This is a genomic window from Streptomyces sp. PSU-S4-23 (assembly GCF_055632315.1).
Window position 1 is genome coordinate 8,549,128 of the sequence record NZ_JBVMUU010000002.1, and the last position, 56,255, is coordinate 8,605,382.

The following is a 56,255-nucleotide window of genomic DNA, read 5'->3' on the forward strand; positions in this document are numbered from 1 at the left end:
TCGGGGTCCTCGCCTGCATGCTCCTGTACTTCCTGACCTCCGCCTCCGTCATCGTCTTCTTCCGGCGCGAGCGTCTGGACACCCGGCCCTGGAACACCGTGATCGCACCCGCCCTCGGCGCCCTCGGCATCGCGGGTGCGATCTGGCTGATCCTCGCCAACTTCACCACCCTGATCGGCGGCGAGGCGAGCACGGCCACCTGGCTCGCCCTCAGCGTGCCCGCGGTGCTGCTCGCGGGCGCCGGGGCGGCGCGGGTGGTCCACGCCCGGGCCGCCGCCCGCTGACCCGGACCTCCACGGGGGCCGGCTCCCACCGGGGCCGGCCCCCTCCCTGCGAACCCCACACGAGGAACACCGTGCAAGACGTCACCCATGACGAACTGCTGGCGCGCGCCAAGGCCCTCGACCCGCCCGTGCACCACCACATCGACGGGACCGGCGAGGCCGGGGGAGGGGCCTCGTTCGCGGTGGTCTCACCGCGCGACGGCCAGGTCCTCGCCGAGGTCGCCGACGCGGGGCGGGCCGAGGTCGGCCTCGCCGTCGCCGCCGCGCGCCGGGCCTTCGACTCCGGGCCGTGGCCGCGCCTGGCGCCCGCCGACCGCGGCCGGGTGCTGCTGCGGATCGCCGACCTGCTCGAAGAACGGCGCGAGGAGCTGGCGCTGACCGTCAGCCTGGAGATGGGCAAGCCCGTCACGGACGCCTACACCGTCGAACTGCGCGCCGCCATCACCACCTTCCGCTGGTACGGGCAGCTGGCGGACAAGCTCACCGACGAGTCCCCGCACACCGCACCGGACTCCCTGGCGCTGGTCGCCCGGGAGCCGGCGGGCGTGGTCGGCGCGGTCGTGCCCTGGAACTTCCCGCTGACCCTGGCGTCCTGGAAGGTGGCCCCGGCCCTCGCCGCCGGCTGCACCGTCGTCCTGAAACCGTCCGAGTGGTCGCCGCTGTCCGCGCTGCTGCTCGGCCGCATCGGCACGGAGGCGGGCCTGCCGCCCGGCGTGCTCAACGTCGTCACCGGCGACGGCCCGACCGCCGGCAGCGCCCTCGGCCTGCACCCGGACGTCGACGTGCTCGCCTTCACCGGCTCCACCGCCGTCGGCCGCCACTTCCTGCGCTACGCCGCCGACTCCAACCTCAAGCGGGTCTGGCTGGAGCTCGGCGGCAAATCGCCCAACATCATCCTTCCCGACGCCCCGGACCTGGAGAAGGCCGCGGCCACCGCCGCCTGGGGCATCTTCTTCAACCAGGGCGAGATGTGCACCGCCCCCTCCCGCCTGCTGGTGCACTCCTCCGTCGCCGACCGGGTCACCGACGCCGTCGTGGCCCGGGCCCGGCAGCTGCGCGTGGGCGACCCGCTGGACCCGGCCACCGAGATGGGCGCCCTGGCCCGCGAGGGCCACCTCGCCCGCGTCCTCGGCCACGTCGCCACGGGCGTCGACGAGGGCGCCCGGCTGCGCACCGGCGGCGCCCGTGCCCGGGCCGAGTCCGGCGGCAGCTTCCTGCAGCCCACCGTCTTCGACCGGGTGGACCCGGCGATGCGGCTGGCCCGTGAGGAGATCTTCGGGCCCGTCCTGTCCGTGCTGACCTTCGACGACCTCGACGAGGCGGTGCGGCTCGCCAACGCCACCCAGTACGGCCTGGCGGCCGGTCTGTGGACCTCCGACCTGTCCACCGCCCACACGGTCTCCCGCGCCCTGAAGGCCGGCACCGTATGGGTCAACTGCTACGAGGAGGGCGATCTGACCGTGCCGTTCGGCGGCATGAAGCAGTCGGGCAACGGGCGCGACAAGTCCGCGCACGCCCTGGAGAAGTACACCGAACTCAAGACCACCTGGATCCAGCTGTGACCCGCACCCCCACGCGCCCCCTGATAGCGATCCCCGCCCGCTTCTCGGTGACCGCCTCCGCGCTGCGGTACGCCGCCGAGGTCACCGCCCGCGCCCTGGCCGAGGCCGTGTGGCGGGCCGGCGGGGAACCCGTGGCCATCCACCCCGCCGACCCCGCGGCCACCGACGTCGCCGCCCGGCTCGCCCGCTTCGACGGCGTCCTGCTCCCCGGCGGCGGCGATGTCGCCCCGCACCGCTACGGCGCCACCACCACCCACGGCGCCGTCTACGACGTGGACGACCTCCAGGACGCCTTCGACCTCGGCGTCGCCCGCCGCGCGCTGGAGTCGGGTCTGCCGCTGCTGGCGATCTGCAGGGGCCTCCAGGTCGTCAACGTCTGCCTGGGCGGCACCCTTCAGCAGGACATGGGTGGTCCCGAGCACGAGCACCGCGACGTCGTGCACCCGGTGTCGATCACGCGCGGCACACGGCTGGAGCGGGCCCTCGGCGCGGAGAAGGCGGAGGCGTCCTGCTACCACCACCAGCGGGTGGAGAGCCCGGGAACGGGACTGGCCGTCACCGCCACAGCCGCCGACGGGACGATCGAGGGTCTCGAACTCCCGGGCGCCCCGGGCTGGTTCACGGCCGTGCAGTGGCATCCGGAGGACACCGCGGACCGGGATCCGGCCCAGCAGGGGCTGTTCGACGCCCTGGTGCGCGCCTCGCGCACACGCCGTTAGACCGCCCGGCACCGGGCACCGGCACCGGCGCCGGCACCGGGCACCGGAAGGCCGGCCGGGTCACACCTTGGGGCGGCGTCCGCTGCGGCGTGGTGCCGGCTCAGCGCCGTTCAGCAGGGCGCGGCGGCGCTCCTCGCCCCGCTCCTCGACCTGCAGCACCACGCGCCGCAGCACCTCCGCGAGCGACCGGCACTCGGCGTCGCTCAACTGCCCCGTCACAAACGCCTCTTCCTCGTTGAAGGCGGGGAACACCCGCTGCATCAGCTCCTCACCCTCGTCGGTGAGGCCGAGCAGGACCAGCCTGCCGTCGGAGGGGTGGGCGGCGCGCCGCACCAGGCCCCGGGACTCCAGGGTCCGCGCGACCCCGGTCAGCGTCCCCTTGGAGATCCCCGCCTCCTCCGCCACGTGCCGGGTCTCCGACTCGCCCCACACCCACACCACCCACAGCACGACGAACGCCGTCCAGGTCAGATCCGACTCCCGCAGCACGGAGTTCTCCAGGTGCTGGCGCACGGCCGACGCGGCCCGGTAGATGTTGGCGACGGCCGCCATCCGCTCCCGCCGGACCGGGATGCCGCCGAGCTTCGCCGCGGCGAGGTTCTCGGCTTCGGTGATGGATCGCTGGCCGGACACGGGTGCTCCTTCGGTCGGTTCCCGGGACCGTCCGGCTTCCGCGCCGGACCGGTCGTTCGGCCTCAAATTGTACGGAGGCCGCCGGCAACGTGCGGGCCCATGCCGCGATCGGCGGCCGCGGCCTGCGTGCGCGCCGTCCGGCCGCGGGGCGCCGGACCGCAGGACGACCGGGGTTTCCGGTGAACCGCGTGGCACGCCCCTACGTATCACTCCCCGGGGACGGCGGGAGACCGCGGGCACGGAAGGAGAGCAGTGTGTCGACACCGCCCGAGCAGGACCAGCCGGTGCGGCGCCCGGTACTGGAACCCACCTATGTCATGCGCCGCCGCCGTACCGAGGCACTGGCCGAACTGGTGAGGGAACTGCGCGAGCGCGAGAGCGCCCCCGATCCGGTCTACGAACCGATCGTGGTGCATGTGGGCCCGGCGACCGCCGAGGACGCGACGGAGGAACTGCCTCCCGTTCCGCCCGCCCGCGGCCCCCGCCGTCACGACGCCCCGGGCCGGCGCGAGCGGCCCGCCGACGACGGACTGACCCTGCGGCGCGCGGCGATCACGGTCGGGGTGACCGCGGCCGCCCTCATCGGCTTCGGCGCCGCGCTCCTCCTGCCCGGGGCGGTGGACGGCGGCGACGCGCACCGCGCCGCCGCCCCGCCGCCCGGGCCGTCCGCCGCGAGCGCCCCCGCCCAGCGGCAGCACACCGACCCCGACGGCGCCGGCACCCTCCGGGAGGGCGACAGCGGCCCCGGGGTGACCGAGCTCCAGAAGCGTCTGCTGCACATCCCCGACGTGTACGAACACGGCTCCACCGACGGCCGCTACGACGCCACGCTGGCGGCCGCCGTCGCCCGCTTCCAGCTCTGGTACGGCATCCGCGGCGACGAGACGGGCGTGTACGGCGACGACACCCGCCGCGACCTCGAGTCCCGCACCACGCTCTAGTGGTGCGGCCGCGGCCACGGGCGTGTACGGCGGCCGCTCACCCTGAGCCGTACGCCCCCGTGCCGCACCGCGGGACGGGCGTGTCACGTGTTCTTCTCACGCGACACGCCCGTCACCGTGCGGCCGGGCCCACCGCGCGGGCAAACCGCACGACCGGCCCCGCAGCCGTGCACGGCGGCACGCCCCGCACTAGGACGGGGCGCTCGCCGCCGGCGGGAGCGCCGTCGCCGGCACCACCAGGTCCGCCCGGTCCCGGGTCGCCGCGATCAGGTCCGCGTTGCGCTGGTCCGTGCCCCGCACCCAGGCCACGGCGGCGTCGTGCTCCTTGCCGAACTCCTCGTGGCGGGCGACGAGCCGGCGGATGCGCTCCTCCTCGCCGAGTTCGCAGAACCACACCTCGTCGAGGTGCGGGCGCACCCGCGCCCAGGCACCCGAGTCGAGCAGCAGGTAGTTGCCCTCCGTCACGACCAGCCGGGCCGCCGGCGGCACCGGGACCGCCCCCGCGAGCGGCTGTTCCAGCACGCGCTCGAAGCCCGGCGCGTACACGGTCTCGGTGTCCTCCTCCCGCAGCCGCCGCAGCAGCGCCGCGTACCCGGCCGCGTCGAACGTGTCGGGCGCGCCCTTGCGGTCCCGGCGGCCCAGGCGCTCCAGTTCGGCGTCGGCCAGGTGGAAGCCGTCCATCGGGACGTGTGCCGCCCAGGGCGGCCCGTCGCCGTTGAGGGCCCGCACCACCTGCTCGGCGAGCGTCGTCTTGCCCGCTCCCGGGCTGCCGGTGATGCCGAGGATCACTCGGTGGCCGGGGCGCACCAGGGCCGCGGCCCGCTTCAGGAGGTCGTCGAAGGTCATGCGTGGTCGCCGCTCGCTGCGAGGGTGGTGGGTGACCGGCCCGCCGGGGCCGGCCGGGTCCTCGCCATTGGAGCAGAGGCCGCGGCGGATGGCGAGAGGGCCGCCGACGGCGTCCGTGTAGGCGGGGCGGCGTGGGGAAGATGCGCTGAGGGAACAACGTCGCGCACCGGGCGCGGCACGAGAGCACCGGAGGGATCACAGCGTCCTATGAGTGAGTCGCGGTCGCGGGAGCAGGGTGAGGACTCGGAGCTGGAGCGGCTGCGGGCCGAGGTACGGCATCTGCGGGCCCGGATGCGCACCCACCCGCTGATCTCCGAGGCACAGGGCATGCTGCGGGAACGCTACGCACTGCCGGACGCCGAGAGCGCGTTCGCCCTGCTCCGGCGCACCTCCCAGCAGTGCAACGTCAAGATGCACACCCTTGCGAGCGCCCTCACGGTCCTGCCGGCCCCCGACGCCCGGGAGCCCCTGTGGTTCCCGCGGCGGGTGCGCCACACACCACCACCGCTGACCTTCGACCGCGCCGGGCGCGTCGGCCACGGCGACCGGGGCGCCCTGCTCGGCGCGGTGCTCAGCCAGACCCTCGCCGTCGTCGACGCGGACATGGGCAATGTGCAGACGGCCGACCGCACGCAGCGCGGCCTGCGCATGGAGAGGCACACCGGCCACAGCCCGGAGTTCGTCGACTACTTCGGCCACGTCGGGGAGGAGGGCACCTCCTGCGCGCTGGCCGCGCGCACCGCCGCCCAGGTCACCGTCCAGGACGTGGAGACCGATCCGGTGTTCACCGAGCAGGCCCGCCACGTCATCCTGCGGGAGGGCAGCCGCGCCTGCCACAGCGTCCCGCTGACCACCGCGTCGGGCGTGTGCGTGGGCATCGTCTCCGCCCATCTGGACCGCACGCTGCCGGGGCTGACGGAGGCGCAGTCCAAGGCGCTCGACGTCATCGGCGGCGAGGCGGGCGCGTGGCTGGCCTGGTACGACCGTACGGTGGTCCTCGACGCCCTGGAACACCTGCACGCGCTCGGCCGCGCGCACCCCGGCAGGCGGGGACGGCGGTCCTGAGAGGACTGGGGGAAAGGGTCACCCATGACGAAGTTCGGTCTGCCGGACGGTATCCAGGTCTGCCTCTTCGACCTCGACGGGGTCATCACCAAGACCGCCGTCGTCCACGCGGCCGCGTGGAAGCGGACGTTCGACGACTTCCTGCGCCGCCGGGAGGGACCCGCCTACCGGCCCTTCGACGAGATCACCGACTACGACGAGTACGTCGACGGGCGGCCCCGCGCCGACGGCGTGCGCACCTTCCTCGCCTCCCGCGGCATCCGTCTGCCCGAGGGCGCCCCCGGCGACCCGCCCGGCCGGGAGACCGTCCACGGCGTCGGCAACCGCAAGAACGAGCTGCTCCTGGAGCTGATCCGGACCCGCGGCGTCGAGGCGTACGACGGCACGATCCGCTACATCGAGGCGGTGCGCGCCGCCGGCCTGCGCACGGCCGTCGTCTCCTCCAGCGCCAACTGCCGCGACATCCTGCGGTCGATCGGCGCCGAGCACCTCTTCGACGTGCGCGTCGACGGGCTCGTCGCCGCCGAACGGCAGCTGCCGGGCAAACCGCGCCCGGACACATTCCTGGCCGCGGCCCACGACCTCGGCGTCGGGGCGCGGGCCGCAGCCGTCTTCGAGGACGCGCTCGCCGGGATGGACGCGGGGCGCTCGGGCCACTTCGGATACGTCGTCGGCGTCGACCGCGTCGGCCAGGCGGACGCGCTGCGCGCCCACGGTGCCGACATCGTCGTACGCGATCTCGCGGAGCTGGGGGAGTGGGCGTGATCACGCACACGTCGTACGCGGTCGAGCCCTGGTCGCTGCGCGAGCGGGGACTGCACCTGGACGTCCTGCCGCAGAGCGAGTCCGTGTTCGCGCTGTCCAACGGGCACGTCGGCTGGCGCGGCAACCTCGACGAAGGGGAGCCGCACGGACTGCCGGGCTCCTATCTCAACGGCGTCCACGAGATCCATCCGCTGCCCTACGCGGAGGCGGGATACGGGTATCCGGAGTCCGGGCAGACCATCATCAACATCACCAACGGCAAGATCATCCGCCTGCTCGTGGACGACGAACCCTTCGATCTGCGCTACGGCCGGCTGCGCTCCCACGAACGCGTCCTCGATCTGCGTACCGGACTGCTCACCCGTACCTGCGAGTGGACCTCTCCGGCGGGTTCGACCGTCCGTGTGCGCTCGACGCGCCTGGTCTCCTTCACCCAGCGCGCGATCGCCGCGGTCGACTACGAGGTGGAGGCCGTCGGCGGGCCGGCCCGGGTCGTCGTCCAGTCGGAACTGGTGGCCAACGAGCAACTGCCCTCGCGGGACGGCGATCCCCGCGCCGCCGTCGTCCTCGACTCGCCCCTGGAGGCGGAGGAGCACTTCGCGAAGAACGGGCGGCTGCGCCTGGTGCACCGCACCCGCAGGAGCGGGCTCAGGGTCGGTGCCGCCGCCGACCATGTCGTCGAGGGCCCCGAGCCGACCACGACCGAGAGCGAGGCGACCGGCGACCTCGCCCGTCTCACCGTCGCCTCCGCCCTGGCCCCGGGCCAGCGGCTGCGGGTGCGGAAGTTCGTCTCCCACGGCTGGTCCGGCACCCGCTCCCTGCCCGCCGTCAGCGACCAGGTGGACGCGGCGCTCGCGGCCGCCACCAGTGTGGGCTGGTCGGGTCTGGCCGCCGAGCAGCGGGCGTATCTCGACGCGTTCTGGGCGCGCGCGGACGTCGAGGTGGACGGCGACGAGCAGATCCAGCAGGCGGTCCGCTTCGCGCTCTTCCATGTGCTGCAGGCCGGGGCACGCGCCGAACAGCGCGCGATTCCCGCCAAGGGGCTGACCGGCTCCGGATACGACGGCCATGCCTTCTGGGACACCGAGATGTTCGTGCTGCCCCTGCTCACCTACACCTCGCCCGGCGCGGTCGCCGAGGCGTTGCGCTGGCGGCACAACACGCTGCCCGCCGCCCAGGAGCGGGCCGTGCAACTCGGGCTGAGCGGCGCGGCGTTCCCGTGGCGGACCATAGAGGGCTCGGAGGGATCGGCGTACTGGCCGGCCGGCACCGCCGCGTTCCATGTGAACGCCGGCATCGCCGACGCCGTCGTCCGCTACACCGCCGCCACCGGCGACACGCGCTTCGAACGCGACACCGGCGTCGAACTACTGGTGGAGACGGCCCGGTTGTGGCGCTCGCTCGGTCACCACGACCATCACGGCGCCTTCCACATCGACGGGGTGACGGGTCCGGACGAGTACAGCGCGGTCGCCGACGACAACACCTACACCAATCTGATGGCCCGCGCGAACCTGCTGGCCGCCGCCGACGCCGTGGAGCGGTATCCGCGCCGGGCGGAGGAACTCGGTGTCGACGACGAGGAGAGCGCGGCCTGGCGCGACGCCGCCGAGGCGATGCACGTCCCCTACAACCACGAACTGGGTGTGCACGAACAGCACGCCGGATTCACCCGCTACCAGCGCTGGGACTTCGCCGCGACACGTCCCGACCAGTACCCGCTCATGCTGCACTTCCCGTACTTCGACCTGTACCGCAAGCAGGTGGTCAAACAGGCGGACCTGGTGCTGGCGATGTACACCTGCGCCCCCTTCTTCGACGCCGAGCACAAGGCGCGCAACTTCGCCTACTACGAGCCCCTCACCGTGCGGGACTCGTCCCTGTCGGCCTGCTGCCAGGCGGTTCTGGCGGCCGAGGCGGGCCATCTCGGGCTCGCCTACGACTATCTGCACGACGCCGCGCTGATGGACCTGGAGGACCTGGAGCACAACACCCGTGACGGCCTGCACATCGCGTCCCTCGCCGGTACGTGGATGGCACTCGTCGCGGGCTTCGGCGGCCTGCGTCACCACGGGGCACAGATCGCGTTCGCGCCGCGCCTGCCGGAGAGGCTGGGCCGCCTCGCCTTCACGCTGGAACTGCTGGGCCGCCGCCTGCGGGTGGACATCGGCCGCACGGCGGCCACGTACACGGTGGTGGCCGGAGAGCCGCTGACGATCCGCCACCACGGCGAACCGCTCACGCTCGACCCCGACAAGCCGGCCGGCCGCGGCATCCCGCCCGTCGGTCCGCGCCCTGCACCGGAGCAGCCTCCGCACCGGCGCCCCAATCATCAGGGCGGCACGGAGGACTGAGCGTCGCAGGGCACGCGCGGCCGCAGCCGCGGACGGTGGCGCGGGACGTTCACGCCGGGGCCGCGACGTACTCGGTGAGCAGGAGGGCGATGTCGTCCGCACGGTCGGGGGAGAGGCGGGCGTCCCGCAGCAGTGCGTCCGCGAGGTCCTCCAGGCGCTCCTCGCCCGTGTGGGCCAGCGAGACCCGCAGCCGGTCCATCCCGGTGCCGATGTCGGCGTCGCGCGTCTCGACCAGCCCGTCGGTGTACAGGGCCAGGACCGAGCCGGGCACGAGACGCAGCTCCGACTCCGGGTAGTCGGCCGCCTCCGCGACGCCGAGCAGCGGGCCGCCGGGCACGTCCAGGATCTCGGCGTGGCCGTCGGGCAGGCGCAGCAGGGGCGGGCAGTGGCCCGCGCGGACCGTGCGGGCCACCCCCGAGCGGGGGTGGAGGCGGATGTAGCAGCAGCTGGCGAGGAGGGCCGGGTCGAGGTCGAGGAGGAGCCGGTTGGTGCTGGCGACCACGTCGCCCGGTTCGTGGCCGGCGGTGACGAAGGCCCGTACCGCGCTGCGCAGCTGGCCCATGGCGGCCGCGGCGGCGACGTTGTGGCCCTCGACGTCCCCGACGATCAGCGCCACGTCCTCCCCGGTGGGGATGACGTCGTACCAGTCGCCGCCGATGTCCATGCCCCTGGTGCCCGGAAGATAGCGCCCGGCGACGCGCAGGCCCGGCAGCGCGGGCAGCCGGTGGGGCAGCAGCGCGTTCTGCAGGCCGCGGGCGAGGGCGAATTCGGCGTCGTAGAGCCTGGCGCGCTCCAGGGCCTGGGCGATCAGGCCGCCCAGGGCGGTGAGGGCTCCCCGCTCCTCGTCGGGGAACCGGCGGGCGCCGTCGAAGCCGAGGACGCAGGTGCCGACCGGGCGGTTGGAGGCGATCAGCGGCAGGAAGACCCAGGATCCGGAGCCGCCCGCAGGGATCCCGGGATACCTGTCGAAGAGCTGCTGCCGCGACTCGACGAACAGCGGTGCCCCGGACGTCAGCACGTCCGTCGCGGGCAGCCGGGCGTGCAGCGGGGTGCCGTCGAACCGGGCGAGGACGTCCTCCGGGTAGCGGTCCTGGGCGAACAGGCGCAGGCGCCGGTCCTCCACCACGAAGACCGCCAGCCGCTGACCGCCGAAGGCCGGGAGCATCTGCTCGGCGACGGCATCGCACACCTCGTGCGCGGTGACCGCCTTGGTGAGGGCGCTGCCCAGCTGCAGCACACGGTAGAGCGAACCCAGCCGCGGGGCCGCGGGCGGAGGGGACAGGGCGACGGGCCGGTCCTCCTCCGCGACGGGCGTCCCCGGCCCGGCCCCGGCCGGCACCGGCTGCCGCAGGGGGGCCACCCATCCCGTCATGCCCTGCTCGCCCGGGTGAAGGGAGAAGAGGAGCCATGCGTCGGGCGGCCGTCGGACCAGGAAGGAGACCGGCCGCTGGGAGACCACGGCGGCCCGGAAACGGTCCTCGTAGACGGGATCGGCCAGCCAGGGCAGGACGTCCCAGGGGCACCGGCCGAGCAGTTCCTCCTGGCGGACCTGCGCCAGGTCCTCGAGGCTGTGGTTGGCGTAGGCGACGCGTCCGTCCGGGGACAGCGCGAAGAAGCCGTCCGTGAGCCGTTCGATGGCCGCGACGGCAGCCAGGCCGCTTCCGGAGTCGAGCACGGCGCCCACCAGATGGGGCGCCGCCCGCGGGCCCCGGGTGCCGGGCACCCGGCCCCACAGCTCGACGGTGCGCTGATCGCCGCCGTCCCGGACGCGCAGGCAGTGCGCGAGCACATGGCCCTCCTCGACCGCGGCGCGGGCGGCGGAGCGGAAACCGGGAAGGTCCGCGGGCTCGATCCTGGCCGCCAGGGTGGCCGCCCGTCCGTCGAACTCGCGGGGCGGGATCCCGAAGATCGCGCACAGCTCGTCGTCGGCCGTCAGGGTCCCGGTGTCCAGGTTCCAGTCGAACAGGCCCACCCGGATCACCGGAGCGGACGGCACCGGAACCACCAGCGGAGTCTTCCTCTCGCCGAGCGCCCCGCGGGTGCCGAGTGCGGCGAGGGCGACGCCCAGACGGTCGGCGGTGGAGTGCAGCTGCCGGCGCCGTGTCCTCGACAGCCCCGCCCCGCCCGGCCTGGGCGTCCACACCACGCTCATCGATCCGAGGATCCGGCCGCCCGCTCGCACGGGCACCGTGGCGCTGCCGAACGCGTAGGGCACCGCGACCGAGAGCTGGGGGAAGCGCCGCATGGTCTCCTCGGCGTCGGCCAGGTGGACCATACGCCCGGAGCGGTACGCCTCCGCCACCGGAATGCCGCTGTTCACCGGGATCCGAAGCCAGCCGCCGAGCAGGGAGGGGGGTGCCCCGCAGGCCGCGCTCAGGACGAGCGAGCGGCCGTCGTCGGAGAGCAGGAACGCGCTTCCGGCGTGCGCACCGGTCACCTCCACGGCCCTGATGACGGCACGGACCAGCGCGTCGTCGCGCTCGGACGCCCCGCCGCGACTCGCGGTGCCGAACGGGTACGAGGTCAGGGCCATGCTGTCGGCCGACACGGTGCCTCGATCACACTTGAGAAGTTTGTTCCATATTAGGGCTGATTTTCGTATGGGTGGGGTCCCGCTTCAGACGCTGTACCCGCCGTCCACCCCCAGCGCCTGCCCGGTGATGAATCCGGCCCGGTCCGAGGCCAGGAAGGCGACGGCCTCCGCGATGTCCGTCGCGGTGCCGAAGCGGCGCAGCGGGGTGTTGCGCCGGGTGACGGCCAGCGCCGTCTCGTCGAGCTCGCCGGTCGCCATCAGCCGGGCCGCGATGCCGTCGGTGAGCATGCCGGGCGCGACGCAGTTCACGCGCACGCCGTAGCGGCCCTCCTCGGCCGCCAGTGCCCGTGCCACCGCCTCGACCGCGCCCTTCGTGCCCGAGGAGAGCCCGTCGCGCACCGGGAAGCGCCGGGTGGCGACGGTGGTGACGGCGACGACGCTGCCCCGGCTGTCCCGCAGCCGCGGCAGCGCGGGGTGCACCAGGTTGAAGAACGCCACGGCCTCCGCGTCGAGTTGTGCGCGATACCGGGCCGGCGAGACGGTGCTCAGATGCGCCATCGGCACATGCGGGCCCGCCGCGTGGACCAGTGTGTGGATTCCGCCGAGCGCCTCGGCGGCCTCGGCCACCGCCTGTGCGGTGGCGGACTCGTCGCCCAGGTCCAGCGGGAGCGCGAGGACGCGCCGCCCGTACCGCTCCAGCTCACCCGACAGGGCCCGCGCCGCCTCCCGGTCGGCGCGGTAGGTGAACGCCACGTCGCTGCCCCGCTCGGCGAGCAGGCGTACGACCGCCGCGCCGATGCCGCCGGTGCCGCCCGTGACGAACGCGGCCCCTGTCCTGGTGGAGAAGTCCGACACCGTACGCCTCGCAATCCGCGGGAAGGGCGATGACGACCCACACATGTAGCCGTGTTCACCGAAGAGTTGAAGACCGTCGGCTCTCCCGGTGTCGTCACCCGCCGAACAGCTGGGTCCAGTACGTGCCGGCCCGGCCCCCGCCCGCGAAACCGACGCCCAGGTGGGTGAACGCGGGCTTGAGGATGTTGGCGCGGTGTCCGGGGCTGTCCATCCAGCCGCGGACCGCCTCGGCGGGGGCGCGCTGGCCGCAGGCGATGTTCTCCCCCACCGTGCGGTGACGGGAGCCCGCGGCGGCCGCACGGTCCCAGGGCTCGCGGCCGTCGGGCGAGGTGTGCGCGTAGAACCCGCGGGCCACCATGTCGTCGCAGTGCGCCTGGGCGGCGGCCGTGAGGACGGGATCCGCGGCCAGCGGCGGCAGACCGGCGGCGGCCCGCTCGGCGTTGGTCAGCGCGATCACCTCGTCGGACGTCCGCGCCAGTCCGGCCGGCGTGAACGGCCGGGCCCACAGCGCCGTCCAGTACACGGTGCCGGAGCGGCGCCCGGGGACGTACGCCACCGCGGTGTGCACGAACTCCGGTGCGCACAGGGTGTGGCGCGACCGCCCGTCGGAGAGGCAGTACGCCACGAAGTCGGCGGGTGTGCGCGGACCGGACACCAGGTGCTCGCCGACCGTCAGATACGCGTACCCGCCCGCGGTGATCCGCTGGTGCACGGAGGTGCCGTCGGCGCTCTCGGCGGAGAGGACCTCGCGCGCGGCCATGCCGGCGGCGTGGGCGTGTGCCGCCGCGGCGAGCCGTGCGTCGAGCGAGACGCGCGGGGAGCCGGCCCCGGCGCGCGCGGAGTTGACGAGGGCCAGGAAGCCGTCGGGCGGCGGCGGGAGCGCCGGCCGGGGCGGGACGGGCGAAGGCACCGCCGGCGCGTCCTGCGCCACCTCCACCCCGAAGTCCCGTGCCACCCCCGCGAGGCCCTCCGCGTATCCCTGGCCCAGCGCCCGCAGCTTCCAGCCCCTGCCCCGCCGGTACAGCTCGGCGAGCAGCAGCGCCGTCTCCCGCTGCGGGCGCGGCGGTGTGAAGCGGGCGACATCACGGCCGCCCGTCTGCTGGACGTGCAGCGTCGGCGGGGGCAGGGCGGCGAGGCGCACGGAGGGGTCGGCGGGGCTGACGACCACGGTGACCCGCTCCGCCCCGGCCCGCAGGGCGGGCGGACGCACGGTGAGCTCGCCCCCGCGCAGGCGGACCCCTGGCGCGGAGGGCTGGTTGTAGAACACGAAGTCCGCGTCGCCGCGCACCGTTCCGTCGGCGTCCGTGACGAGCGCGGAGACGTCGAAGGGCCCCGGCACCCTGAGTGTCAGGGGGCCGTCCGGCAGGAGCAGATTGCCCCCGGGAACCAGCTCGATCATGGTGCCGCCCACCAGTTGGCGCCGCTGTCGTGGGGCGGCGGCCACGCGCCCCGCCGCCCGTCAGTCGGACAACGCGCCGTCGCCGTGCCCCGGTTCCCGTGCGGGGAGGGCGGCGCGCAGCGACCTGAGGGCGAGCAGCAGGACGCCGATGTCGTCCAGATAGACGGGATCGGGCAGCAGGTCTGCCGGCAGCACCAGGTACAGGACCGCGCCCCAGAAGACCCAGCGGGGTCCGGTCGGCAGTCCGGCGCGGCGCAGGTCGCGGCGCGTGCGGACCAGCCTGAGCAGCAGGACCAGCGCGACGCCGAGCACGACGGCCGCGAGGACCGCGACGACGGTGAGCACGGTCCAGGTGGTGGTGTCCATGCGCAGCTCCGGGCGTCCGTGGGAGTCGTCCTGTCCTACGGATGCCCCGTTCCGCGGTGGACCGTGCCCGCGCTGGGCCGAATGCCCGGCGTGGTCGTGGGGGAGCGGTGGTGCCCCCGGCCGTCAGTGGGCGGCGCGCGCGGTGCTGCTCTCCACCAGGGCCTGGCTGACCGCCCGCACGCTGCGCGCGATGTGCTGGAGCTGCATCACCTCGGCGGCGTACATCTTGATCGTGTGCTCGATGACGGACTCGGGCAGGCCGAGCGCGGGCAGCTCCGCGCGGGCCGTCTGCAGCGCGATCCGGGCGACCCGCACCTCGTTCTGCACCTGGATCAGCGCGTGCCGGGCGAGCAGCACGGGATGGCGGATCAGAGCCGGGTAGCTGGCGTAGCGGGCGGGCACGAGCTCGCGCAGCCACTTGGCCGCCGACCGCTCCCAGTCGTAGCTGCCGGGTGTCTTGACCTGGCACGGCCAGTCCGAACTGATCGGCGAGTACGTCATCAAGGCCATGATCTTCGCTTCCGGGTCACGTCGGCTCAGGGTGTACGGCAACTCTGGGGCGGCTCCGGCCTAGGGGAGGGCCGGAGCCGCCACCACGGACACGCCGGCGCCCGTGGGTAGGAGCGGACGGCCCCGGTTGTCCGTAGGGTGTGAAACCGGGAGGGGAAGCCCGGTTCACGATCCGCGAGAAGTATTTATATATACCGGCGGATACGCAAGGACATGAAAAAATTCACGGTCGGTTCGACGCGAAAGATCCGGATTTGTGAGCCCGTGGGTCAGTCCTTGAGGAAGAACTGGTGCTGGTCGGCGATCTGCTCGTACTCCTCCAGGCGGGCCTGGGTCCGCTCCGGGTCGGCGTCGGTCATGGCCTGCAGCAGGGCCGCGGCCATCAGGCCGGGGGCGGCGTACGAGTCGAACACCAGGCGCGAGCCGGTGCCGGTGGCGAAGACGACGTCGGCCTCGTCGGCGAGCGGGCCCAGCCCCAGATCCGTGACCAGGGCGACCTTCAGCCCCGCGCTGCGCGCCACCCGCACCGCGGTGAGGCTCTCCTGGGCGTGCCGGGGCATCCCGAACGCCAGCACCCAGGTGCCGCCCGCCTCCCGGGACTGGAGCAGCGCGTCGTAGGCCACACTGCCGCCGCGCGTGATCAGCCGCACGTCCGGGTGGATGCGCCTGGCCCCGTACGCGAAGTACTCGGCGAGCGAGGCGGAGATGCGCAGGCCCATCACGGTCAGCGGCGTCGACGCCGACAGCTCCCGCCCGAGGCGGATCACCTGGTCCGGATCGGCGAAGTCCCGGCGCAGGTTCTCCAGGTTCTCGAGCTCGGCGTCCACCGCGGCCTGCAGTTCGTTGCTGCGGTGCTCCGCCACCGTGCTCGGGCTGCCGAGTGAGCTCAGGGCGATGGCCTGGAGCTTCTCCCGCAGCGCGGGATAGCCGCTGAAGCCGACGGCCGCGGCGAAACGGGTCACCGACGGCTGGCTGACACCCACCCGCTCGGCCAGGTCCGTGATCGACAGGAACGCGGCCTCGGTGATGTGCTCGATCAGGTACTGGGCGATCCTGCGGTGCCCCGGGGACAGATGCGGTCCGTCGAAGAGCTCTCTGAGCTGGGAGGTGGGAGCGGCACCCGCCTCCGGGACCGTCTTGCCGGCAGTGATGGCAGCTGCCTGCGCGCGTGCCTGCTGCGGCGATGACACCGGACCGCCTCCCTTTGTGTCCCGAGGACTCTCAACATAGCTCACCACGCCGCTGACCAGGGGTAGAGCTCCGAGAGGCGGAAGGACCACCTCCGCCGTACCGTCGGGCATGGGGGCCGCGGGGGCGGGGTACCCGCCCCGGCCATCGACGGAGAGGAGCGGCCGTGAGCTCGCCCGTATCGCATGTGCCCCAGGTCGAGGTGGTGGTCAGCGACTGCTCGGCGGCCGACGCCGGGAGCCTGTTCGCCGAACTGTGCCGGCGCTTCGGCTCGGACCGGTCCCCGGACGACGCGCCGCACGAGACCGCGGGTGTCCGGCCCACGATGTGGACCGGGACCTTCGACACGTCGGCCACCCCCGGCCGGCCCGGGTGGACGGCACCGCCACCGCCCCTGTCGGGACAGGTGACGGCCGAACTGCAGGGCGAGCCGCGTGCGGTGGAGCGGCTGCGGCGCGCCCTGGACGAGACCTTCGTCGTCCACCAGGTCGGCGCGGTCTCCGGCGACCAGGAGGTCGAGGTCGAGCTGCGGCTGGAGAGCCGCGCACGGACCTGAACCGGGCACTCAGGCGCGCGGCCGCGCCTCCAGGAACCGGTGCAGCGACGCCGTCATGGCGGCGACGAAGGCGTCGCGGGTCCGGCCGGGGACGAGGTCCAGGGACAGGTAGGGGTTGAGGTCCTCCAGCTCCACCAGCAGCAGCCCGCCGTCCCGGGTGCGGCAGGCGTCCACGCGCTGGATGCCGTGGTCGAGGGTGTTCCAGTCGATGAAGCGCCGGGCGAAGGCGAGATCGGCCCCGTCGGGCTCGTAGGGCTCCAGGACCCAGCGCCGGCCGGGGTCGGGGCCGTACAGGGCGTACTGGAAGGCGCCGTCCACGTAGTAGAACGAGACCTCGTAGCGGAAGTCGATGCGCGGCTGCACCAGCACATCACCCCAGGCGACGTCCTCAAGCCCGTCCCGCGGCACGAACCGCAGGCCTATGGAGTCCGCTCCGGACTTCGGCTTGACGGCGTACAGAGCGGACGCGGGCAGCCGCCCCAGGTCCTCCGGCCGGCCGGCGGTCGGTATCACCGGGTGGCCGGCCGCGGTCAGATCGAGCAGGTACTGCTTGCCGGCCATGTCGCCCCGGCCCGTCAGCGGGTTGTACACGCGGGTGCCGCGGGCGGTGGCCAGGGCGCGGAAGGCGTCGTACTCCTTCCGGTAGTGCAGCACGGGGCCGCTGTTGCGGACCACGACCGCGTCGAAGCCGTCCATCAGCGCCGCCGCGTCCAGCGGGTGGCACAGCGCGATGCCGAAGTCCGCGCGCAGCCGGGAGGAGAGGGCGATGTCCTCGTCGCAGTAGCGCCGCCCACGCGCCTGGTAGGAGAGGTCGGTCACATACAGGAGGCGGGGGCGGGCGGGCATGCGGGGGCTCCTCGGTCGGTGGCCACCAATGTAGCCGGGGCGCGCGGGAGGGCAGTGGCGTGCGCGACCGGGCGCGGATGACAGACTGGCGGCATGGAAGAGCGAGAATTCGGCAGGTCGGGGCAGCACGCGTCGGTCATCGGCCTGGGTACGTGGCAACTGGGCGCGGACTGGGGCACCGTGGACGACAAGGACGCCCACGAGGTGCTGGAGGCGGCAGCGGAGTCGGGGGTGAGCTTCTTCGACACCGCGGACGTGTACGGCGACGGGCGCAGCGAGCAGACCATCGCCGCCTTCCTGCACGGCAGGCCGGACCTGCACGTCCTGGTGGCGACCAAGATGGGCCGCCGCGTCGAGCAGATCCCGCAGAACTACGTCCTGGACAACTTCCGTGCCTGGAACGACCGTTCCCGCCGCAACCTCGGCGCCGACCGCATCGACCTGGTGCAACTGCACTGTCCGCCGACGCCCGTCTACTCCTCCGACGAGGTGTACGACGCCCTGGACACGCTGGTCGAGGAGGGGCGTGTGGCGGCGTACGGCGTCAGTGTGGAGACGTGCGACGAGGCGCTGACCGCGATCGCCCGCCCGAACGTGGCGAGCGTGCAGATCATCCTGAACCCGTTCCGCATGAAGCCGCTGCGCCGGGTCCTCCCGGCCGCGCGGGAGGCCGGCGTGGGCATCATCGCCCGCGTGCCGCTGGCCTCCGGACTGCTGTCGGGCAAGTACACCAAGGACACGGTGTTCGCCGCGAACGACCACCGCACCTTCAACCGGCATGGCGAGGCGTTCGACCAGGGGGAGACCTTCTCGGGCGTCGACTTCGCGACGGGCGTGGAGGCGGCGGCCGAGTTCTCCGCGCTCGCCCCGGAGGGCTTCACCCCGGCGCAGTTGGCGCTCGCCTGGATCGTCCAGCAGCCCGGTGTGACCACGGTGATCCCCGGTGCCCGCTCGGCGGACCAGGCCCGTGCCAACGCGGCGGCCGCGAGACTGCCCCGGCTGCCGCAGGACACGCTCGACGCGATCGAGAGCCTGTACGACCGCCGGATCAGGGAGCAGGTCGAGGACCGCTGGTAGGCGCCCCGGCGAGAAGAGCGGTGCGGACACCCGGCCGGGACGCCCGGCCGGTGAGCCGCTCCGGCCGGTCAGGCCGTCAGGGCCGAGCGTGCCGGACGGGCGGTGCCGGGCGTTCCACGGGCGGCGGCCCGCACCCGGTACGTCGTCTTGGCCCGGTCGACCACCGGATCTCCCAGCACGATCCGGCCGGCCGCCCGGAGCGCGTCGCACTCGTCGGTGGGCAGCGCCATCGGGCGGCCGTCCGGCTGCCAGTACCCGTACCTGCGGCGCCCGTTGGCGTGGACCGTGAGGAAGACCGGCACGCGCTGGTCCGTGATCAGGCGCAGCACTTCGGCAGCACGGGAACTGAGCCGAGGGCGCGTCATCGTCGGTCAGCCTTTCGGGCGCTGGTGAACGGCACCCCGCCCCGAGGGCGAGATGATCTTTCCCCCCGCATTGTTGCCGAGGGCACTGACACCGCGCACCCACCTTGCCGAGACCCGCCCGGCCGGACCGGGGGCGGGGCCGTGGCAATGTGATGACCTTCACCCTGATGTGGCGGAAAGTGATGAATTCCTTACGGGAGACAGACGTAAAGGGATACGAAGAGGCAACCTGCGATCGTGGAGGTGTCCCGTGCGACCGTTCACCCTCAACTACGCGCTGCCCCGAGCGCTTCCGGCCACGGTGACGCCGTACCGCTTCGACGCGCTGCGGCAGCTGAACGTGCTCCCGGACGGCCGGCCCGCCGTCAGCGATCGTGCGCTGCTGCGCGCGGCCGGTACGACGACGTCCACCGCCGGTTCCCAGACCCACTTCGACGACTGACGCCCGCACGCGGATGACGGTCCTCATCCTCACGTCCGAGCAGGACGTGACCGCCGACATGGTGGTGGCCAGGCTGGACGAGTGGTGCGTTCCCGTGATGCGCCTGGACCCCGCCGACCTTCCCGGCAAGGCGGTGCTGTCCGCCGACTACGCCCACGGCGACTTCGACGGCCATCTCTCGGTGAACGGGCACGTCCTGAGCATGGGCGGCCTGCGCTCGGTGTGGGTGCGCCGGCCCGGCGAGCCGGCCGCGCACGCCGCGCACCCCTCGCCGTGGCTGACCGCCGAGACCCGCCAGGCCCTGTACGGCATGCTCTACTCGGCCTCCACCCGGTGGATGAACCACCCCCGCAACGCCGAGCAGGCGCGGTACAAGCCGTGGCAGTTGCGGATCGCCCACCTCAGCGGCTTCGCGGTGCCGCCGACCGTCGTCACCACCGCTCCGCGCCTGGCCCAGCAGTTCGCCGAGGAGTACCGCGAGGTGGTGGTGAAGTCGGCCTCGGGACCGCCGCCCGGCGATCCCGCGCTGGCCCTGCCGACCACCCTCGTGGGCCCCGGCGCCGACTTCTCCGCGGTGGCGGCCGGCCCCGCCCTGCTGCAGCGCTACATCCCCAAGCGTGCCGACATCCGGCTGACCTCCGTCGGCACCCGGCTGTTCGCCGCCCGCAAGACGGCGGCTCCCGGGCAGATCGACGGCCGCTACGGCGACACCGGGCACCCCTGGCGGTCGGCCGAGGTGCCCGACCGTATCGCGAAGTCGGTCCACGAGTACCTGACGCTGTCCGGCCTCGCGTACGCCGCCTTCGACTTCGCCGAGGACGAGGAGGGCCTGTGGTGGTTCCTGGAGTGCAACCAGGGCGGGCAGTTCGGGTTCGTGGAACTGGAGACCGGACAGCCGATAGCGCAGGCCGTCGCCCGGTGGCTCGCGCAACGGACGGGGGACCGCCGCACCCTCGACGGCCTCCGGTGAGCCGCACGCCCGGACACCGCCACCCGCTGCCCGCCGCCCGGGTGGCGGGGGGCGGTCCGGTGGGTGCGTGGAGCCGCCGCGCGTCAGCCCGCCGGTGGCCGGAAGGTCCGCAGGAACTCTGCCAGGGCCTGCCGGTTGGCGGGACTCTGCGCGTCGGCGGCGGGCGTCGTCCAGCGCAGCGAGTAGCCGTGCCGGTCGCCGACGAGGAAACCGCGGCCGAAGGTGTGCACCCGGACGCCGTTCACCGTGGACAGCCACTCCATGTCGGCGCCCTGGTGACCCTGGTAGGTCACGGGGCGGATGTCCCCCACCCGCTCGTAGCCGGCGTACGTGCTGTCCAGCGCCGGCTCCAGCGCCTTCCAGACCGCGACCGGGTCGGGACCGAGGCCCGCGCTGTAGGTGACCGCCAGGCTCCGCGGATCGCCGCTCGCGCCGAACGTCACCCGGTAGGTGCCCCCGCCCGCCGTGTCGGTGGTGACCGGCTTCCACCCCTGCGGCAGGTCGATGGAGAAGCCCTGCGGCGCGACATAGCGGCGGAAGAGCGGGGCCGGGTCCTCCGGGGTGCTCGGCGACGCGGACGGGGTGGGGGTCGCGGTGCGACCCGGCCGCGGAGGGGGCGTCGCGCGGTCGGTGCCGCCGGGCGAGCCGGCCGCGGAGGGCACCCCGGAGCGGGACGGCTCCGCGCCCACCGCGCTCGCGCCGTTGCCGGACGGGCGGCCCGCCGTGACGAGGACGGCGACCGACGAGGCCGCGACGACGAGCCCCGCGCCCACCAGCACCGACCGTCGCACGGCCGGTCTGCTCCAGGCCCGTCCGGCCCGGTGGGCGACCTGCCACGCGCCCCGGAAGCGCGGCAGAAGCATCTCCTGCGTGGGTTCGTCGAGGTCCTCGTTGACGATGCGCGTCAGGGACGCGCGCACCACGGGTTCCGGGACGCGCTCCAGGGCGTCCCGGCGGAGCAGCCCGGTGACGGCCGGGGCGAGCGGGCCGGCGTTCGCCGGGGACCGCAACGGCAGCCGGTCCACGGCGCGCAGCGTCGCCTCCGCCGAACCCCGGTCCCGGAAGGGCGGACGGCCCTCCACCATCGCGTACAGCAGTGCCCCCAGTGCCCACTGGTCGGCAGCCGGACCCGCGCTCGAGCCGCGGGCCTGTTCGGGGGCGGCGTACGAGGGTGCCGTGACCCGCTGGGTGACGGACGTCCCGATCAGCCCGAAGCCGGTCACGACGACCGCGCCGCCCTCCTGTACGAACACCTGCCCGGGACTGAGGTCGCCGTGTGTCACCCCCCGGCGGTGGGCGGCCTCCAGCACGTCGAGGATCCCGAGCCCGATGCGGGCCGCCCGCACATAGTTGAGGGGACCGCGGGCCAGGATCTCCCCGAGGGGGGTGCCCTCGATCCGCTCGGTCACGGTCCACAGGACACCGCCGTCCTCGACGACGTCCACCACGGTCGCGACCCGGCCGGGGCACAGCGCCTCCATGGCCTCCGACTCGCGCAGGATCCGCGCGATCGTGCGGCGCGGGGTGACCTCGGGCTGCAGCGGGGTGAGCCGCGACTGGAGCAGCGAGACCGGGCGCCGGAACTCCATGTCCTCGCCGAGCCAGACGGTCCGCCCGTCCTCCCGGTGGACGGCCTCGACCGCCCGGTATCGTCCGGCGATCAACTCCTGTGTGGAGACCTGCCCGTCGTCCATCGTCATCCCTCGCAGCGAACCGTTTCCCGGAGGTACGGAGGGCGTGACGGTGGGTGTTCAAAGAAACGGGGTTTCCACGGTGCGGATTTCGGTTTTCCGCCCAGAATCCAGCGCTGACGGGCGTGAAAACGTTACCCGCCGCTCAACCCGCGGGTAGGTTACCGTTGGTTACTTCCGTGGCCGCCCCGACGTACGACTCCGCGAACGCCGCCGCCGCGGCGGGGGAAGTGAAGAGCCGGCGCAGCCGCGCCGCCGCGTTGCCCGCGCGGAACGGGTCGCCGGAGGACGGACCGTGCAGCAACTCGGCGAACCACTGCGAGAACTCCTGGTAGTCCCACACGCGCCGCAGGCACGCCGCCGAGTACCCGCGCAGCCCCGCCTCGTCGCCGCCGCGGTGGAAGGCGATGAGGGCGTCCGCGAGGTGCAGCGCGTCGTGGAGGGCGAGGTTCATGCCCTTGGCGGCGATCGGCGCCACGAGGTGGGCCGCGTCTCCTGCCAGGAACAGCCTCCCGTGCACCATCGGCCGCACCACGTAGTTGTGCATGTCCAGCACGCGTTTCTCGATCAGCCGCCCCTCGGTCGGCGGGGCGGCGCCCGCCGCGGACAGCCGTTCGCGCAGCTGGGACCAGACGCATTCGTGCGGCCAGTTCTCCGGGTCGTCGCCGGGCGGGCACTCGAGGTAGTAGCGGGTGACCTGTGGGCTGCGGGCCATATGGGCGGCGAAACCGTGCGGATGCATCCCGAAGACGACACAGTCGGACGACGGCGGCGCCTCGGCCAGCAGCGCCAGCCAGCCCACCCCGTGGTCGAGCCGGGCCGTGTGCGCGTGCCCGGGCGGCAGCGAGGCGCGCGTCACGCCGCGGGCGCCGTCGCAGCCGGCGACGAAGCGGCAGGCGAACCGGCGGCGTTCGCCCGAGGCGGGATCCGTGTACGACACCGACGGCTCCCCGGTGCCGACGTCGTGCAGCTCCACATCGCGCACGCCGAACCGGATGTCCCCGCCCTTGACGTCCGCGTACTGCCGCACCAGGTCCGTGACGAGCAACGGCTGCGGATAGACGAAGTGGTGGTGTCCGGACACCTCCGCGTAGGCGAACCGGTGCCGTTCGCCACCGACCCGGAACTCGCACTCGCCGTGCCTCGGCGCCCGCTCCAGCAGCCGCTCGGCGAGCCCGTGCCGTTCCAGTGCCCGTACCGCCCATTCCTCGATGAACCCGGCCCTGGGCCGCTGTTCGATGAACTCCCTGCTGCCGGCCTCCAGCACCACGCAGTCGACGGAGGCGTCCCGCAGGAGGTTGGCGAGCGTCAGTCCGGCGGGACCGGCGCCCACGATGACGACGGGGACGTGCCGCTGGGGCGGGGGCGGAGGCGCGGGGGAGTGGCCGGTCATGGGGTGCATTATCCCGGCCCTTCGGCCAACGGACTTGCCGCGCACGGAAGTTGAGTTCAGCCAAGGGTTTCCCGCAGGGCCGGCAGCAGCTCTTTCGCCGACCAGTCGAGGAACTCCGTCTGTGTCTCGCCGCCGATCTGCACCAGCGCGACCTCGGTGAACCCCGCCTCGGCGAACGGCCGTACGGCTTTGACGACATCGGCCGGATCATCGCCGCACGGGATGGAGGCGGCGACGTCCTCGGGCCTGACGTACTGCGTGGCCGAGGCGAACGAATCGGGGTGCGGCAGCTCGGAGTTGACCTTCCAGCCGCACCCGAACCAGCGGAACTGCTCGTGGGCGCGCCGGATCGCGGCCTCCCGGTCCGCGTCGTAGCACACCGGCAGCTGGCCCACCCGTGGCTTGCCCTCGCCGCCGTGCCGGTCGAAGGCCGTGAGAAGGTCACGGTCCGGTTCGGTGGCGATGACGAGGTCGGCGAGCCGGCCCGCCAGCGCGCAGGACCGCTCCCCGGAGACGGCGACCCCGATCGGCGGCGGCTCGTCCGGCAGGTCCCACAGCCGTGCGGAGTCCACGGTGAAGTGCCTGCCCCGATGGCTGACATGACCGCCGCCGAACAGGCCGCGGATGATGCCGATCGCCTCCTCCAGCATCTCGTGCCGCACCTCGATCGACGGCCATCCCCCGCCCACCGCATGCTCGTTGAGGTTCTCACCGGAGCCGAGACCCAGCCGGAACCTGCCCTGCGACAGCAGCTGCACCGTGGCGGCCTTCTGTGCCACCACCGCCGGGTGGTACCGGACGGTCGGGCAGGTCACATAGGTCATCAGCGGGATGCGGGAGGTGGCCTGGGCGGCGGCGCCCAGCACGCTCCACGCGTACGGCGAGTGCCCCTGGGCCCGCAGCCAGGGCGCGTAGTGGTCCGAGGTCACGGAGAAGTCGAAGCCCGCCGCCTCCGCCCGCACCACATGGCCGACCAGTTCCCGCGGACCCGCCTGTTCGGTCATCATCGTGTATCCGATATGCACCATAAAGCGCGGGTTCCCGGCCCTGGCGCGCGAAAACCGAGCGGTGCGTCCCACTGGCCGGATTGCGCCCGTCGAGATCATGGACATGCTGTGAGCCGGAACGGAGGATGGCGGATGCACGCAGACGGTGAGGCGGTGCCTCACCACCGCCCCGAACCCGTTCTGGAGGCCCGCCGGATGAGCGCCCGCCCGCTGCCCGTCAGCACGCCCGCCGAACAAGGCGTCGACGCCCGCGGGATCGAGGCGTTCCTCGACACGGTCGAGGCGGCACCGGACATCGAACCGCACAGCCTCATGATCGTGCGCCATGGCCGCCTGGTGGCCTCCGGCTGGTGGGCGCCCTACACCGCCGAGCGCCCCCAACTGCTGTACTCCCTCAGCAAGAGCTTCACCTCCACGGCCGCCGGACTGGCCGTCGCCGAGGGCCTTCTCGACCTCGACGCGCCCGTGCTGTCCTACTTCCCGGAGTTCGCGGCGGACATCACCGACCCGCGCAGCCGCGCCATGCGGGTGCGCCACATCGCGTCCATGGCCACCGGGCACCTCACCGGCACCGCTGACGAGGCGTTCCGGCTGGACCGTGCGGAGCCCGTACGGGGGTTCCTGCTGATCCCGCCGGACCGTGACCCCGGCTCGGTCTTCGCCTACAACCAGCCCGCGACCTACACGCTGGCCGCGCTCGTGCAGCGGCTGTCCGGCCGGTCGCTGACCGAGTATCTGCGCCCGAGGCTCCTCGATCCGCTCGGCATCGGCGAGATCGCCTGGATCCAGCATCCACGCGGCCGCGACCTGGGATTCAGCGGACTGCACGCCACCACGGACGCGATCGCCCGGCTGGGCCTGCTCTACCTCCAGGACGGGGTGTGGGAGGGAAGGCGGCTGCTGCCGTCCTCCTGGGTGGCGGAGGCGACGCGCCCGCACGTGTCCACCGCCGACGCGACGGCCGTGGGCGCCGCCTCGGACTGGCAGCAGGGCTACGGCTTCCAGTTCTGGGCGTCGCGGCACGGCTTCCGCGGCGACGGCGCCTACGGCCAGTTCTGCGTCGTCCTGCCCGACCACGACGCGGTGATCGCGACCACCGCGGCGACGGTGCAGATGCAGAAACTGCTCGACGCGATGTGGCGGCATCTGCTGCCCGCGTTGGGCCCCCGCCCCCTCCCCGGCCGCACCGACGCGGACCGGGCACTCCGGCACCGCCTCGACCGCCTCGCCCTGCCGCCGGTCGCCGCGCGTCCCGGCCCCGGAGAGCATCCCGGTCCCTGGGCGGGGGCGCGCTTCACACCGCGGGGCGGCCGCTGCGGCGACCAGCCGACCCTGACGGCGGCCGAGGTCACCGAGGAGGGCGGAGTCTGGACGGTGACCCTCGTCGAGGACGAGGACCGTCTCGCCCTGCGCCTTCCGGAGGCCGGCTGGGCCGTCGGCGAGGGTCCGGTCCCCACCGCGGCGAGCGGCGGCTGGACCGGCCCGGACACCCTGCGCGTCGACGTCCTGTTCCTGGAGACACCACACCGCCTCACCGTGACCTGCGCCCTCGACGACGGCACCTTCACGGCCCGCTGGCACACGACCCCGCTGCACGCCGGTCCGCTGCGCCGTCGCCGGGCTCCCTTCCCGTCCCGGGACGGCTCGACGGGGCGGGGCTGACGCCCGGCGTACGACTCCCGCCGCAATCGGGCCTGCCTGCGAAGACGCGGTGCCGCCGGACGAAGCGCAGCGCGGCGGTCTTCTGCCCCACGATCACGAATGCTTCGGACCAGACGACGACCGCGCGGACGGGTGATGTCGCGATGACCAGGGGCTCACCGATGACCGAGCCACGTTCGTCGACCGGTTCACCGGTGCACGGACGCATCCAAGCCTCGCAACACGCCGGGACTTCGCTGAACTCACCGCCGCCAACGAACTGGACATCGCCGCAGTCAGCCCAGAAGTCCGCGCCCGCTACGGGGCGGACCTGCGCGACCTGTTGACGCGATGGCGGCCGCTGCTGTCCGCGTCGGCCTGGGCGCACTGCCGGAGCGTGCTGGGCCAGGACGGCCACTGCTGACCACCAGGCCGCACCTCGCGGTCGAGCAGGACAGCAGCTGAATCGAGTCGGATGCGGTCACCGATCACGCTGGGCGTCGGGCGCGACCACCCGAAAGCGTTCAGCGACGACGAGAGTGTCATCGCCGATGACAGGGGTAGCACCCAAGAACTCGCTCACGCCGTCGCTCCGGAAGAACTCTTCGTGGGCTGCCCGCCACTGTGCGACGTCGGAGTAGCCGCGCCCCTCGGCTCGCGCGAAGTCGTCGTCGATGTCCTTCATGGGAACGACCCGAACGTCGACGAGCTCGATCGTGACGGCCGGACGACCCCCGGAATCGAGCACCGAGAACCGCTGACCGGTCTGCGGCACCGCCTCTCCGGCGCGCTCGTACATCTCCAGGAGACCCGTGAGCGCGGTCTTCCGTCCGCTCAAGATCGCCGCGACGCCACGATCGCGTTCCGGACCGGGAAAGGCGAGTTCAAGGGTCGGAAGGTCCTCATGTCCCATCGGGAGAGGGTACGAAGCCCGGTCGCGTTGATCAATGGTCAGCGCCCCGCCGAGGAGGCCCGCGCCGAACTCGTCGGCGCCCTGGTCCGGCAAGCCGGCTACCGCCCGCCGGCCTTCTAGCCGAGCATGTCCGCCCAGTCGGCCGGCACCCGGCCCGCCGGCCCCGGCGCGGGCTGGTCGGCGGGACGGCTGACCGGGGGAGCGAGCTGCGGCCCGGACTCGTACAGCTCGGAGGCCGTGAAGTCCCAGAACCACTCCTCGCCCGGTTCGAAACTGCGGATGACCGGATGCCCGGTGGCGCGGAAGTGGGCGGTGGCGTGCTTGGCGGGCGAGTCGTCGCAGCAGCCGATGTGCCCGCACTGCGCGCACCGCCGCAGATGGAACCACCAGCCGCCCGCCTCGTCGCATTCCACGCAGCCGGTGCCGCTCGGCGGGACGCCGGGGTCGATTCCGTTCACTTCGGTCATGACGCCTCCGGTGCTGTCTGCGGATCGGGCCGGGGTACGGAGTCCGGCCCGGTGACGCCGGACTCGGGGGAGTCCAGCGGCAGCCGGACCTGGAACCGTGTGTCGCCCGGCACGGAGTGGACCTCCAGGCTTCCGTGGTGCTTGTTGACGACGATGCGCCAGGAGATGTCCAGGCCGAGGCCGGTGCCCTGACCCACCGGTCGGGTGGTGAAGAACGGATCGAAGATGCGACCGCGGATGTCGGGCGGCACGCCCGGCCCCGTGTCGCGGAACTCGACCAGCAACCGGTCCCGGTCGAGGGCGGTCCGTACGGTCAACGTGCCGTCCCCGCCCGCCTCGTTCATGGCGGAGACGGCGTTGTCGACGAGGTTCGTCCACACCTGGTTCAGCTCGCCGGGGTAGGCGGGGATGGGCGGCAGCGTCCGGTCGTACTCCTTGACGACGGTGATGCGCTCGCCGATCTTCCCGGACAGCATCAGCAAGGTGCTGTCCAGGAGTTCGTGCACGTCGGCGGTGCGGTACGGCGCCCGGTCCAGCTGGGAGTACTGCCTGGCCGCGTTGACGAGCGCGGAGACCCGGGTCGTGGAGTCCTCGATCTCGTTCATCAGCAGTTCGGTCTCGACCGTGTAGTTGAGCCAGCGGACCGCCCCTTCGAGGGTCTGCTCGTCGACGGCCGCCGCGACCTGGTCCAGCCAGTCGGTGTCGAGGCCGGCCTGCACGAACGTCGGCGCGAGCTGCCAGCCGCCCTCGATGCCGTGGTCGTCGAGCCAGTCGCCGATCGCGTCCTCGCGGTCGGACGCCTCCAGCGGGCTGAGCGGCGCCGCCTTGGCGACCTGTTCGGCCGTCCGTTCCTGGATGCCGACCAGCGCAGGCAGCGTGTCCGGGTCGTACCGCCCGGCGGCGATCGCACCCAGCTTGTGCCGCATCCCCGCCACCCGCTCGCGCAGCGCCGAGGTGGCCCGCACGGCCGCCGCGGCCGGGTTGTTGAGCTCGTGGGTCAGACCCGCCGACAGGGAGCCCAGTGCCAGCAGCCGCTCCCGCTGGTTGACGGCCTGCTGCGTGTTCCTGGTGCCGAAGAACAGCCCCTCCAGCAGGTGCACCGCCATCGGGAACCAGTCCCGCACGACCGCGGCGAAGGTCTCGGCGGGCAGGATGAAGAACCGCGAGGGTTCCGTGACCCGCATCGACCCGTTGTACGTCCCCGCCCGCGCGCGGTCACCGAGATACGCCTGGAAGGCGCCCGCGTACACCCCGCGCTGCGACGTCCGGGAGATCTCCACGTCGTCGGCGCCGACCCGGCGGGAGAGCACCACGGTGCCGTTCAGGAGCACGAAGAACGAGGTGGCGGGCTCGCCCTCGGTGTACACCGGCCCGGGCTCGAACAGCTCCACCCGGCCTTCCCGGCACAGCCGCTCCAACTGCTCCCGCTCCAGCTTCTCGAACAGGAACAGCGTGCTCAGCTCCGCCATGTCGCAGGGCATCGGCCGGCCGTTCACGACCGCTCCCCGTGCCGCGCCTTCATGACCGCTCCAGATACCGGTGGACGAGCATCACGGCCATCGCCCCTTCGCCCACCGCGGAGGCGACCCGCTTGGCGGACTCGGCGCGCGCGTCCCCCGCCACGAACACGCCGGGGACGTTGGTCTCCAGGTGGTAGGGGGGCCGCTCCAGCTCCCAGCCCGGCGGCGGCTGCCCGTCGCTCGTCATGTCGGGGCCGGTCGGGATGAACCCGTGCTCGTCCCGCAGCACCGTCCCCTCCAGCCAGTCCGTGAGCGGGGCCGCCCCGATGAACACGAACAGCCACTGCGCGCCGACGAGTTCGGTGTGCCCGCTCACCACGTCCCGCAGCGTCAGCTGCTCCAGGCGGCCGGCGCCGTGCGCCGCCTCCACGACGGTACGGGTGCGCACGGCGATGTTCGGCGCCTCGGCGATCTGCTGGATCAGATAGTGCGACATCGACGCCGCCGGCGACTCGCCCCGTACGAGGAGGGTGACCGACTTGGCGACCCGGGACAGGTGCATCGCCGCCTGGCCCGCGGAGTTGGCGCCGCCCACGATGTACACGTCGTGCCCCGAGCAGGCGGGAGCCTCGGTGAGCGCCGAGCCGTAGAAGACGCCGCACCCGGTCAGCTCCGCCAGGCCGGGCGACGCCAGTTGCCGGTAGGACACCCCGGTCGCCAGGATCACGCTGTGCGCGGCGATCGCGGACCCGTCCGAGAACCGCACGATGCGTGCGGCCCCGCTGGCCTCGAGGCCCGACACCTCCCGCGCGGTGAGGATCTCGGCGCCGAACTTCGCCGCCTGCCGCCTGGCCCGTTCGGTCAGCTGGGCGCCCGACACCCCGTCGGGGAAGCCGAGGTAGTTCTCGATCCGGGAACTCTGCCCGGCCTGCCCACCGGTGGCGGAACGCTCCACCAGCAGCGTCCGCAGTCCTTCCGACGCCCCGTACACGGCGGCTCCGAGCCCCGCGGGCCCGCCGCCGATCACGACCAGGTCGTAGAACTCGGCGGCCGGTGTCGTCGCCAGCCCCACCCGCGCCGCGAGCTCCGGATCCTGCGGCTCCACCAGCGGCGTGCCGTCCGGGGTGACCACGAGCGGCAGGCGCTGCCCGTCCTGGCCGGCCGCCGCCAGCAGCCGCTGCCCCTCCGGTGTGTCGACCGAGTACCAGCGGTAGGGCACCTGGTTGCGGGCGAGGAACTCCCGCACCCCCGACGACCGCGCCGACCAGCGGTGCCCCACCACCTTCGTGACCGCGACCGGCCTGTGGTCGGACAGCCGCCACGCCTCCAGCAGGTCGTCGAGGACCGGGTAGAGCTTCTCCTCCGGCGGATCCCACGGCTTGAGGAGATAGTGGTCGAGGTCGATCACGTTGATCGCGTCGATGGCCGCGTCGGTGTCCGCGTACGCCGTCAGCAGCACCCGCCGGGCGCCCGGGTGGACGTCCAGGGCCTGTTCGAGGAACTCGATGCCGTTCATCCGCGGCATCCGGTAGTCGGCCATGATGACGGCCACCGGGTCGCCGCGCAGCTTCAGCTCACGCAGCGCCTCCAGCGCGCTCTCCCCGGATTCGGCGCGCACGATGCGGTACGACTCGCCGTACCGGCGGCGCAGATCGCGTGCCACGGCACGGGACACTCCCGGGTCGTCGTCCACGGTCAGGATCACGGTCCGTGCCGCCGTGCCCGCAGCCTGTGCCATCGAGTCTCCCACCCCGAGCTCCTCGGCGTCCCGGCCATCGTATGTTCGATCTCTCCGTTTCGCTCAGGAACCGGGGACCGCCCGGCTCGGTAGCGTGGGAAGCCGGATCATGCACTGGGAGGAACCGAATGACCCGCCCGATCACCGTGGGAGTGGACGGATCACCGGAGAGCGTCGCCGCCGCGGCCTGGGCGGGCCGCGAGGCCGTGCGCCGGGGGCTGCCGCTGCGGATCGTGCACGCGTGGCAGTGGCAGTCCTATGACGTCCCGCTCGACGCCGACCGCGAGACGCAGGGCCAGTGGGCGCGGGAGGTGGTGCGCGAGGCCGAGCGGATCCTCACCGACCGCCATCCGGGACTGACCGTGGCCGCCGAGGCCCTCCAGGCCCCGCCCGTGGAGGCGCTGGTCGCCGAGTCGGCCGGGGCCGAGCTGATGGTGCTGGGCTCGCGCGGGCACGGAGCGGTGGTGGGCTTCCTGCTGGGCTCCGTGGGCCAGCAGGTGATCGCCGAGTCCGTCCGGCCGGTGGTGCTGGTCCGCTCCGACGACCGGCCGGCGGCCGAGGCGGCGGGCCGCGAGATCGTCGTCGGCCAGCACGGGGATCCGGATGACAGCGCGGCCGCGCTCGGGTTCGCGTTCGCGACGGCGGCGGCCAGGGGAGCGGCCGTGCGGGCCGTACGGGCCTGGAGCCTGCCGCCGGTGTTCGCCTACAGCCCCGCCTCGCTGAAGCTGCTCGACGAGGCCGGCGGTCTGGAGCCGTACGAGAAGAAGGCGCTCGAAGCGGCGCTGCGGCCCTGGCGGGAGCGCTACCCCGACGTGCGGGTGAGCGAGCACGTGGAGATGGGCAGCGCGGCCCAGGTGCTGCTGTCCGTGACCGGTGGCGCCCAGCTGGTGGTCGTGGGGCGCCGCGCCCACCGCTCGGCCGTCGGCGCGCGCATCGGCTCGGTGGTGCACGCCCTGGTCCACCACGCACCGTGCCCGGTGGCCGTGGTGCCGCCCGCCTGACCCGAGGACGGACACCGGGGCGGGCGGCGCGCCGCGTCGCGCGGTGGGCGGGGCCGCGCCGGGCCGCACCGCGCCGGGCCGGTCCTCGCGGGAGGGACCCGGCCCCCTCCGCGGTGTGCCCCGTGCCGTGCCCGGTGCGGTCCCGTGGAGCTCACAGGGCACGGTCCAGGAGTGCCAGCAGTTCCCTCCAGTGGCGTTCCGCCGCCTCCGGGTGGTAGCTGGAGGTGTCGGCCTGGGTGAAGCCGTGCTGCGCCCCCGGGTAGACCTCGGTGCGGTGGCGGACACCCGCTTCGGTGAGGGCCTTCTCCAACCGCTCGATCTGCTCGGGCGGCAGCGAGCGGTCCTGGTCGGCGTGGCCGAAGTAGACCTCCGCGGTGATGCGGCCGGCGACCCGGTGGGGGCTGTCGGGCGTGTCGGTCGCCAGAGCTCCGCCGTGGAAGCCGGCGAGCGCGGCGACCCGCTCCGGGTGGGAGCCGGCGGCGCGCAGGGCCAGCCGGGCGCCCATGCAGTAGCCGATCACACCCACCGGCCCGTCGGCGGCCTGCGGGCAGTCGGCGAGCCACCGCAGAAAGGCGTCGGCGTCGCGCTCGGCCGGATCCGGGGTGAGCGACCGGATGAGCGGTGTGATCCGCTGGAAGAGCTCCGGACGCGCGGACGTGTCGATGAAGTCCGGCAACTCGACCACGGGCGCCCGCCCTTGCCGGTAGAACACATTGGGCACGAGGACCGTGTAGCCGTTGCCGGCGAGGCGGTCGGCCATGGCCCTCAGGCCCGGGCGCAGCCCGAAGGCGTCCATGTAGAGCAGGACCGCGGGGTGGGGGCCGTGGTCGTCCGGGTGGGTCAGGTAGGCGTCGGCCGTGCCGTCCCCGGTGGGGATGTCCACGGATGTTCCACGGGTGGCGGTCATGGGGGTCTCCTGCCTCTCGACTCCAGCCGGTCCTCGGACGCCATCTTCGCAACGCCGTCCGGGGGCGTCCGCGGCAGGACCGCCGGAGCGTTCACACGGGCGGCGGCAGGGGATCGTCCTCGGCGCGGGGGCCGGCCGGCGTCGCGCGGACCTTCGGCAGGACGGTGGTGATGTAGTCCCGGACGGCCGTGTCCAGACCGATGTCGTGCTGGGCGTGCTCGGACAGGTACCAGCGGTGTTCGAGCAGTTCGTGGTACAGCTCGGCGGGATCCATCGAGCCGCGCAGTTCACGGGGCACGGCACGCACGGTGGGCCGGAACACGTCCCGCACCCAGCGGTGGGCGAGGACCTCGGGCCGGGCGGCGAGGGGGTCGCCGGGCGCGTAGTCCTCCTGGGTGGCCATCCAGCTCTCCAGGTCGTTCAGCAGCCGCCGGGCCTGGTTCTCCTCGGCGTCCAGTCCCGTCAGCCTGAGCAGTTGCCGCTGGTGGTGCCCGGCGTCGACGACCTTCGGCACGAAGGTGACGGTGTCACCGCTGGACGAGCGCGCGATCTGCATCTCCGCCACGTCGAACCCGAGGTCGTTGAGCCGGCGGATACGGCGGTCGATGTAGTGGTACTTGCCCGCGGGGTACACGGACGTGCGGGTCAGCTCCTGCCACAGACCGCTGTAACGCCCGCAGATCTCCGTGCCGAACGCGATGGGATCCACGGACGGGTGCAGCGCCCCGGACGCCTCCAGGTCGAGCAGTTCGCCGCTGATGTTGACGCGCGCCAGATCGAGGTCGTACTCCCGCTGCCCGGTGCTCAGGCGGGCATGCAGCTCCCCCGTCTCGGCGTCCACGAGGTATGCGGCGTAGGCGCCCGCGTCCCGCCGGAACAGCGTGTTGGACAGCGAGCAGTCGCCCCAGGCGAACCCCGCGAGGTGCAGGCGGACCAGGAGCACCGCGAGCGCGTCCATCAGCCGGTGCATGGTGGCGGGCCGCAGCGTCGTCTCGAACATCGAGCGGTAGGGCATGGAGCCGCCCAGGTGCCGGGTGATCAGCACCGGTTCGAGGGGTTCACCGCCGGGTCCGGTGCGCCCGGTGACCACGGCGAGCGGGTCCACCGCCGGGATCCCGAGCCGGTCCAGGTCCCGCAGCAGCTCGAACTCCCGTACCGCGGGCCGCTCGGCGAGTTCCTTGACCGCCACCACCTCCGCGCCGGCGCGCGCGTAGCGCACCACGTGCCGGGAGATGCCGCGCGGCAGCGGCACCAGATGGTGCTCGGGCCACTCCTCCAGGGGCAGCTGCCAGGGCAGGTCGAGCAGGAGCGCGGGATGCTCCGGGTTGGTCGCGCTGATCCGCAGAGCCATCGGTGACCGTCCTCGCCTCACGGTGGGCCGTCGTGCCGGGAGCATCACCGCACCCCGGCGGCCCCCGCGTCAACAGGCGGACCGGATCATGGACGGCGATCCGCGCGGGAGCGGGCCCGCCCGGACCTCACCGCGCGCGCCGGAACACGTCGTCCGAGTCGTCCCAGGTCGGCAGCTCCTCCGACCTGCGCTCCCGGGGAATGCGCGCGGAGGACTGGTACATGGCGTCGATCTCCACCGCGTACCGGCGCGTGATGGCGTCCCTGCGCAGCTTCATCGAAGGCGTCAGCAGCCCGTTGGTGACGTCGAAGGGCTCGGGCAGGACGCGGAAGACCCGGATGGACTCGGACCGCGACACCGTGGTGTTGGCCGCGGCGACGGCCCGCGCCACCTCCTGCCGCAGCGCGTTCTCCTCGCGCGCCTCCCGCCCCGGCATGTCCCCCTGTGCGAACAGCAGCCCGCGCCAGTGGGCCAGGAACTCCGGGTCCAGGGTGATCAGGGCGCCCACACAGGGCCGGTTGTCGCCCACGACCACCGCCTGCTGGATGAGCGGATGGACCCGCAGCCGCTCCTCCAGCGCCGCCGGGGCCACGCTCTTGCCGCCACTCGTGACGATGATGTCCTTCTTGCGGCCCGTGATGGTCAGATATCCCTCGGAGTCGAACTGCCCGATGTCGCCCGTGGCCAGCCAGCCGTCGCGCAGCGCCGCGTCCGTGGCGTGCTCGTCGTTGACGTACCCCTGGAACACCGACGGCCCGCGCACCAGGATCTCGCCGTCCTCGGCCACCCGCACGTCGATGCCCGGCAGGGGGCGCCCCACGGTGCCGGACTTCTCCCGGCCCGCCGGGTGCACGGTGACGCCCCCGCTGGTCTCGGTGAGCCCGTACCCGTCGTTGACCGGTACGCCGATCCCCGCGTAGAACAGGCCGAGTTCACGGTGCAGCGGCGATCCGCCGGACACCGCCCCGTACACCCTTCCGCCCAGCGCGGCGCGCAGCTTCCGGTACACGGCCCGGTCGTACAGGGTGTGCTGCAGTTTCAGGTCGAAGCCGGGGCCGGGACCGGCGCCCAGCCGCTGCCGCTCGACCGCCAGGGCGTAGTCCTGCGCCGTGCGCACGGCTCGTTCGAACAGGGCTCCGCGGCCGGCCTGCTGGGCCGCGCGGAGGAACTTCTTGTAGAGCTTCTCGAACACGTACGGGACCGCGTACAGGTACGTCGGACGGAACGTCAGTAACGCCGATGCCAGGGCCTCCGCGTTCAGTTCGGGTTCGTGGCCCATGAGGAACCCGCCCCGCAGGCACACCTGCTGGATCATCAGCCCGTACACGTGTGAGAAGGGCAGGAAGGCGAGGATGGCGGGCTGCACACCGGGCGGTGCCACGGTGTGCGCCCAGCCGGCCAGCAGCGTGTCGCAGGGGGTGGCCAGGTTGCGGTGGCTGAGCGCGCACCCGCGGGGGTGCCCGGAGGTGCCGGAGGTGTAGGCGACCACCGCGGTCGAGTCCGGCAGCACGATCCGGCGCAGCGAGTCGACGGTCGTGGCCGGCACCGGGCGGCCGCGCTCCACGAGTTCGTCCAGCGCACCGGTGTCCAACTGCCAGACGTGGCGCAGCAGGGGAAGCGAGGCGCACACCGACCCGACGGTCATGATCGCCTGCTCGTCCTCGACGACCACGGCGACGCAGCTCGCGTCCCTGAGGATCCATTCGACCTGCTCGTGCGAGGACGTCGGATGGATCGGCACGACCTCGGCGCCGATCGCCCACAGGGCGCAGCTGAACACGGTCCACTCGTACCGGGTGCGCGCCATGACGGCCACGCGGTTGCCGGGGCGGATGGCCGAGGCGATCAGGCCCCTGGCCAGATCGACCACCTGGTCCCGCAACTGCCTCGCCGTCACCGGGGCCCAGGTCATTCCCGCAGGGTCGGTGCGCCGGGCGATCTGCGGCAGGTCGGGGGCCCGGTTCGCCGTGTCGAAGACGCTGTCGGCGAGCCCTCCCGTCATGACAGGCTCCTCCGACAAGACCGGGGCGGCCGGCCGGCCGTTCCCGAAGTCGCGCATGCGCCGCTCCCCGTGCTGTCCTGCGACGTCGCCGATGGGTGCAGGATCGGCGGGGCTCGAATGTAGCCGAGGTTGCCGCCGGACGCGCCGGAAACCGACAAGGAACCTTCAAGAAACGCCGTCATGGCGTCCGGGCTGGTCAGCGGGAACGTTTTGGCGGGCACCGTACGCGCTGCGTGCGGCATGCCCCCGGCAGCGTGGTCGAGCGCCGCCGCCGGGCGGTGCGGGCCGGGCGGGTGCGGGGCGCCGTGTCACCAGCGGCCGGGCTCCGGGCCGGTGACCGGTGCGGAGGGCGTGCCGTCCGGGCCCACCGGGATGTCCCCCGAGAGCATCACGCGGTGCATGATGCGGGGGTGCTCCGGGGTGACGAGGTCGCCGGGGGCGAGATGGACGGTGGACCGGTTGTCCCAGAAGGCGACACTGCCGGCCTCCCAGCGGAACCGGACCGTGTACTCGGGGCGCGTGGCCTGCTCCAGGAGCATCTGCAGGATGTGCGCGCTCTCGGCGCGCGAGAGGCCGAGGATCTGCTCGACGTAGTAGCCGTCGACGAAGAGCACCCGTTCGCCCGTCTCGGGGTGCACCCGTACGAGCGGGTGCTCCGTGGCCACCTGGTGATCCAGCAGATGACGCAGATAGGCGTCGTCTCCCGGCCGGGCCTGGTAGCCGACGCCCAGCCGGTGTTCGGCGCGCAGGCCGTCGACGAAGTTCCGTACGGGCGCGGACAGTCCGGCGTAGGCGGCCGCCAGGTTCGACCACTGGGTGTCCCCGCCGTACGGGGGCACGGACTCGGCGCGCAGGATCGTGGCCGCGGGCGGATCGACACGGGCGCCGTGGTCGCAGTGCCAGCCCCGCAGCGGCGAGTGGCGCCTGCGCCGCAGCCACTCGTCGTGGTCCATGCCGTAGCGTCCGCCCAGTTCCAGGCGGTCGGCCGTCGTCTCGATTTCCGGGTACTCCCGCGGCGACACGCTGCCGCGCCGTGCCGGGGCGACGGGCTCGCCGAACCGGCGCGCGAACGCGATGTGCGCGGCGTGGTCCAGGTGCTGCTCCCGGAAGAACACCACTTTCCGGCGCAGCACGGCCGTGCGGATCGCGGCCACCACGGCGTCGTCCAGGTCGCCGCGCAGGTCGACCCCGGTGATCTCGGCCCCGATGTGGCCCGCGACGGGCCTCACCTCGATCCCGGTCCGGCCGTACGTCGTCATGCGTTCTCCGTCCGTCGTGCGTGCGGACCTCGGAGCACCAGCATCACCCCGTCCGCCGCCGATGCGACAGACCGGCCACTCCCGCGGTGGCTGGTCTGCCGCCGTCCCGTGGTGAGGCCGCCGGTGCGGTCCGTGCGGTGCGCGGGGGCCTACGAGGCAGACGTGAAGCGGGGACCCCCGGGGGAAGGCTCCGGTGGCGCCCAGCGCATCCTGTGACCCGGTCCCGGAGGACGTATGCATCTCATGCTCCGCAGAGCACCGGCTGGCACTACCACGACGGCCCCTTGTACGGGTACGTCGAGCAGGGGACCCTCAGCCACTTCGACGCCACCTGCGCCGGTGACGGCGTCTACCGGGCGGGGAGCACCCTGACGGAACCGAGCGGCCCGGACCGCGTGCATCTGGGCCGCAACCTCGGCAGCACCCCGCTCGTCCTGGATGTGCTGTACGTGCTGCCGCACGGCGCGCCGTTCTCCGAGGACGCGCCGAATCCCGGCTGCCAGTTCCCGTAGCCGCGGGGGCCTCCCGCGCGGGGGCGGAAGGAGGGGGCGTACACCGACGCTTGCCGCGCCGGCCGGATGTCCGCGAGATTGTTCCGGGCATGCCAATACGCATGCCCCACCCCCCACCGCGGTCCATCAGGAGGACGCAGTGACAGTCAACAAGGCCTCGCGGTTCCGCAGAGCCTCGCTCGTCGTCGGCAGCGCCGTCGCGCTCGTGGTCGCCTTCCCCGGCATCGCGCTCGCGGATCCGCCGAAGGCGCTGCCCGCCAACGCCGACGGTCTGGAGCAGACGTTCCAGCCGGCCTTCGACTACGACACCGACGGTTGCTACTCCACGCCCGCCATCGGCCCCGACGGAACCCTCAACGGCGGCCTCAAGCCGACCGGGGCGCTCAACGGTTCGTGCCACGACGCCTCGGACCTCGACAACACCAACGGGTACTCCCGTTACACGTGCAACAACGGCTGGTGCGCCATCATCTACGGTCTCTACTTCGAGAAGGACCAGGCGGTGGCGGGCAGCGGCCTCGGCGGACACCGGCACGACTGGGAACACGTGGTCGTGTGGGTCCAGAACAACGAGGCCCGGTACGTCTCCACGTCCGCCCACGGCGACTTCCACGTCTACGGCCGCGACCAGATCCGCTGGGACGGTACCCACCCCAAGATCGTCTACCACAAGGACGGCATCGGCACGCACTGCTTCCGTCCCGCGAACGGCAACGACGAGCCGCCGGAGAACCACTACCACACCTGGCAGTTCCCGGCGCTCGTCGGCTGGAACGGCTACCCTCCGGGGCTGCGCGACAAGCTGAGCCAGGCCGATTTCGGCAGCGCCCACTTCGGCCTGAAGGACGGCGCCTTCGCCTCCCATCTCGCCAAGGCCCAACCGTCCGGCATCGCCTTCGACCCCAACGCCTGACGTGCGCCGCCGGTGCCCCCGCCCCGGGACACCGGCCGCCTCGTCACGCGGCCCGCGCGACGGCGAGGGCTCACACCGGCCGTACGGCGCCGTGAACCGCCGGTGCTCCGGCGTGGAAGACCGGCTCCTCGCGTATGAACGCCCCGGGGCCCGGAGCGTGGATCATCATGCCGTTGCCGACGCAGAGCCCGACGTGACCGGGGTGGCCGGCGTTGTCCTGGAAGAAGACCAGGTCGCCGGGTTGCAGGGCGGTCAGGGGGACCGCGGTGCCGACGGCTGCCTGGTCCCGCGCGGCGCGCGGGAGGCTGACTCCGGCGGCCCGCCAGGCGGCCTGGGTGAGACCTGAGGCGTCGTACGACTCGGGTCCGCTCGCGCCCCAGACGCACGGCCTCCCGATCTGCGCGCGGGCGAAGGCGAGCGCCTTCGCCGCCTTCGTGTCGTACGCCGGGGCCGGGATGCCGCCGGTGCCGGCGAGGGGGTCGCTGCCCGCGAACGGGGCGGTGCCGGCGAGGGGGTCGCTGCCGGCGAAGGGGTCGCTGCCGGCGAAGGGGGCGGTGCCGGTGAACGCCTGGGCGCCGGCGAGTGATGCGGTACCGGCCGGCGATGCGGTGCTGGCGAGTGATCCGGTGTCGGCCGGTGATCCGGTGAGGGCGAAGGCTCCGGTGTCGGCCGGTGATGCGGTGAGGGCGAAGGCTCCGGTGTCGGCCGGTGATGCGGTGACGGTGAAGGCTTCGGTACGGGGGACGCCGTCTCCGCCGGCGTACGCATCGGCGGTGGGGAGAGCCGCCACGGCGGTGGGGCGGCCGGTGCCGGGCATGCCCATCGGCTCGGTGGCGAAGGGGGCGGGGGATTGGGGCAGCCATGCCGCCTGCGGAGCCTCGATCGCCGCGAGCGGCGTGCCGCGCCGTGCGGTGCCCCTGGCCAGCACCTCACGTGCCGCGAACAGTTTCCGCTGGTTCTGCTCCTTCAACGTCCGCACGGGTGAGGGCCGCGCGGCGGCGGTGGGAGCGGCGGCCGGGGCCGGCAGGGCCTTGGGGGCCTCCGGTTGGCTCGCGGAGGCGGCGGCAGGCAAGGCGGCCAGGGGCCGGGCGGTCAGCTCGGCCCGGGGAGCGGCAGCCGCCCCGGCGGTCGGCCCGCCGGTCAGCTCCCGGACGGGACGCCCGGCCACCTCCAGCTCCCGGCCGGTGGCGTCGCCACCCGGCCGCTTCGCCGGGCTCGTGGGCCGGGCGGCCGCCGGGCGGTCGGGCATCCTGTCCGCGGGCAGCAGCGCCGGAACCGTCGGGCCCAGCGTGGAGCGTGCCGCGTCGAACCACTGCCGGGCGACGCTGTCGAGGGTGGGGTCGGTGCTCCTGCGTCCTCCGCTGCGCGCGGCGTTGACGCGCCCCCGCGTGCCCGTCGTCATCGCGCGGGTCGCGTTGTAGTTCCCGGTGGCGGTCTCGGCCTGGTCGTAGAGGGAGTGGATCCGCTGCCGGACCTCGGCGCGACTCGGTCCGTCCGAGTGCGGGGTCTGCTCCGGCGCCATGGGAACGTGCTCCTTCCGTGCTCCGCCTACCGGGACGGCTGCCTGGCGCGGGCAGAGGCTTCCGAAGGTGTGCCCAACGGCCTTGCTCTGCCGGGCAGTCCGGGTGCCACGGATCGGCGGAGGCCGCGCGACCCGGCGAGGTTCGCCGGAGTGAGTCGTGCTGCCCGCCGGTCAACCTAGCCAACGTGTGTGCCTCATGTGAAGATTGAAGCGCGATATGTCCGATACATAATTGTGACTTTCGCGCTGACGTTCCCCCAGGTTCTCAGGAGGAGGCCGAGGGCGGTGCCGGCGAGCCGCCCCGCCGGAGCGCGGCGTAGCCGAGGCCGAGGCCCAGGGCCACCGGCCATTCGAGGGCGCCCGCGACGGCCAGTGCGCCGAGGCCGGCGTACAGGGGCAGGCCGCGTTCGGCGGGCAGTGCGCGACGGGCGGCGGCCATGGGGACCGACACGGCCCCGACGACCCGGGTGACGGCGCCGCCGAGGCCCGGGACGGTGATGCTGACCGTGCGTGCGCCGGACACGGCGACCGGTTTCCTCCCGGCGGCCGGTTCGCCGGCGGGCTTCCTCACGGCTTTCGCGGTCGGCTTCGTCATCGCCTTCGCCGACGGCTTCTTCACCGGCTTCTTCGCCGTGCTCTTCGCCGTGCTCCTGGTCGTGCTCCTGGTCGTGCTCATCACGGCCGACCCGCGGCCGGACCGCTGCCCGGTCCGCGTCGTGGAGGCGGCGGGGCGCGGCGCCTTCGTACTCCTCGTACCCGGGCGTTTCCCGGCGGTCTTCGGCGTGGTCACGGTTCACATCCGTTCCTGGGTCCCGGACTTCGCCCCCCGGCACCGCAGACGCTACCCGTGGCGCAGCGGGGCGGCGAGCCGGGAAGCCGTTCGGATCAGCCCGCCGGGCGGGTGCGGCCGGGCCGGGTCATGATCGGATCCGGACGAGGACGAGGGATCGGGCTGCTCGGGAGGTGGCAGGCGGATGTCGCCGATGTCAATGGCACGCCTGCCCCTGCTGGGCCCCCTGGCGGGGGGCCTGGCGGGTGGTGTGGCCGCGGGAGTGCACGGGGCCGCGGACGTGACCGCCACGCTGTTCGGACTCCGGCGGCGGGACGTGTGGTCGCGCCCGGGACGCTGCCACATCGAGGTGCGAGGGGTGCAGGGCCCCCGCGGCACATGGCTGATCCGCACCGTGGAGCGCGCGCTCGAAGAACATCCCGGCGTGCTGTGGGCACGGGTGAACGCCCCCGCCGAGCGGGTCGTCGTGGAACTGGCCTCGCCGCCGCCACCGCTGCAGGAGCTGACCCGGATCATCGCCCACGTGGAGGCCCACGAGGCGGCCGGCGTGGAGGAGGGCGGACACGGACCGTACGACGCATGGTGCCCGGAGCCGCATCATCCGTGCGAGACGCCGCGCAGACGGCCGGCGCTCCCGGTGCTGGCGGCGGACATCACGGGGCTGTTCCTCACGGTGGCCACGCGGCTGTCGCCGTGGACGCCGCTGCCGGCCGAGGTGGGGGCGCTGGCCACGGCCGTCCAGTTCCACCCCTGGCTTCGCAGGCTGACGACATCGGGCCCCACGGATCACGAGCGTCCCGGTTCCGTGGTCCCGATGCTCAACGCGATCGTGCAGGGCGTGGCCACACGCGGGGGAGGGCTGGTGCTCGACGCCGTGCAGCGCGTCGCGCAGTGGCGGGAGGCGAACGCGGCCCTGGAGGCGTGGACGGAGGCAGAGCCGCGGCTGGTGCGGGGGCCGCACGACGCCCGGGCCGAGCCGATCGTGGTGGAACGCCCGCAGGCGCACCAGGACGTGACGGCGCGTTACGCCCAGCGGGCCATGCGGGCCGGCGCCGCCGTCGGCGCCCTGGCCACCCCCCAGGCGGGACCGCGGCGCGCGCTGGCGGTCGCCTTGGCCGGCATGCCGAAGGCGCCCGAGGCCGGACGGGAGGGATTCGCCACCAGCCTCGGCCGGTTCCTCGCGCTGCGCGGCGTCGTGGCCATGGACCGCGGCGCGCTGCGACGCCTGGGCCAGGTGGACACCGTGGTCCTGGACGCGGAGGCGCTGCGCAGCGGCCGGTACGAGCTGACCGACCTGACGGTGCTCGGCGACGATCCGCTCGCACAGGTCTCCGACCCGCTCTTCGCCCTCTTCGACCCGGCCGCGCCCGACCGCGTCCACCACGACGGCGAGGGCTGGGTGCTCGGCCCGCTGGAGGACCTCGACCTCACCGGTCCGACCGGGCGCGGGGCGGCGGACCGGCTGCGGCGACGCGGCAGCGAACTGGTGCTGGGCCTCGCCTTCCGGCGGAGCCTGGTGGCCGTGGCGGGGGTGGCGATGCGGACACTCCCGGGCGCGCAGGCCCTCGCGGCGGCGGCCCGCCGTTCGGGGATCCGTGTGGTCCTCGCCAGCGACCAGCCCGACCCGCAGCTCGGCTTCGTCGACGCGATGGTGCCCGCGGGGGGCCGGCTGGTGGCGTCGGTGCGCGCGCTGCAGGCGGAGGGCGCCGTGGTGCTGCTCGTGTCCGGGAACCGCCGGGCGCTGGGAGCGTCCGACTGCGGCATCGGGGTCCACCGGGAGGGGCAGCCGCCGCCCTGGGGGGCCCACCTGCTGGTCGGCAGCGATCTGGACTCGGTCGCGCTGATCCTGGCGGGTGCCGGCGTGGCCCGCCAGGTCGACCGGGACAGCGCGCTGCTGGCCGCGAGCGGCAGCGGCATCGGCGCGGTCGCCGCGATGCGGGCCCCGGCCGCCGAGGCATGCTCGCGCGGGCAGGCGGCGTGCAACACCGCCGGCGGCATCGCGTTCTGTCTGGGCGTCTGGCGCGCCCGGCACCTGTGCGCACGCCCCGTCACTCCGTCCGCGGAGACCGTCCCCTGGCATCTGATGCCGCCGCACCGGGTCCTGGAACGGCTGCGCACCCGCGTCGACGGGCTCTCCGCAGAGGAGGCCGCGGCCCGGGCCCGGGACCCCAGGAGGACGGGCGCGGCGCCGCGCACCACCTTGCTCTCGGCGTTCGTCGACGAACTGGCGAACCCGCTGACACCGGTGCTCGCCGGCGGGGCGGCCCTGGCCGCCGCCGTGGGATCCCGGGCGGACGCCGCCCTGGTCGCCTTCGTCACCGCCACCTCGGCGCTGGTCGGCGGCGTCCAGCGGGTGGGCACCGAGCACGCCCTCGCCGAACTGACCGCGCGCTCCGCGGTCGGGGCGCGGGTGCGGCGCGGGGGCGCCGAGCGGCTGGTCACGGCGGAGGACCTGGTGCCGGGAGACGTCATCCTGCTCAGGCCCGAGGACGTGGTGCCCGCCGACTGCCGAGTGCTGGAGGCCGAGGGCCTCGAGGTCGACGAGTCGTCGCTGACCGGCGAGTCGCTGCCCGCGGCCAAGGACCCGGCGCCGGTGGTCGCCTCGCATCTGACCGAGCGCCGCTCGATGCTCTACGAGGGCACGACCGTCTCGGCCGGGGAAGCCGTGGCCGTGGTCGTGGCCACCGGGACGGCCACCGAGGCCGGGCGCACCATGGCCACCGCGCGGGAGGCGGCACCGGCGACCGGCGTCGAGGCGCGGCTGTCGTCACTGACCAAGGCCAGCCTGCCCGTGGCGACGGCCTCCGCGGTGGCGGTGGCCGGAGCCGGGCTGCTGCACGGGCGCCCCCTGGCCGAGAGCCTGGCCTCGGCGGTGAACCTCGCTGTCGCCTCGGTCCCCGAAGGACTGCCGTTCCTGGTCAACGCGGCCCAGCTGGCCTCCGCGCGCCGCCTGGCCGAGCACGGTGCGCTGGTGCGCAACCCCCGCACCATCGAGGCGCTGGGCCGGGCCGACGTGCTGTGCTTCGACAAGACGGGGACCCTCACCGAGGGCGATCTCCAGCTCACCGCGGTCAGCGACGGGGAGCGGACCGTCCCCCTCGCCCGGCTCGGACTGCGGCACAAGGCGGTCTTGGCCGCCGCGCTGCGGGCCACCCCGGCCGCCCGGCAGTCCGAGCCGATGGCCCACCAGACCGACCGGGCGGTCGACGCCGGGGCCCGCCGGGCACGGGTCTCGGTCGGCCGCGGGGCACCGCGCTGGCGGCGCACCGGCACCCTGCCGTTCGACCCCTCCCGTGCCTACCACGCCACCACCGGCCGCACCGCCGGCGCCACCCTGCTCAGCGTCAAGGGTGCCCCCGAGACCGTGCTGGCACGCTGCCGGCGCCGGCTGCTGAACGGGACGGAGACCGCGCTCGACGCCGCCGGACGCACGGCGCTCACCTCGGAGGTCGAGGAGCTCGCCGGGGCCGGCCGCCGTGTTCTCGCCGTGGCCGAACGGACCCTGCCTCCGGGTGAGGAACTCGCCGACGACGCGGTACGGGACCTGGTCTTCACCGGCTTCATCGTGCTGGCCGACCCGGTGCGCCCCGGGGCGGCGCCGGCCACCGCCCGGCTGCGCGCGGCCGGGGTGCACACGCTCCTGCTCACCGGGGACCACGCCGCCACCGCCGAGGCCATCGCCGCCTCGGTGACCGGCGAGCCGGCCCAGAGGGTGTGCACCGGGCCGGAGCTGGACGCGCTCGACGACGACGCGCTCGACGCGCTGCTGCCGACGGTGGACGTCGTCGCCCGGTGCACCCCGCACCACAAGGTCCGCATCGTCCAGGCGTTCCAGCGTCTCGGCCGGGTCGTGGCGATGACCGGCGACGGGGCCAACGACGCCCCGGCCATCCGCCTCGCGGACGTCGGTATCGCCCTGGGACGCCGCGGCACTCCCGCGGCCACGGCCGCCGCCGACCTGGTCATCGGTGACGACCGGCTGGAGACGATCGTCACCGCCCTGACCGAGGGCCGGGCGATGTGGGCCTCCGTCAGGACCGCGCTGGCCATCCTGATCGGCGGCAACCTCGGCGAGGTCACCTTCGGGGTGCTCGCCTCCGCGCTGGCCGGCAGCTCGCCGCTGAGCGCCCGTCAGATCATGCTGGTCAACCTTCTCACGGACCTCGCTCCCGCCCTCTCCATCGCCGTGCGCACACCGGCCGAGAGCACCGGGGAGCAACTCCTCCAGGAGGGCCCCCACCACTCGCTGGGCACCGCGCTCACCCGGGAGATGCTGCAGCGCGGACTGACCACCGCGCTGGGTGCCGGACTCGCCTGGACGGCCGCCCGCTTCACCGGCACGCGGCGCCGCGCCGGCACGGTGGCGCTGGTGGCCCTGGTCGGTACGCAGCTCGCCCAGACCCTCACCAGCGGCGGCGCGGACCGCCAGGTGCTCGCCGCCACCGTGGGCTCGGCCGCCGTGCTCGTCGGCATCATCCAGACCCCGGGCGTCAGCCGGTTCTTCGGATCCACTCCCCTCGGCCCGGTCGGCTGGGGCGTCGCCCTCACCGCCATCACCGCCGCCGCGTTCCTCCACTCGGCTCTGAAGCCGCTCTCGGACCGCCTGGCCCGCACGGCATGGCTGGCGGCCGCGGTCGAGGGAACCGGCGAGCACGGGCCGCCGTCGGCACCGGCGGCCCTCGCCGCGGTCCCGGCCGCCTGGCTGACCGGGGCACTGTCCCGCCTCGGACTGCTGCTCCCGGGGCCCGGCGCCGCGGTCCCCCCGGGGCAGGCACACCGGCTCGGTTGATCCCGGCGGGAGGGGGCCCGGCGCCGCATGCCCACCCGCTCGGGCCCGAGCGGGAGGCGTGTGTGCCCGCGTCGGCCGCCCGGGCACGCCGCGGACCGCCCTCGGCCTGCGTCCCCGGGGCCCGTACAGCCCGGTGATCGCCGACGCTGCGGCACGGTGGCGGGTGGCTGGCGACGGGTGGCTGGCGACGGGTGATTCCGCGGCGCTTGCCCCTCTTAATCAAACGTACTAGTCTGTTCGATTAAGGGGGGACGGCCACCGTCGCGGCCACCGCCGCGCCCCGGAGGGCGTCGGCACGGCACACGGCGCGGAGAGAAGGGGCACCGCCATGCGTGCAGTAGTTCTGGAGCGGTTCGGCAGTCCGCTGGTCCTGGCCCGGGTCGAGGACCCGGTCCCGGGGCCGGGGCAGGTGCTGGTGCGGGTCAAGGTCAGCGGCGTGAACCCTCTGGACACCAAGATCCGTGCGGGCAGGGCCGCCCATGCGCAAAGCCGCCTGCCCGCGGTGCTGGGCCTGGACCTGGCCGGTGTGGTGGAGGAGACCGGCCCCGACGTCACGGGCTTCGCGCCGGGCGACGAGGTCTACGGGCTCACCGGTGGCGTGGGCGACCTGCAGGGCTCGCTCGCCGAGTACGCGGCCGTGGACGCCAGGCTGCTCGCACCCAAGCCGGCCTCCGTGACCCTGCGTGAAGCGGCGGCCCTGCCACTCGTGGTCATCACCGCCTGGGAGGGCCTGGTCGACCGCGCCGGTGTCCGCCCGGGGCAGAAGGTCCTGATCCACGGCGGGGCCGGGGGGATCGGCCACGTCGCCGTCCAGATCGCCCGCGCCCATGGTGCCGAGGTCTTCGCGACGGGATCCGCCGCGAGCCTGGAGACCATTCGGCGGCTGGGGGCCACCGCGGTCGACTACACCGCCACACCCGTCGAGGACTACGTCGCGGAGCACACCGGGGGCGACGGCTTCGACATCGTCTTCGACACCGTCGGCGGGACCACGCTCGACGCGTCCTTCGCCGCGGTCCGCACCTACACCGGCCATGTCGTCAGCGCCCTGGGCTGGGGCAGCCACAGCCTCGCCCCGCTGTCGTTCCGCGGAGCCACCTACTCCGGCGTGTTCACGCTGCTGCCCATGCTCACGGGCCGCGGCCGGGAGCACCACGGCGACATCCTGCGCGAGGCCGCGGCGCTCGCGGACAAGGGAGCGCTCAAGCCGCTCCTCGACCCACGGCACTTCACCCTCTCCACCGTCATGGACGCCCACGCCGCGGTGGAGAGCGGCACCGCCGGGGGCAAGGTCGTCGTCGACGTCGAGGAGTGAGGGCGCCGGACGGCGGGGACGCGGGGGCGGCGGGCAAGGGACGCAGCGGCGGCGCGCAGGGGAGCAGGGGCGGGACGCGATCAGGTCTGGCCGGCGACCAGGCGCCGTGCCGCGGACTTCGCCTCCTCGACGACCGCGCGGTCCTGCAGCAGACGACCGGACGTCAGGGCGCCGTCGATCAGCAGGCCGATGTGCCGGGCGAGCGCCGCGGGGTCCTCGGCTCCCGCCGCGGTGCCCAGCTCGGTCAGCCACGCCTGGCGGCGCCGGGTGTGCTCCACGGTGATGGCCCGGGCCTCCGAGTCCGGATCGGTCTCGACCGCCGCGCTGACGAAGGGGCACCCGAAGAAGCCGTGGCGCTCGAAAGCGGCCGTCAACGCGTCGAACAGCCCGACGAGCTGGTCGCGCGCGTCATCACCGGCGGCTGCGGCGGCGCTCTGCAACTGCGCCGTCCAGGAGTCGTCGGTCCTGCGCAGATACGCCGCGACGAGTTCCTCCTTGGTGCGGAAGTGCACGTACAGCGTCGACTTCGCGACGCCCGAGGCCTCGATGACCTGGTCGATGCCCACTCCGCGGAGCCCGTGGACGTAGAACAGCTCGGCCGCCGCGGTGAGGATCTTCTCCACGGACTTCGTCTTACGGACCTGAGTCACCATGACCGCCTCCCTGATCGAACATACCAGTCCGGCCGATTAAGGAAGGCGGCGGCAGGGCGCCCGAAGGGCCGATCCGGTCGACGGCCGGCCGCGGTCCGGCCGCGACGGCCGTCGACGTCCGTCATCGCCGCCATGATTTCCCGCGGTCCGTTCCGCGGGTGAGTGACGACGGGTTAAAGTCGCGTTCGCGAGATCTTGACGGAAGGGCCGGGAATGACGAACAGCCGACCAGTACGCCGGGGCCGGCCGCCGGGCATCCGCACCGTCGAGGGGGAGCTGACCCGTCGCCAGGAGGACATCGTCCGGTTCATCACGGACACCGTCCGGCGACAGGGCTACCCGCCGTCGATGCGGGAGATCGGGCAGGCGGTGGACCTCGCGAGCACCTCCTCCGTCGCCCATCAGCTGATGGTGCTGGAACGCAAGGGCGTTCTGTACCGCGACCCCAACCGGCCGCGCGCCTACCAGGTGCGGCCCTCCTGGGCCCCCGACCTGGACTCCCGGGCGGAGCCGCCGGCCGAAGTGCCTCTGGTCGGGCGGATCGCCGCCGGCGCGCCCCTGCTCGCGGAAGAGATGGTCGAGGACGTCTACCTGCTGCCGCGTCAGATCGTCGGCGAGGGGGAGCTGTTCGCGCTCACCGTGTCCGGCGACAGCATGATCGACGCGGCGATCTGCGACGGGGACATCGTCACCGTCCGCCGCCAGGACAGCGCAGACCACGGCGACATCGTCGCGGCCCTCCTGGACGACGAGGCCACCGTCAAGCAGTTGCGCCGCAAGGACGGCCAGGTGTGGCTGATGCCCCGCAACCCCGCCTACGAGCCGATCCCCGGCGAACGGGCGATCATTCTCGGCAAGGTGGTGGGCGTCCTGCGCCGGCTGCCCTGAGCGGGCCGGCCGCACGGCCGACCGCCGCCGGGGCCCGCGGGCCGTGCCCCCCGACACGGATGCCGATGGCCCGCTGCCGGGAGGGCGGCCCGGCGTCACCGTGGCACAGTGGCGGCATGTGCGGCCGCTATGTCTCCACCCGCAGCCCCGAGGACCTGGTCCGGCTCTTCCACGTCACGGACTGGCGCCCCGAGGAAGCGCTGGCGCCGAACTGGAACGTGGCCCCGACCGACGACGTGTGGGCCGTCCTGGAGCGCGCCCCACGGCACGCGGGGGACACGTCGACGGTGCGCCGGCAACTGCGGCCGGTGCGCTGGGGCCTGGTGCCGTCCTGGGCGAAGGACACGAAGATCGGTGCCCGGCTGATCAACGCGCGGGTCGAGACGGTGCACGAGAAGCCCGCCTTCCGCCGCGCGTTCGCCGGACGCCGCTGTCTGCTGCCGGCCGACGGCTTCTACGAGTGGCAGCAGATCACGGCGCGGGACACAAAGAGGACCCGGAAACAGCCCTACTTCATCCATCCCGAGGACGGGCAGGTGATGGCGCTCGCCGGGCTGTACGAGTACTGGCGCGACCCGGCCGTCGAACGGGACGACGACCCCGCGGCCTGGCTGATGACATGCACCGTCATCACCACCGAGGCCACCGACGCGGCCGGCCGCATCCATCCCCGCATGCCGCTCGCCCTCGCCCCGGACCACTACGACTCCTGGCTCGACCCCGGCCACCGGGACCCCGGGGAACTGCGTGCGCTGCTGGCGCCGCCCGCGGACGGCCACCTGGACGCGCGACCCGTCTCCACGGCCGTCAACAGCGTCCGGAACAACGGCCCCCGGCTCCTGGAGGAGGTCGCGCCGTAAGGGGGTGTGCGGGCGGGGGGCCGGTTCCTGCCTCCGGCCCCCCGCCTCCGACGCCGCGACCGGCTGCCCTTCGTCGCGCAGCCGATCGCGACGGGTCGTGGCGCGCCTACGGCGTCATCAGCCTCAGCGCCGCGCTCATCCGGTCGGTGATCTCCGGGACCGTTCCCAGGGCGTCTACGCGGAGCAGCAGGCCCCGGTCCGCGTACCACTGCAGCAGCGGGACGGTCTGCTCGGCGTAGACGGCGAGGCGGCGCAGGACCGTCTCCTCGGTGTCGTCGGCGCGCCGGGTCAGCTCGTTCCCGCACTCGTCGCACTGTCCCGGCACACGGGGCGGAGAGAACACGACGTGCACCGTCGTCCCGCAGCCCGGGCAGATCCGCCGGCCCGTCAGCCGCTGCACGATCTCGTCGTCCGGCATGTCGAAGGCGAGCACCGCGTCCAGCGCCGTCTCGCTTTCGGCCAGGGACTCTTCGAGGAGTTCGGCCTGCCGTACGGTCCGGGGGAAGCCGTCGAGCAGGAAGCCGGCCGCCGCGTCGGGTTCGCCCAGGCGGCGGGTCACCATGGTCGTGGTCAGCTCGTCGGGCACCAGTTCCCCGGCGTCCGCGTGCTGCTTGGCGAGCTTCCCGAGCACGGTGCCCTCGCGGATCTCGGCACGCAGCAGGTCGCCGCTGGAGATGGCCGGTACGGACAGCCGTTCGGTGAGGACCCGGGCCTGGGTGCCCTTGCCCGCCCCCGGTGGGCCGATCAGAACGATACGCATGTCTCTTCGTTTTCCTCGTCAGTCTTCCGCCGGTGCGGCGGGAAGGTTCGCCTGGATCAGGTCCATCACCGTGGAGTCGGTCAGCGTCGTGACGTCTCCGAGCTGCCTGTTCTCGGCGACGTCGCGCAGCAGCCGGCGCATGATCTTGCCGGAGCGGGTCTTGGGCAGTTCGGCGACGGGCAGGATCCGCTTGGGCTTGGCGATCGGGCCGAGGGTGGCTCCGACGTGGTCGCGCAGCTCGGCGACCAGTTTGTCGTCCTCGGAGGCGGTGCCGCGCAGGATGACGAAGGCGACGATGGCCTGGCCCGTGGTCTCGTCGGCGGCACCGACCACGGCCGCCTCGGCGACCGACGGGTGCGACACCAGGGCGGACTCGACCTCCGTGGTGGAGATGTTGTGGCCGGAGACGAGCATCACGTCGTCGACGCGTCCCAGGAGCCAGATGTCGCCGTCGTCGTCCTTCTTGGCGCCGTCGCCGGCGAAGTATTTGCCCTCGAAGCGCGACCAGTAGGTGTCGATGAACCGCTGGTCGTCGCCCCAGATGGTGCGCAGCATGGAGGGCCAGGGTTCGGTGAGCACCAGGTAGCCGCCGCCTCCGTTGGGCACCTCGCCCGCCTCGTCGTCGACGACGGTGGCGGAGATGCCCGGCAGCGGGCGCTGGGCGGAGCCCGGCTTGGTCTCGGTGACGCCCGGCAGCGGCGAGATCATCATCGCGCCGGTCTCAGTCTGCCACCACGTGTCCACGATCGGGCAGCGACCGCCACCGATGTGCTCGCGGTACCAGATCCACGCCTCGGGGTTGATGGGCTCGCCGACGGAGCCGAGCACCCTGAGGGAGGACAGGTCGAACTTGGCGGGGATGTCGTCGCCCCACTTCATGAACGTGCGGATGGCCGTGGGGGCCGTGTACAGGATGCTCACCCCGTACTTCTGCACGATCTCCCAGAACCGGCCCTGGTGGGGGGTGTCGGGGGTGCCCTCGTACATGACCTGGGTCGCGCCGTTGGCCAGCGGCCCGTACACGATGTACGAGTGCCCCGTCACCCAGCCGATGTCCGCGGTGCACCAGTAGACGTCGGTCTCGGGCTTGAGGTCGAAGACGGCGTGGTGGGTGTACGACACCTGGGTGAGGTAGCCGCCCGAGGTGTGCAGGATGCCCTTCGGCTTGCCCGTCGTCCCGGACGTGTACAGGATGAACAGCGGCTGCTCGGCCGGGAACGCCTCCGGCGTGTGGTCCGCCGGCTGGCTCCCCACGGCCTCGTGCCACCACAGGTCGCGGCCCTCGGTCCAGGCGACCTCCTGGCCGGTGCGGCGCACGACGAGCACGTGCTCGACGCTGTCCACACGCTCGAGCGCGTCGTCGACGGCCGGCTTGAGCGCGGCCGGCTTGCCGCGGCGGTAGCCGCCGTCGGCGGTGATGACGACCTTGGCGTCGGCGTCCTGGATCCGGGCCGTGATGGCGTCGACGGAGAAGCCGCCGAAGACGACGGAGTGCGCGGCGCCGACGCGGGCGCAGGCCAGCATCGCGACCACGGCCTCGGGGATCATCGGCATGTAGATCGCGACCCGGTCGCCCGTGCCGACACCCATGCCCGCCAGCGCGTTGGCCGCTCGGGAGACCTCGTCCTTGAGCTCGGCGTAGGTGATGGCGCGGCTGTCACCGGGCTCGCCCTCGAAGTGGATCGCGACCCGGTCGCCGTGGCCGGCCTCGACGTGCCGGTCGACGCAGTTGTAGGCGACGTTGAGCGTGCCGTCCTTGAACCACTTGGCGAACGGCGGGTTCGACCAGTCCAGCGTCTCGGTCGGCTCGGTGGCCCAGGTCAGCCGCCGGGCCTGCTCGGCCCAGAAGCCGAGGCGGTCCTCGGCGGCCTGCTGGTACGCCTTCGCGGTGACGTTGGCGGCGGCGGCCAGCTCGGCGGGCGGGGTGAACCGCCGCTCCTCCTTCAGCAGGCTGGCCAGGGTCTCGTTGCTGCTCATGCGGAATTCCCTCGTGGATCGATCGGACGGTCGGCGGGTGCGGATCAGGCCGGGAACGGCCACGTCGGCAGGGACTTGTTCTTCCAGGTGTTGTTGGCCACGCCGGCGAACGCGCCGTACCAGGCGAGCAGCGCGGTGAGCAGACCGCACCAGCCGCCGATGTGGATCAGCGAGGTCTGCTGCGCCAGCTGTCCGGCGGTGAGCAGCACGAACGTCACGCTCAGGACCGAGAAGACGGCGAGCAGGAGACCACTGATCCGGGTGGTGACGACCGTCATGAAGACGGTGAAGATCGTCCAGCCCAGCAGGAACAGACCCGTCGCCTGGTGGGCGTGCGCCGGCACCAGGTGGGGGGCGACGAACTTGACGTAGCCCGCGAAGGAGAGCCAGAAGGCGCCGTACGAGGTGAACGCCACGGCACCGAAGGTGTTGTTCTTACGGAACTCCCACATGCCGGCGAGGACCTGGGCGAAGCCGCCGTAGAACAGCGCGAGCGGCAGCACCACGGCCTCCAGCGTCATGTCCTTCATCAGACCGGCGTTGAAGACGGAGAGCACGAAGGTGGTCAGGGCGAACGCCGCCAGGCCCAGCGGACCCGGGTCGGCGATCGGCGGGTGCGACGGCGTCTGCACGGAGGGGGCGCCGGCAGCGAACTGCCGGTCGCTGACGGGCGTCTGGAGCTGGGTCACGGTGCTCTCCTTGGATCGAGGGGGGCGTACCTCGGCGCAGGGCGGGAAGTACGGGGGCCACTGAATCGGGCGGTGGCCGACGGCGCCGTGCGCGACGGACCGCGCACCGGCTCAGGGTGAGGAACCGGGTGCGCGGCGGTCTGTGCACGAGCGCGCGGACGGTTCCGGTGCCACTCCCGGTCGGAAGTGCGGCTCGGCTGCCGGGCGTTCCGCGGCGACTCGCTCTGGCGGGTTACTGTGCGGCACTCACGGGCCCGGCCGGGAGCCCCCTGGTGGTACTTGTCGATCAGCGGTGCGGGCGGCGCGACGGACGGCCGCGGCCCCGGGACGAGCGGTCGCCTCCCGCCGCCGAGTGGTCGGCCCCGGCGGCCGCCAGTTCCTCCGGCATGTGCAGGCGGGCCAGCATCACGGACGCCCCCGCGGGCACCCGTGCGCGCGTGGCCAGGGAGACGCCCACCATGGTCAGGAACGCCGCCGGTACACTCCACGCGGCCGGCTCGGCGAGCAGGGTCCCGGGCCAGCCCGGGCCGCCCGCCCCGAGCAGCGTGACGATGGCGGCGGCCAGCGCCAGCCCGCCGCCGAGCAGCATCCCGGCGACGGCCCCGGGCGCGGTCAGCCGCCGCCACCAGATGCCCAGCACCAGCAGGGGACAGAACGTGGACGCGGCCACCGAGAAGATCAGCCCGATCTCGTGGGCCACCGAGACACCGCTCTCCGACAGCAGCAGGGCGATACCGCAGGGGGCGATCACGGCCACCGCGGAAGCCTTGCGGAAGCCCCGTACGTCCCCCCCGACGACGTCCTGGGAGAGTACGGCGGCCACCGACAGGGCCAGCCCCGAACAGGTCGACAGGAAGGCGGCGAAGGCACCCGCGACCACCAGTGCCGTCAGCAGCTGCCCGGCGGCGCCGGGCACCAGCCGCTCCGGCAGCAGCAGCACCACCGTGTCCGCCCCGTTCGCCTCGGCCAGGCCCGGCGCGAACAGCCGCCCGAGTCCGCCGTACACCTCGGGCAGCAGGTAGAAGACACCCAGCAGACCGAGGACGCCGACCGTGGTGCGGCGGGCCCCGCGGCCGTCCGGATTCGTGTAGAAGCGGGCGATCACGTGCGGCAGCCCCATCGCCCCGAGGAAGGTGGCGACCATCAGCGAGTACAGGGTGTACAGCTGATGCCCGCCGTCATTGCGCACGGGAGGGCCGTGCGCGGCGGCGACGGCCGATGTGCCGGACGGGTGCCAGGCGCCGCGCCAGACGAGCAGCAGGACGATCGCCGGGACCGCGAGCGCGGCCAGCTTCAGCCAGAACTGGAACGCCTGGACCAGGGTGACGCTGCGCATGCCCCCGGCGATCACGCTCACCAGCACCACCGCCGACACCAGTACCGCACCCGCCCACGGGGGCGCGCCGAGTGTGGTGTGCAGCGCCAGGCCGGCGCCCTGCAACTGCGGCACCTGGTAGAGCCACCCGATGACCACGACGAACACGGTGGCCACCCGCCGTACACCCAGCGAGCCCAGGCGCGCCTCGGCGAAGTCGGAGACGGTGTAGGCTCCCGACCGGCGCAGTGGCGCGGCCACCAGGACCAGCAGGACCAGATAGCCCCCCGTGTACCCGATGCCGTACCAGAGCATGGTGCTTCCGTACGCCACCACCAGCCCCGCGATGCCCAGGTAGGAGGCGGCCGAGAGGTACTCGCCGCTGATGGCGGCCGCGTTCCGCAGGGGCGAGACCGTGCGGGAGGCGACGTAGAAGTCCGAGGTGGAGCGGGATCTGAGGCCGTAGCCGCCGACGGCCACCGTCGCGAGTACGACCAGCAGCACGGCGGTCAGGTTCTGGGCTGCGTTCATGACCGGTGGACGTTCTCCGCGAAGTCGCGTTCGTTGCGCTCGGCCCGCCGCACATAGCCGGCTCCGGCGGCCACCAGCAGCGCGTACACCGGCAGCCCGAGGATCAGCCACGGCAGGCCGACACCCCACAGACGCCCCTCGCGCAGCAGCGGCACGTACGCCAGCAGCGGCGGCAGGCAGGCCAGCGGCAGGCAGACCGCGGCGCAGATCAGCAGTCCGAGCCGGAGCTGGGAGCGGATCAGTGCCTTCACGTACACCTCGCCGAGCGCCGTCTGCTCGCGCACGTCCCGCACCACGGCGTGCCGCAGCGCGGGCCGGGCGGCCTGGGTGCGCGGATGGGTGACGGTCACGCGGCGCGGCAGCTCAGCCATCGGCGGCGGCCCTTCCCGGCGGGGACGACGGGGACAGCAGCAGCTCGCGCAGCTTCCGGCTGCTGCGGCGGCTGACCGGCAGCACGGTGCCCGCCACACGCACCGACAGCCGTCCCGCATCGGTCAGCAGTTCCTCGATGTGCTCGGTCGCGACGAGGTGGCGGCGGTGCACCCGCACGAATCCGGCGTCCTGCCACTCGTCCTCCAGCGTGGACAGCGGCACCCGCAGCAGATGGCTGCCGGAGGCGAGGTGCAGGCGTACGTAGTCGCCGCACGCCTCGACGTGCCGCACCTCGGAGCGCTGGATGAACCGCGTCACGCCGGACAGCTCGACGGGGATCACCTGGTCGTCGGAGGCCGCCGCCACGGGCGTGGGCGAGGCGGTGAGGGCCGGGGGCCTGGCGGTGGGCGTCTCCCGTTCCGTGCGGCCCGGTCCGGGCTGCCGCTCGGCGATCCGCCGCACGGTCTCGGCGAGCCGGTCGGAGCGGACGGGCTTGAGCAGGTAGTCGAGGGCCCGCACCTCGAAGGCCGGCACCGCGAAGTCGTCGTACGCGGTCACGAACACCACGGGCGGCGGCTCGGCGAACCGGGAGAGGACCCTCGCCACGTCGAGGCCGTCGAGCCCGGGCATGCGGACGTCCAGGAAGACCGCGTCCATGGCGCGGTCCTCCTCCAGCGCGCGGTCCAGCGCTCGCAGTGCGGCGGCCCCGTCCGCGGCGGACTCCACCGGCCCGACGCCCGGGATCAGCCCGAGGAGGTAGACCAGCTCGTCAAGTGCGTGCGGCTCGTCATCGGCCACCAGGAAGCGCAGCATGTGTGAGTGTGGACATTCTTCGCACATTCGGTCAATCCACTTAGGGGTGTGGGGTTAGTCACACATGTGAACGTCGGGTGCTCACTTGAGCGTATCGGGTCGGCCGGTCATGCGTTCCCCGCCGACGGCGGGAGCCGACACGCCCGCCCGGTACTTGGGCACGCGCATGCGCACCCGGGTCCCCGCTCCCGGCGCGGTCTCGATCACGAGTCCGTACGCGTCGCCGTACACCTGGCGCAGCCGGGCGTCGACGTTTCCGAGCCCGACCCCGCCCGATCCGGCGGCACCGGGCATCCCCGCTCCTCCCGCCGCCAGGATGCGCCGCAGCTTCTCGGGGTCCATGCCGACCCCGTCGTCCTCCACGGTGATGTGCGCCTCGGCGCCCGCGTCCCCCGCGATCACGGTGATCTGCCCCGGCCCCGGTTTGCCCTCGAAACCGTGCCGTACCGC

Annotated in this window: 51 protein-coding genes and 1 pseudogene (2 of these 52 only partly in view); 21 read left to right on the top strand and 31 right to left on the bottom strand. The window is 73.5% G+C overall.

Annotation, left to right across the window (positions count from 1 at the left end; translation table 11 throughout):
- From ACZ79I_RS38605 to ACZ79I_RS38615, 3 genes are all read left to right on the top strand, one after another.
- Nucleotides 1-284 carry the 3' end of an APC family permease gene (locus ACZ79I_RS38605; protein WP_471504344.1) on the top strand. 1,174 nt of this gene lie to the left of the window's left edge, so 284 of the gene's 1,458 nt are visible here — the last part of the coding sequence; its start codon lies beyond the left edge, outside the window; it ends in the stop codon at nt 282-284.
- Between the two features lie 71 nt (nt 285-355).
- Nucleotides 356-1,846, top strand: coding sequence for an aldehyde dehydrogenase (locus ACZ79I_RS38610; protein WP_471504346.1), 1,491 nt, complete (start codon nt 356-358; stop codon nt 1,844-1,846).
- Nucleotides 1,843-2,565: a gamma-glutamyl-gamma-aminobutyrate hydrolase family protein gene (locus tag ACZ79I_RS38615; RefSeq protein ID WP_471504348.1), complete on the top strand. Its 723-nt coding sequence runs from the start codon at nt 1,843-1,845 to the stop codon at nt 2,563-2,565. Before ACZ79I_RS38610 ends, ACZ79I_RS38615 begins: the two co-directional genes overlap by 4 nt.
- A 60-nt stretch (nt 2,566-2,625) precedes the next feature.
- On the opposite strand, the gene ACZ79I_RS38620 is transcribed toward ACZ79I_RS38615, so the two are convergent.
- Nucleotides 2,626-3,198, bottom strand: a complete 573-nt coding sequence (locus tag ACZ79I_RS38620; RefSeq protein WP_471504352.1) for a MarR family winged helix-turn-helix transcriptional regulator — start codon at nt 3,196-3,198, stop codon at nt 2,626-2,628.
- Nucleotides 3,199-3,452: 254 nt separating this feature from the next.
- Here ACZ79I_RS38620 and ACZ79I_RS38625 point away from each other — a divergent pair, with 254 nt between their 5' ends.
- On the top strand, nt 3,453-4,139 hold the full coding sequence (locus ACZ79I_RS38625) for a peptidoglycan-binding domain-containing protein (protein WP_471504354.1): 687 nt from the start codon (nt 3,453-3,455) through the stop codon (nt 4,137-4,139).
- Between the two features lie 189 nt (nt 4,140-4,328).
- On the opposite strand, the gene ACZ79I_RS38630 is transcribed toward ACZ79I_RS38625, so the two are convergent.
- Nucleotides 4,329-4,985 carry a nucleoside/nucleotide kinase family protein gene (locus ACZ79I_RS38630; RefSeq protein WP_471504357.1) on the bottom strand — a complete coding sequence of 219 codons (657 nt, stop codon included), beginning with the start codon at nt 4,983-4,985 and terminating at the stop codon, nt 4,329-4,331.
- Between the two features lie 207 nt (nt 4,986-5,192).
- Between ACZ79I_RS38630 and ACZ79I_RS38635 the strand changes: the two genes are divergently transcribed.
- From ACZ79I_RS38635 to ACZ79I_RS38645, 3 genes are read left to right on the top strand one after another with little or no spacing between them, the layout of a single operon-like run.
- Nucleotides 5,193-6,050: an ANTAR domain-containing protein gene (locus ACZ79I_RS38635; RefSeq protein WP_471504359.1), complete on the top strand. Its 858-nt coding sequence runs from the start codon at nt 5,193-5,195 to the stop codon at nt 6,048-6,050.
- Between the two features lie 24 nt (nt 6,051-6,074).
- Entirely contained in the window at nt 6,075-6,815 is a 741-nt protein-coding gene (locus tag ACZ79I_RS38640) for an HAD family hydrolase (protein ID WP_471504362.1), read from the top strand.
- Nucleotides 6,812-9,169: a glycoside hydrolase family 65 protein gene (locus ACZ79I_RS38645; protein ID WP_471504366.1), complete on the top strand. Its 2,358-nt coding sequence runs from the start codon at nt 6,812-6,814 to the stop codon at nt 9,167-9,169. The genes ACZ79I_RS38640 and ACZ79I_RS38645 overlap by 4 nt, the downstream gene beginning before the upstream one ends.
- A 49-nt stretch (nt 9,170-9,218) precedes the next feature.
- Here ACZ79I_RS38645 and ACZ79I_RS38650 read toward each other — a convergent pair whose 3' ends face one another.
- From ACZ79I_RS38650 to ACZ79I_RS38675, 6 genes are all read right to left on the bottom strand, one after another.
- Nucleotides 9,219-11,717, bottom strand: coding sequence for a SpoIIE family protein phosphatase (locus ACZ79I_RS38650; RefSeq protein WP_471504368.1), 2,499 nt, complete (start codon nt 11,715-11,717; stop codon nt 9,219-9,221).
- A gap of 69 nt (nt 11,718-11,786) precedes the next feature.
- Nucleotides 11,787-12,557, bottom strand: a complete 771-nt coding sequence (locus ACZ79I_RS38655; RefSeq protein ID WP_471504370.1) for an SDR family NAD(P)-dependent oxidoreductase — start codon at nt 12,555-12,557, stop codon at nt 11,787-11,789.
- Nucleotides 12,558-12,651: 94 nt separating this feature from the next.
- Entirely contained in the window at nt 12,652-13,956 is a 1,305-nt protein-coding gene (locus ACZ79I_RS38660) for a CAP domain-containing protein (RefSeq protein WP_471504373.1), read from the bottom strand.
- A gap of 60 nt (nt 13,957-14,016) precedes the next feature.
- A complete protein-coding gene (locus ACZ79I_RS38665; protein WP_471504375.1) occupies nt 14,017-14,322 on the bottom strand; it encodes a DUF1232 domain-containing protein in 306 nt (101 codons plus the stop codon).
- Nucleotides 14,323-14,445: 123 nt separating this feature from the next.
- Entirely contained in the window at nt 14,446-14,832 is a 387-nt protein-coding gene (locus ACZ79I_RS38670) for a hypothetical protein (RefSeq protein WP_471504377.1), read from the bottom strand.
- 269 nt (nt 14,833-15,101) lie between these two features.
- Nucleotides 15,102-16,022 carry a MurR/RpiR family transcriptional regulator gene (locus ACZ79I_RS38675; RefSeq protein WP_471504381.1) on the bottom strand — a complete coding sequence of 307 codons (921 nt, stop codon included), beginning with the start codon at nt 16,020-16,022 and terminating at the stop codon, nt 15,102-15,104.
- Between the two features lie 164 nt (nt 16,023-16,186).
- Between ACZ79I_RS38675 and ACZ79I_RS38680 the strand changes: the two genes are divergently transcribed.
- The gene (locus ACZ79I_RS38680) at nt 16,187-16,576 is read left to right on the top strand and encodes a hypothetical protein (protein WP_471504384.1); all 390 of its coding nucleotides are present in this window, start codon (nt 16,187-16,189) and stop codon (nt 16,574-16,576) included.
- 9 nt (nt 16,577-16,585) lie between these two features.
- On the opposite strand, the gene ACZ79I_RS38685 is transcribed toward ACZ79I_RS38680, so the two are convergent.
- Nucleotides 16,586-17,422 carry an ATP-grasp domain-containing protein gene (locus tag ACZ79I_RS38685; protein ID WP_471504387.1) on the bottom strand — a complete coding sequence of 279 codons (837 nt, stop codon included), beginning with the start codon at nt 17,420-17,422 and terminating at the stop codon, nt 16,586-16,588.
- A 93-nt stretch (nt 17,423-17,515) separates the two neighbouring features.
- Here ACZ79I_RS38685 and ACZ79I_RS38690 point away from each other — a divergent pair, with 93 nt between their 5' ends.
- On the top strand, nt 17,516-18,499 hold the full coding sequence (locus ACZ79I_RS38690; RefSeq protein ID WP_471504390.1) for an aldo/keto reductase: 984 nt from the start codon (nt 17,516-17,518) through the stop codon (nt 18,497-18,499).
- Nucleotides 18,500-18,567: 68 nt separating this feature from the next.
- Here ACZ79I_RS38690 and ACZ79I_RS38695 read toward each other — a convergent pair whose 3' ends face one another.
- Entirely contained in the window at nt 18,568-18,828 is a 261-nt protein-coding gene (locus tag ACZ79I_RS38695; protein ID WP_471504394.1) for a hypothetical protein, read from the bottom strand.
- A gap of 286 nt (nt 18,829-19,114) precedes the next feature.
- Between ACZ79I_RS38695 and tgmA the strand changes: the two genes are divergently transcribed.
- Both tgmA and tgmB read left to right on the top strand, forming a co-directional pair.
- Nucleotides 19,115-19,306 (top strand): putative ATP-grasp-modified RiPP, encoded by a 192-nt coding sequence (gene tgmA / locus ACZ79I_RS38700; RefSeq protein ID WP_471504398.1) that lies wholly within the window; start codon nt 19,115-19,117, stop codon nt 19,304-19,306.
- Nucleotides 19,307-19,319: 13 nt separating this feature from the next.
- Nucleotides 19,320-20,276, top strand: coding sequence for an ATP-grasp ribosomal peptide maturase (tgmB, locus tag ACZ79I_RS38705; protein WP_471504402.1), 957 nt, complete (start codon nt 19,320-19,322; stop codon nt 20,274-20,276).
- Nucleotides 20,277-20,359: 83 nt separating this feature from the next.
- Here the strand turns inward: tgmB and ACZ79I_RS38710 are convergent, their stop codons facing one another.
- The 3 genes from ACZ79I_RS38710 to ACZ79I_RS38720 form a co-directional block, all read right to left on the bottom strand.
- Nucleotides 20,360-21,976: a protein kinase domain-containing protein gene (locus ACZ79I_RS38710; protein WP_471504404.1), complete on the bottom strand. Its 1,617-nt coding sequence runs from the start codon at nt 21,974-21,976 to the stop codon at nt 20,360-20,362.
- A 136-nt stretch (nt 21,977-22,112) separates the two neighbouring features.
- Complete coding sequence (locus ACZ79I_RS38715; RefSeq protein ID WP_471504407.1) at nt 22,113-23,360, bottom strand: 4-hydroxybenzoate 3-monooxygenase; 1,248 nt, start codon at nt 23,358-23,360, stop codon at nt 22,113-22,115.
- Nucleotides 23,361-23,416: 56 nt separating this feature from the next.
- Nucleotides 23,417-24,388, bottom strand: coding sequence for an LLM class F420-dependent oxidoreductase (locus tag ACZ79I_RS38720; RefSeq protein WP_471504410.1), 972 nt, complete (start codon nt 24,386-24,388; stop codon nt 23,417-23,419).
- Nucleotides 24,389-24,562: 174 nt separating this feature from the next.
- Here ACZ79I_RS38720 and ACZ79I_RS38725 point away from each other — a divergent pair, with 174 nt between their 5' ends.
- A complete protein-coding gene (locus ACZ79I_RS38725) occupies nt 24,563-26,029 on the top strand; it encodes a serine hydrolase domain-containing protein (RefSeq protein WP_471505503.1) in 1,467 nt (488 codons plus the stop codon).
- 460 nt (nt 26,030-26,489) lie between these two features.
- On the opposite strand, the gene ACZ79I_RS38730 is transcribed toward ACZ79I_RS38725, so the two are convergent.
- The gene (locus ACZ79I_RS38730; RefSeq protein ID WP_471504412.1) at nt 26,490-26,921 is read right to left on the bottom strand and encodes an ASCH domain-containing protein; all 432 of its coding nucleotides are present in this window, start codon (nt 26,919-26,921) and stop codon (nt 26,490-26,492) included.
- Here ACZ79I_RS38730 and ACZ79I_RS38735 point away from each other — a divergent pair.
- Nucleotides 26,913-27,041, top strand: a complete 129-nt coding sequence (locus tag ACZ79I_RS38735; protein ID WP_471504414.1) for a hypothetical protein — start codon at nt 26,913-26,915, stop codon at nt 27,039-27,041. The genes ACZ79I_RS38730 and ACZ79I_RS38735 overlap by 9 nt on opposite strands.
- On the opposite strand, the gene ACZ79I_RS38740 is transcribed toward ACZ79I_RS38735, so the two are convergent.
- The 3 genes from ACZ79I_RS38740 to ACZ79I_RS38750 are packed head-to-tail and all read right to left on the bottom strand — an operon-like array spanning nt 27,038 to nt 30,586.
- On the bottom strand, nt 27,038-27,388 hold the full coding sequence (locus ACZ79I_RS38740) for a UBP-type zinc finger domain-containing protein (RefSeq protein ID WP_471504416.1): 351 nt from the start codon (nt 27,386-27,388) through the stop codon (nt 27,038-27,040). The two genes, ACZ79I_RS38735 and ACZ79I_RS38740, sit on opposite strands and share 4 nt — an antisense overlap.
- On the bottom strand, nt 27,385-28,884 hold the full coding sequence (locus ACZ79I_RS38745; RefSeq protein WP_471504418.1) for an ATP-binding protein: 1,500 nt from the start codon (nt 28,882-28,884) through the stop codon (nt 27,385-27,387). Before ACZ79I_RS38745 ends, ACZ79I_RS38740 begins: the two co-directional genes overlap by 4 nt.
- A gap of 22 nt (nt 28,885-28,906) precedes the next feature.
- Nucleotides 28,907-30,586, bottom strand: coding sequence for an NAD(P)/FAD-dependent oxidoreductase (locus tag ACZ79I_RS38750; protein ID WP_471504420.1), 1,680 nt, complete (start codon nt 30,584-30,586; stop codon nt 28,907-28,909).
- Between the two features lie 128 nt (nt 30,587-30,714).
- On the opposite strand from ACZ79I_RS38750, the gene ACZ79I_RS38755 reads away from it, so the two are divergent.
- On the top strand, nt 30,715-31,587 hold the full coding sequence (locus ACZ79I_RS38755; protein WP_471504422.1) for a universal stress protein: 873 nt from the start codon (nt 30,715-30,717) through the stop codon (nt 31,585-31,587).
- 151 nt (nt 31,588-31,738) lie between these two features.
- Here ACZ79I_RS38755 and ACZ79I_RS38760 read toward each other — a convergent pair whose 3' ends face one another.
- From ACZ79I_RS38760 to ACZ79I_RS38775, 4 genes are all read right to left on the bottom strand, one after another.
- Nucleotides 31,739-32,494, bottom strand: a complete 756-nt coding sequence (locus tag ACZ79I_RS38760) for a dienelactone hydrolase family protein (RefSeq protein ID WP_471504425.1) — start codon at nt 32,492-32,494, stop codon at nt 31,739-31,741.
- 91 nt (nt 32,495-32,585) lie between these two features.
- Nucleotides 32,586-33,845: a DUF4032 domain-containing protein gene (locus ACZ79I_RS38765; RefSeq protein ID WP_471504427.1), complete on the bottom strand. Its 1,260-nt coding sequence runs from the start codon at nt 33,843-33,845 to the stop codon at nt 32,586-32,588.
- A gap of 127 nt (nt 33,846-33,972) precedes the next feature.
- Complete coding sequence (locus tag ACZ79I_RS38770; protein ID WP_471504430.1) at nt 33,973-35,904, bottom strand: AMP-dependent synthetase/ligase; 1,932 nt, start codon at nt 35,902-35,904, stop codon at nt 33,973-33,975.
- A gap of 251 nt (nt 35,905-36,155) precedes the next feature.
- Nucleotides 36,156-37,106, bottom strand: a complete 951-nt coding sequence (locus ACZ79I_RS38775; RefSeq protein WP_471504433.1) for a TauD/TfdA dioxygenase family protein — start codon at nt 37,104-37,106, stop codon at nt 36,156-36,158.
- Nucleotides 37,107-37,354: 248 nt separating this feature from the next.
- On the opposite strand from ACZ79I_RS38775, the pseudogene ACZ79I_RS38780 reads away from it, so the two are divergent.
- Nucleotides 37,355-37,618 (top strand): annotated as a pseudogene (locus tag ACZ79I_RS38780) (cupin domain-containing protein); the annotation flags it as partial.
- Between the two features lie 139 nt (nt 37,619-37,757).
- Nucleotides 37,758-38,531, top strand: coding sequence for an NPP1 family protein (locus tag ACZ79I_RS38785; protein ID WP_471504435.1), 774 nt, complete (start codon nt 37,758-37,760; stop codon nt 38,529-38,531).
- A 70-nt stretch (nt 38,532-38,601) separates the two neighbouring features.
- Here ACZ79I_RS38785 and ACZ79I_RS38790 read toward each other — a convergent pair whose 3' ends face one another.
- A complete protein-coding gene (locus ACZ79I_RS38790; RefSeq protein WP_471504437.1) occupies nt 38,602-40,053 on the bottom strand; it encodes a C40 family peptidase in 1,452 nt (483 codons plus the stop codon).
- Nucleotides 40,054-40,318: 265 nt separating this feature from the next.
- Complete coding sequence (locus tag ACZ79I_RS38795; protein WP_471504440.1) at nt 40,319-40,576, bottom strand: hypothetical protein; 258 nt, start codon at nt 40,574-40,576, stop codon at nt 40,319-40,321.
- Here ACZ79I_RS38795 and ACZ79I_RS38800 point away from each other — a divergent pair.
- From ACZ79I_RS38800 to ACZ79I_RS38810, 3 genes are all read left to right on the top strand, one after another.
- Nucleotides 40,560-40,976, top strand: coding sequence for a hypothetical protein (locus ACZ79I_RS38800; protein ID WP_471504442.1), 417 nt, complete (start codon nt 40,560-40,562; stop codon nt 40,974-40,976). The two genes, ACZ79I_RS38795 and ACZ79I_RS38800, sit on opposite strands and share 17 nt — an antisense overlap.
- Before the next feature lie 51 nt (nt 40,977-41,027).
- Nucleotides 41,028-45,632, top strand: coding sequence for a cation-translocating P-type ATPase (locus ACZ79I_RS38805; protein ID WP_471504444.1), 4,605 nt, complete (start codon nt 41,028-41,030; stop codon nt 45,630-45,632).
- Between the two features lie 328 nt (nt 45,633-45,960).
- Entirely contained in the window at nt 45,961-46,947 is a 987-nt protein-coding gene (locus tag ACZ79I_RS38810; RefSeq protein WP_471504446.1) for a zinc-dependent alcohol dehydrogenase family protein, read from the top strand.
- An 80-nt stretch (nt 46,948-47,027) separates the two neighbouring features.
- Here the strand turns inward: ACZ79I_RS38810 and ACZ79I_RS38815 are convergent, their stop codons facing one another.
- On the bottom strand, nt 47,028-47,600 hold the full coding sequence (locus tag ACZ79I_RS38815; protein ID WP_471504448.1) for a TetR/AcrR family transcriptional regulator: 573 nt from the start codon (nt 47,598-47,600) through the stop codon (nt 47,028-47,030).
- Nucleotides 47,601-47,813: 213 nt separating this feature from the next.
- On the opposite strand from ACZ79I_RS38815, the gene lexA reads away from it, so the two are divergent.
- Together lexA and ACZ79I_RS38825 are read left to right on the top strand one after the other, a co-directional pair.
- On the top strand, nt 47,814-48,488 hold the full coding sequence (gene lexA, locus ACZ79I_RS38820; protein ID WP_471504451.1) for a transcriptional repressor LexA: 675 nt from the start codon (nt 47,814-47,816) through the stop codon (nt 48,486-48,488).
- A gap of 116 nt (nt 48,489-48,604) precedes the next feature.
- Nucleotides 48,605-49,348 (top strand): SOS response-associated peptidase, encoded by a 744-nt coding sequence (locus ACZ79I_RS38825; protein WP_471504453.1) that lies wholly within the window; start codon nt 48,605-48,607, stop codon nt 49,346-49,348.
- 106 nt (nt 49,349-49,454) lie between these two features.
- Here the strand turns inward: ACZ79I_RS38825 and ACZ79I_RS38830 are convergent, their stop codons facing one another.
- The 7 genes from ACZ79I_RS38830 to ACZ79I_RS38860 all read right to left on the bottom strand — a co-directional run.
- On the bottom strand, nt 49,455-50,108 hold the full coding sequence (locus ACZ79I_RS38830) for an adenylate kinase (protein ID WP_471504455.1): 654 nt from the start codon (nt 50,106-50,108) through the stop codon (nt 49,455-49,457).
- A gap of 18 nt (nt 50,109-50,126) precedes the next feature.
- The gene (gene acs, locus ACZ79I_RS38835) at nt 50,127-52,085 is read right to left on the bottom strand and encodes an acetate--CoA ligase (protein WP_471504457.1); all 1,959 of its coding nucleotides are present in this window, start codon (nt 52,083-52,085) and stop codon (nt 50,127-50,129) included.
- Between the two features lie 44 nt (nt 52,086-52,129).
- The gene (locus ACZ79I_RS38840; RefSeq protein ID WP_471504459.1) at nt 52,130-52,774 is read right to left on the bottom strand and encodes an acetate uptake transporter; all 645 of its coding nucleotides are present in this window, start codon (nt 52,772-52,774) and stop codon (nt 52,130-52,132) included.
- A 286-nt stretch (nt 52,775-53,060) separates the two neighbouring features.
- Nucleotides 53,061-54,620: a sodium/solute symporter gene (locus ACZ79I_RS38845; protein ID WP_471504461.1), complete on the bottom strand. Its 1,560-nt coding sequence runs from the start codon at nt 54,618-54,620 to the stop codon at nt 53,061-53,063.
- Nucleotides 54,617-54,991 (bottom strand): hypothetical protein, encoded by a 375-nt coding sequence (locus ACZ79I_RS38850; RefSeq protein WP_471504463.1) that lies wholly within the window; start codon nt 54,989-54,991, stop codon nt 54,617-54,619. The genes ACZ79I_RS38845 and ACZ79I_RS38850 overlap by 4 nt, the downstream gene beginning before the upstream one ends.
- Nucleotides 54,984-55,805: a LytR/AlgR family response regulator transcription factor gene (locus ACZ79I_RS38855; protein ID WP_471504465.1), complete on the bottom strand. Its 822-nt coding sequence runs from the start codon at nt 55,803-55,805 to the stop codon at nt 54,984-54,986. Before ACZ79I_RS38855 ends, ACZ79I_RS38850 begins: the two co-directional genes overlap by 8 nt.
- A gap of 81 nt (nt 55,806-55,886) precedes the next feature.
- On the bottom strand, nt 55,887-56,255 hold the end of the coding sequence (locus ACZ79I_RS38860) for a sensor histidine kinase (protein ID WP_471504467.1). It continues 837 nt past the right edge of the window; the window shows 369 of its 1,206 coding nt (coding positions 838-1,206); its start codon lies off the right edge, out of view; its stop codon occupies nt 55,887-55,889.

What these genes read in the sequence shown, in the direction of transcription:
- ACZ79I_RS38730 (WP_471504412.1), bottom strand. Translation starts at nt 26,921, where the DNA reads ATGGGACATGAGGACCTTCCGACCCTTGAACTCGCCTTTCCCGGTCCG.
- tgmB (WP_471504402.1), top strand. Translation starts at nt 19,320, where the DNA reads ATGACGGTCCTCATCCTCACGTCCGAGCAGGACGTGACCGCCGACATG.
- ACZ79I_RS38805 (WP_471504444.1), top strand. Translation starts at nt 41,028, where the DNA reads ATGTCGCCGATGTCAATGGCACGCCTGCCCCTGCTGGGCCCCCTGGCG.
- ACZ79I_RS38815 (WP_471504448.1), bottom strand. Translation starts at nt 47,600, where the DNA reads ATGGTGACTCAGGTCCGTAAGACGAAGTCCGTGGAGAAGATCCTCACC.
- ACZ79I_RS38855 (WP_471504465.1), bottom strand. Translation starts at nt 55,805, where the DNA reads ATGCTGCGCTTCCTGGTGGCCGATGACGAGCCGCACGCACTTGACGAG.
- ACZ79I_RS38715 (WP_471504407.1), bottom strand. Translation starts at nt 23,360, where the DNA reads ATGACCGGCCACTCCCCCGCGCCTCCGCCCCCGCCCCAGCGGCACGTC.
- ACZ79I_RS38635 (WP_471504359.1), top strand. Translation starts at nt 5,193, where the DNA reads ATGAGTGAGTCGCGGTCGCGGGAGCAGGGTGAGGACTCGGAGCTGGAG.
- ACZ79I_RS38670 (WP_471504377.1), bottom strand. Translation starts at nt 14,832, where the DNA reads ATGGCCTTGATGACGTACTCGCCGATCAGTTCGGACTGGCCGTGCCAG.
- ACZ79I_RS38825 (WP_471504453.1), top strand. Translation starts at nt 48,605, where the DNA reads ATGTGCGGCCGCTATGTCTCCACCCGCAGCCCCGAGGACCTGGTCCGG.
- ACZ79I_RS38710 (WP_471504404.1), bottom strand. Translation starts at nt 21,976, where the DNA reads ATGACGATGGACGACGGGCAGGTCTCCACACAGGAGTTGATCGCCGGA.
- ACZ79I_RS38640 (WP_471504362.1), top strand. Translation starts at nt 6,075, where the DNA reads ATGACGAAGTTCGGTCTGCCGGACGGTATCCAGGTCTGCCTCTTCGAC.
- ACZ79I_RS38810 (WP_471504446.1), top strand. Translation starts at nt 45,961, where the DNA reads ATGCGTGCAGTAGTTCTGGAGCGGTTCGGCAGTCCGCTGGTCCTGGCC.
- ACZ79I_RS38720 (WP_471504410.1), bottom strand. Translation starts at nt 24,388, where the DNA reads ATGGTGCATATCGGATACACGATGATGACCGAACAGGCGGGTCCGCGG.
- lexA (WP_471504451.1), top strand. Translation starts at nt 47,814, where the DNA reads ATGACGAACAGCCGACCAGTACGCCGGGGCCGGCCGCCGGGCATCCGC.
- ACZ79I_RS38725 (WP_471505503.1), top strand. Translation starts at nt 24,563, where the DNA reads ATGAGCGCCCGCCCGCTGCCCGTCAGCACGCCCGCCGAACAAGGCGTC.
- ACZ79I_RS38750 (WP_471504420.1), bottom strand. Translation starts at nt 30,586, where the DNA reads ATGGCACAGGCTGCGGGCACGGCGGCACGGACCGTGATCCTGACCGTG.
- ACZ79I_RS38685 (WP_471504387.1), bottom strand. Translation starts at nt 17,422, where the DNA reads ATGCCCGCCCGCCCCCGCCTCCTGTATGTGACCGACCTCTCCTACCAG.
- ACZ79I_RS38830 (WP_471504455.1), bottom strand. Translation starts at nt 50,108, where the DNA reads ATGCGTATCGTTCTGATCGGCCCACCGGGGGCGGGCAAGGGCACCCAG.
- ACZ79I_RS38690 (WP_471504390.1), top strand. Translation starts at nt 17,516, where the DNA reads ATGGAAGAGCGAGAATTCGGCAGGTCGGGGCAGCACGCGTCGGTCATC.
- ACZ79I_RS38660 (WP_471504373.1), bottom strand. Translation starts at nt 13,956, where the DNA reads ATGATCGAGCTGGTTCCCGGGGGCAATCTGCTCCTGCCGGACGGCCCC.
- ACZ79I_RS38845 (WP_471504461.1), bottom strand. Translation starts at nt 54,620, where the DNA reads ATGAACGCAGCCCAGAACCTGACCGCCGTGCTGCTGGTCGTACTCGCG.
- ACZ79I_RS38760 (WP_471504425.1), bottom strand. Translation starts at nt 32,494, where the DNA reads ATGACCGCCACCCGTGGAACATCCGTGGACATCCCCACCGGGGACGGC.
- ACZ79I_RS38665 (WP_471504375.1), bottom strand. Translation starts at nt 14,322, where the DNA reads ATGGACACCACCACCTGGACCGTGCTCACCGTCGTCGCGGTCCTCGCG.
- acs (WP_471504457.1), bottom strand. Translation starts at nt 52,085, where the DNA reads ATGAGCAGCAACGAGACCCTGGCCAGCCTGCTGAAGGAGGAGCGGCGG.
- ACZ79I_RS38770 (WP_471504430.1), bottom strand. Translation starts at nt 35,904, where the DNA reads ATGCGCGACTTCGGGAACGGCCGGCCGGCCGCCCCGGTCTTGTCGGAG.
- ACZ79I_RS38740 (WP_471504416.1), bottom strand. Translation starts at nt 27,388, where the DNA reads ATGACCGAAGTGAACGGAATCGACCCCGGCGTCCCGCCGAGCGGCACC.
- ACZ79I_RS38790 (WP_471504437.1), bottom strand. Translation starts at nt 40,053, where the DNA reads ATGGCGCCGGAGCAGACCCCGCACTCGGACGGACCGAGTCGCGCCGAG.
- ACZ79I_RS38775 (WP_471504433.1), bottom strand. Translation starts at nt 37,106, where the DNA reads ATGACGACGTACGGCCGGACCGGGATCGAGGTGAGGCCCGTCGCGGGC.
- ACZ79I_RS38735 (WP_471504414.1), top strand. Translation starts at nt 26,913, where the DNA reads ATGTCCCATCGGGAGAGGGTACGAAGCCCGGTCGCGTTGATCAATGGT.
- ACZ79I_RS38765 (WP_471504427.1), bottom strand. Translation starts at nt 33,845, where the DNA reads ATGGCTCTGCGGATCAGCGCGACCAACCCGGAGCATCCCGCGCTCCTG.
- ACZ79I_RS38630 (WP_471504357.1), bottom strand. Translation starts at nt 4,985, where the DNA reads ATGACCTTCGACGACCTCCTGAAGCGGGCCGCGGCCCTGGTGCGCCCC.
- ACZ79I_RS38850 (WP_471504463.1), bottom strand. Translation starts at nt 54,991, where the DNA reads ATGGCTGAGCTGCCGCGCCGCGTGACCGTCACCCATCCGCGCACCCAG.
- ACZ79I_RS38755 (WP_471504422.1), top strand. Translation starts at nt 30,715, where the DNA reads ATGACCCGCCCGATCACCGTGGGAGTGGACGGATCACCGGAGAGCGTC.